General features: G+C 63.6%; 60 protein-coding genes. 20 read left to right on the top strand and 40 right to left on the bottom strand.

Annotation, left to right across the window (positions count from 1 at the left end; genetic code table 11):
- Window positions 1-64 precede the first annotated feature (64 nt).
- The 3 genes from IEV75_RS13410 to IEV75_RS13400 form a co-directional block, all read right to left on the bottom strand.
- On the bottom strand, window positions 65-379 hold the full coding sequence (locus tag IEV75_RS13410) for a hypothetical protein (RefSeq protein ID WP_188453071.1): 315 nt from the start codon (window positions 377-379) through the stop codon (window positions 65-67).
- 146 nt (window positions 380-525) lie between these two features.
- Complete coding sequence (locus tag IEV75_RS13405; RefSeq protein ID WP_188453070.1) at window positions 526-846, bottom strand: hypothetical protein; 321 nt, start codon at window positions 844-846, stop codon at window positions 526-528.
- Between the two features lie 188 nt (window positions 847-1034).
- Window positions 1035-1187: a hypothetical protein gene (locus IEV75_RS13400; RefSeq protein WP_188453069.1), complete on the bottom strand. Its 153-nt coding sequence runs from the start codon at window positions 1185-1187 to the stop codon at window positions 1035-1037.
- Here IEV75_RS13400 and IEV75_RS13395 point away from each other — a divergent pair.
- Window positions 1177-2190 (top strand): calcium/sodium antiporter, encoded by a 1014-nt coding sequence (locus IEV75_RS13395; RefSeq protein ID WP_188453068.1) that lies wholly within the window; start codon window positions 1177-1179, stop codon window positions 2188-2190. The genes IEV75_RS13400 and IEV75_RS13395 overlap by 11 nt on opposite strands.
- 7 nt (window positions 2191-2197) lie before the next feature.
- Here IEV75_RS13395 and IEV75_RS13390 read toward each other — a convergent pair whose 3' ends face one another.
- From IEV75_RS13390 to lgt, 11 genes are all read right to left on the bottom strand, one after another.
- Window positions 2198-2404, bottom strand: a complete 207-nt coding sequence (locus IEV75_RS13390; protein WP_188453067.1) for a hypothetical protein — start codon at window positions 2402-2404, stop codon at window positions 2198-2200.
- A gap of 6 nt (window positions 2405-2410) precedes the next feature.
- Window positions 2411-3283, bottom strand: a complete 873-nt coding sequence (locus IEV75_RS13385) for an enoyl-CoA hydratase-related protein (RefSeq protein WP_188453066.1) — start codon at window positions 3281-3283, stop codon at window positions 2411-2413.
- Window positions 3280-3759: a DUF3224 domain-containing protein gene (locus IEV75_RS13380; protein WP_217979638.1), complete on the bottom strand. Its 480-nt coding sequence runs from the start codon at window positions 3757-3759 to the stop codon at window positions 3280-3282. Before IEV75_RS13380 ends, IEV75_RS13385 begins: the two co-directional genes overlap by 4 nt.
- Before the next feature lie 74 nt (window positions 3760-3833).
- Window positions 3834-4931 (bottom strand): redox-regulated ATPase YchF, encoded by a 1098-nt coding sequence (ychF, locus tag IEV75_RS13375; protein ID WP_188453065.1) that lies wholly within the window; start codon window positions 4929-4931, stop codon window positions 3834-3836.
- 85 nt (window positions 4932-5016) lie between these two features.
- Window positions 5017-5406 carry a type II toxin-antitoxin system VapC family toxin gene (locus tag IEV75_RS13370; RefSeq protein ID WP_188453064.1) on the bottom strand — a complete coding sequence of 130 codons (390 nt, stop codon included), beginning with the start codon at window positions 5404-5406 and terminating at the stop codon, window positions 5017-5019.
- Window positions 5403-5654, bottom strand: a complete 252-nt coding sequence (locus tag IEV75_RS13365) for a type II toxin-antitoxin system VapB family antitoxin (RefSeq protein WP_188453063.1) — start codon at window positions 5652-5654, stop codon at window positions 5403-5405. The genes IEV75_RS13370 and IEV75_RS13365 overlap by 4 nt, the downstream gene beginning before the upstream one ends.
- A gap of 69 nt (window positions 5655-5723) precedes the next feature.
- Window positions 5724-6323 carry an aminoacyl-tRNA hydrolase gene (gene pth / locus IEV75_RS13360; RefSeq protein WP_188453062.1) on the bottom strand — a complete coding sequence of 200 codons (600 nt, stop codon included), beginning with the start codon at window positions 6321-6323 and terminating at the stop codon, window positions 5724-5726.
- Between the two features lie 125 nt (window positions 6324-6448).
- Window positions 6449-7087 (bottom strand): 50S ribosomal protein L25/general stress protein Ctc, encoded by a 639-nt coding sequence (locus IEV75_RS13355; RefSeq protein ID WP_188453061.1) that lies wholly within the window; start codon window positions 7085-7087, stop codon window positions 6449-6451.
- A 154-nt stretch (window positions 7088-7241) separates the two neighbouring features.
- A complete protein-coding gene (locus IEV75_RS13350) occupies window positions 7242-8174 on the bottom strand; it encodes a ribose-phosphate pyrophosphokinase (RefSeq protein ID WP_188453060.1) in 933 nt (310 codons plus the stop codon).
- Window positions 8175-8287: 113 nt separating this feature from the next.
- Entirely contained in the window at window positions 8288-9415 is a 1128-nt protein-coding gene (locus IEV75_RS13345) for a class I SAM-dependent methyltransferase (protein ID WP_233351873.1), read from the bottom strand.
- A gap of 271 nt (window positions 9416-9686) precedes the next feature.
- Window positions 9687-10586 carry a prolipoprotein diacylglyceryl transferase gene (lgt, locus tag IEV75_RS13340; protein WP_188453059.1) on the bottom strand — a complete coding sequence of 300 codons (900 nt, stop codon included), beginning with the start codon at window positions 10584-10586 and terminating at the stop codon, window positions 9687-9689.
- Between lgt and IEV75_RS13335 the strand changes: the two genes are divergently transcribed.
- From IEV75_RS13335 to proC, 3 genes are all read left to right on the top strand, one after another.
- Window positions 10587-11006: an accessory factor UbiK family protein gene (locus IEV75_RS13335; protein WP_217979634.1), complete on the top strand. Its 420-nt coding sequence runs from the start codon at window positions 10587-10589 to the stop codon at window positions 11004-11006.
- 103 nt (window positions 11007-11109) lie between these two features.
- Window positions 11110-11610 (top strand): type III secretion system chaperone family protein, encoded by a 501-nt coding sequence (locus IEV75_RS13330; protein ID WP_233351872.1) that lies wholly within the window; start codon window positions 11110-11112, stop codon window positions 11608-11610.
- 11 nt (window positions 11611-11621) lie between these two features.
- Entirely contained in the window at window positions 11622-12482 is an 861-nt protein-coding gene (gene proC, locus IEV75_RS13325; protein ID WP_188453058.1) for a pyrroline-5-carboxylate reductase, read from the top strand.
- A 10-nt stretch (window positions 12483-12492) separates the two neighbouring features.
- Here the strand turns inward: proC and IEV75_RS13320 are convergent, their stop codons facing one another.
- From IEV75_RS13320 to IEV75_RS13290, 7 genes are all read right to left on the bottom strand, one after another.
- Window positions 12493-13806, bottom strand: a complete 1314-nt coding sequence (locus IEV75_RS13320) for an ATP-binding protein (protein ID WP_188453057.1) — start codon at window positions 13804-13806, stop codon at window positions 12493-12495.
- 10 nt (window positions 13807-13816) lie between these two features.
- Window positions 13817-14533 carry a response regulator gene (locus tag IEV75_RS13315; RefSeq protein WP_188453056.1) on the bottom strand — a complete coding sequence of 239 codons (717 nt, stop codon included), beginning with the start codon at window positions 14531-14533 and terminating at the stop codon, window positions 13817-13819.
- Window positions 14534-14630: 97 nt separating this feature from the next.
- A complete protein-coding gene (locus IEV75_RS13310; protein WP_188453055.1) occupies window positions 14631-15986 on the bottom strand; it encodes a globin-coupled sensor protein in 1356 nt (451 codons plus the stop codon).
- 95 nt (window positions 15987-16081) lie between these two features.
- Entirely contained in the window at window positions 16082-16672 is a 591-nt protein-coding gene (locus IEV75_RS13305; RefSeq protein ID WP_188453054.1) for a CDP-alcohol phosphatidyltransferase family protein, read from the bottom strand.
- Between the two features lie 9 nt (window positions 16673-16681).
- Window positions 16682-18592, bottom strand: coding sequence for an excinuclease ABC subunit UvrC (uvrC, locus tag IEV75_RS13300; protein WP_188453074.1), 1911 nt, complete (start codon window positions 18590-18592; stop codon window positions 16682-16684).
- A gap of 31 nt (window positions 18593-18623) precedes the next feature.
- Window positions 18624-19043, bottom strand: a complete 420-nt coding sequence (gene folB / locus IEV75_RS13295; protein ID WP_188453053.1) for a dihydroneopterin aldolase — start codon at window positions 19041-19043, stop codon at window positions 18624-18626.
- Window positions 19044-19084: 41 nt separating this feature from the next.
- On the bottom strand, window positions 19085-19432 hold the full coding sequence (locus IEV75_RS13290; RefSeq protein ID WP_188453052.1) for a 6-pyruvoyl trahydropterin synthase family protein: 348 nt from the start codon (window positions 19430-19432) through the stop codon (window positions 19085-19087).
- A 110-nt stretch (window positions 19433-19542) separates the two neighbouring features.
- Between IEV75_RS13290 and IEV75_RS13285 the strand changes: the two genes are divergently transcribed.
- From IEV75_RS13285 to IEV75_RS13275, 3 genes are all read left to right on the top strand, one after another.
- The gene (locus IEV75_RS13285; protein WP_217979628.1) at window positions 19543-20307 is read left to right on the top strand and encodes an SDR family oxidoreductase; all 765 of its coding nucleotides are present in this window, start codon (window positions 19543-19545) and stop codon (window positions 20305-20307) included.
- Window positions 20308-20350: 43 nt separating this feature from the next.
- Window positions 20351-21637 carry a multidrug effflux MFS transporter gene (locus IEV75_RS13280; RefSeq protein WP_233351870.1) on the top strand — a complete coding sequence of 429 codons (1287 nt, stop codon included), beginning with the start codon at window positions 20351-20353 and terminating at the stop codon, window positions 21635-21637.
- Window positions 21638-21702: 65 nt separating this feature from the next.
- On the top strand, window positions 21703-23154 hold the full coding sequence (locus tag IEV75_RS13275) for an esterase/lipase family protein (protein WP_188453049.1): 1452 nt from the start codon (window positions 21703-21705) through the stop codon (window positions 23152-23154).
- Here IEV75_RS13275 and IEV75_RS13270 read toward each other — a convergent pair.
- Window positions 23151-24044: a 23S rRNA (adenine(2030)-N(6))-methyltransferase RlmJ gene (locus IEV75_RS13270; protein ID WP_188453048.1), complete on the bottom strand. Its 894-nt coding sequence runs from the start codon at window positions 24042-24044 to the stop codon at window positions 23151-23153. The genes IEV75_RS13275 and IEV75_RS13270 overlap by 4 nt on opposite strands.
- Window positions 24045-24172: 128 nt before the next feature.
- Between IEV75_RS13270 and IEV75_RS13265 the strand changes: the two genes are divergently transcribed.
- Window positions 24173-25672, top strand: a complete 1500-nt coding sequence (locus tag IEV75_RS13265) for a S10 family peptidase (RefSeq protein WP_188453047.1) — start codon at window positions 24173-24175, stop codon at window positions 25670-25672.
- Here IEV75_RS13265 and IEV75_RS13260 read toward each other — a convergent pair.
- From IEV75_RS13260 to IEV75_RS13220, 9 genes are all read right to left on the bottom strand, one after another.
- Complete coding sequence (locus IEV75_RS13260) at window positions 25669-26328, bottom strand: hypothetical protein (RefSeq protein WP_188453046.1); 660 nt, start codon at window positions 26326-26328, stop codon at window positions 25669-25671. The two genes, IEV75_RS13265 and IEV75_RS13260, sit on opposite strands and share 4 nt — an antisense overlap.
- A 43-nt stretch (window positions 26329-26371) precedes the next feature.
- Window positions 26372-26902, bottom strand: coding sequence for an adenine phosphoribosyltransferase (locus IEV75_RS13255; protein ID WP_188453045.1), 531 nt, complete (start codon window positions 26900-26902; stop codon window positions 26372-26374).
- A 73-nt stretch (window positions 26903-26975) separates the two neighbouring features.
- Window positions 26976-27323 (bottom strand): UrcA family protein, encoded by a 348-nt coding sequence (locus IEV75_RS13250; RefSeq protein WP_188453044.1) that lies wholly within the window; start codon window positions 27321-27323, stop codon window positions 26976-26978.
- A gap of 332 nt (window positions 27324-27655) precedes the next feature.
- Window positions 27656-28540, bottom strand: a complete 885-nt coding sequence (locus IEV75_RS13245) for an S-methyl-5'-thioadenosine phosphorylase (RefSeq protein WP_188453043.1) — start codon at window positions 28538-28540, stop codon at window positions 27656-27658.
- A complete protein-coding gene (locus tag IEV75_RS13240) occupies window positions 28540-29148 on the bottom strand; it encodes a GrpB family protein (RefSeq protein ID WP_188453042.1) in 609 nt (202 codons plus the stop codon). Before IEV75_RS13240 ends, IEV75_RS13245 begins: the two co-directional genes overlap by 1 nt.
- A 97-nt stretch (window positions 29149-29245) precedes the next feature.
- Entirely contained in the window at window positions 29246-30049 is an 804-nt protein-coding gene (locus IEV75_RS13235) for a cytochrome c1 (protein ID WP_188453041.1), read from the bottom strand.
- Between the two features lie 14 nt (window positions 30050-30063).
- On the bottom strand, window positions 30064-31350 hold the full coding sequence (locus tag IEV75_RS13230; RefSeq protein ID WP_188453040.1) for a cytochrome b: 1287 nt from the start codon (window positions 31348-31350) through the stop codon (window positions 30064-30066).
- A gap of 14 nt (window positions 31351-31364) precedes the next feature.
- Window positions 31365-31982 (bottom strand): ubiquinol-cytochrome c reductase iron-sulfur subunit, encoded by a 618-nt coding sequence (petA, locus tag IEV75_RS13225; RefSeq protein ID WP_188453039.1) that lies wholly within the window; start codon window positions 31980-31982, stop codon window positions 31365-31367.
- Window positions 31983-32217: 235 nt separating this feature from the next.
- Complete coding sequence (locus IEV75_RS13220; RefSeq protein ID WP_188453038.1) at window positions 32218-32733, bottom strand: PaaI family thioesterase; 516 nt, start codon at window positions 32731-32733, stop codon at window positions 32218-32220.
- Between the two features lie 96 nt (window positions 32734-32829).
- On the opposite strand from IEV75_RS13220, the gene IEV75_RS13215 reads away from it, so the two are divergent.
- Window positions 32830-33408, top strand: a complete 579-nt coding sequence (locus tag IEV75_RS13215) for a TetR/AcrR family transcriptional regulator (protein WP_188453037.1) — start codon at window positions 32830-32832, stop codon at window positions 33406-33408.
- Here IEV75_RS13215 and IEV75_RS13210 read toward each other — a convergent pair.
- Complete coding sequence (locus tag IEV75_RS13210; protein ID WP_188453036.1) at window positions 33395-34843, bottom strand: tetratricopeptide repeat-containing sulfotransferase family protein; 1449 nt, start codon at window positions 34841-34843, stop codon at window positions 33395-33397. The genes IEV75_RS13215 and IEV75_RS13210 overlap by 14 nt on opposite strands.
- Window positions 34844-35023: 180 nt before the next feature.
- On the opposite strand from IEV75_RS13210, the gene hemF reads away from it, so the two are divergent.
- Window positions 35024-35932: an oxygen-dependent coproporphyrinogen oxidase gene (gene hemF / locus IEV75_RS13205; protein ID WP_188453035.1), complete on the top strand. Its 909-nt coding sequence runs from the start codon at window positions 35024-35026 to the stop codon at window positions 35930-35932.
- A gap of 13 nt (window positions 35933-35945) precedes the next feature.
- On the opposite strand, the gene IEV75_RS13200 is transcribed toward hemF, so the two are convergent.
- Genes IEV75_RS13200 through IEV75_RS13180 form a run of 5 tightly spaced genes read right to left on the bottom strand, consistent with a single transcriptional unit; the run spans window position 35946 to window position 40238 of the window.
- Complete coding sequence (locus IEV75_RS13200; RefSeq protein ID WP_188453034.1) at window positions 35946-37448, bottom strand: hypothetical protein; 1503 nt, start codon at window positions 37446-37448, stop codon at window positions 35946-35948.
- Window positions 37448-38692: a CCA tRNA nucleotidyltransferase gene (locus IEV75_RS13195; RefSeq protein ID WP_188453033.1), complete on the bottom strand. Its 1245-nt coding sequence runs from the start codon at window positions 38690-38692 to the stop codon at window positions 37448-37450. The genes IEV75_RS13200 and IEV75_RS13195 overlap by 1 nt, the downstream gene beginning before the upstream one ends.
- A complete protein-coding gene (locus tag IEV75_RS13190) occupies window positions 38676-39044 on the bottom strand; it encodes a hypothetical protein (protein WP_188453032.1) in 369 nt (122 codons plus the stop codon). Before IEV75_RS13190 ends, IEV75_RS13195 begins: the two co-directional genes overlap by 17 nt.
- A gap of 16 nt (window positions 39045-39060) precedes the next feature.
- On the bottom strand, window positions 39061-39696 hold the full coding sequence (locus IEV75_RS13185) for an NUDIX hydrolase (RefSeq protein WP_188453031.1): 636 nt from the start codon (window positions 39694-39696) through the stop codon (window positions 39061-39063).
- Complete coding sequence (locus IEV75_RS13180) at window positions 39693-40238, bottom strand: DUF1285 domain-containing protein (protein WP_188453030.1); 546 nt, start codon at window positions 40236-40238, stop codon at window positions 39693-39695. The genes IEV75_RS13185 and IEV75_RS13180 overlap by 4 nt, the downstream gene beginning before the upstream one ends.
- Window positions 40239-40341: 103 nt before the next feature.
- Here IEV75_RS13180 and IEV75_RS13175 point away from each other — a divergent pair, with 103 nt between their 5' ends.
- The 7 genes from IEV75_RS13175 (at window position 40342) to IEV75_RS13145 (ending at window position 50394) form a co-directional block, all read left to right on the top strand.
- Window positions 40342-41340, top strand: coding sequence for an AAA family ATPase (locus IEV75_RS13175; RefSeq protein ID WP_188453029.1), 999 nt, complete (start codon window positions 40342-40344; stop codon window positions 41338-41340).
- 96 nt (window positions 41341-41436) lie between these two features.
- Window positions 41437-41859 carry an endonuclease domain-containing protein gene (locus IEV75_RS13170; RefSeq protein WP_188453028.1) on the top strand — a complete coding sequence of 141 codons (423 nt, stop codon included), beginning with the start codon at window positions 41437-41439 and terminating at the stop codon, window positions 41857-41859.
- The gene (locus IEV75_RS13165) at window positions 41856-42743 is read left to right on the top strand and encodes a DUF58 domain-containing protein (RefSeq protein ID WP_188453027.1); all 888 of its coding nucleotides are present in this window, start codon (window positions 41856-41858) and stop codon (window positions 42741-42743) included. Before IEV75_RS13170 ends, IEV75_RS13165 begins: the two co-directional genes overlap by 4 nt.
- Complete coding sequence (locus IEV75_RS13160) at window positions 42740-45520, top strand: DUF4159 domain-containing protein (protein ID WP_233351869.1); 2781 nt, start codon at window positions 42740-42742, stop codon at window positions 45518-45520. Before IEV75_RS13165 ends, IEV75_RS13160 begins: the two co-directional genes overlap by 4 nt.
- Complete coding sequence (locus IEV75_RS13155) at window positions 45517-47571, top strand: hypothetical protein (protein ID WP_188453026.1); 2055 nt, start codon at window positions 45517-45519, stop codon at window positions 47569-47571. The genes IEV75_RS13160 and IEV75_RS13155 overlap by 4 nt, the downstream gene beginning before the upstream one ends.
- Window positions 47572-47627: 56 nt before the next feature.
- Entirely contained in the window at window positions 47628-48965 is a 1338-nt protein-coding gene (locus tag IEV75_RS13150) for a mechanosensitive ion channel family protein (RefSeq protein WP_188453025.1), read from the top strand.
- Window positions 48966-49467: 502 nt separating this feature from the next.
- Complete coding sequence (locus IEV75_RS13145) at window positions 49468-50394, top strand: hypothetical protein (RefSeq protein ID WP_188453024.1); 927 nt, start codon at window positions 49468-49470, stop codon at window positions 50392-50394.
- Between the two features lie 21 nt (window positions 50395-50415).
- Here the strand turns inward: IEV75_RS13145 and IEV75_RS13140 are convergent, their stop codons facing one another.
- The gene (locus tag IEV75_RS13140) at window positions 50416-50982 is read right to left on the bottom strand and encodes an HNH endonuclease (RefSeq protein WP_188453072.1); all 567 of its coding nucleotides are present in this window, start codon (window positions 50980-50982) and stop codon (window positions 50416-50418) included.
- Window positions 50983-51255: 273 nt separating this feature from the next.
- A complete protein-coding gene (locus IEV75_RS13135) occupies window positions 51256-51930 on the bottom strand; it encodes an alpha/beta hydrolase (RefSeq protein WP_188453023.1) in 675 nt (224 codons plus the stop codon).
- A gap of 113 nt (window positions 51931-52043) precedes the next feature.
- Here IEV75_RS13135 and gluQRS point away from each other — a divergent pair, with 113 nt between their 5' ends.
- Window positions 52044-52955, top strand: a complete 912-nt coding sequence (gene gluQRS, locus IEV75_RS13130) for a tRNA glutamyl-Q(34) synthetase GluQRS (protein ID WP_188453022.1) — start codon at window positions 52044-52046, stop codon at window positions 52953-52955.
- Window positions 52956-53007: 52 nt separating this feature from the next.
- Window positions 53008-53898: a DMT family transporter gene (locus tag IEV75_RS13125; RefSeq protein ID WP_188453021.1), complete on the top strand. Its 891-nt coding sequence runs from the start codon at window positions 53008-53010 to the stop codon at window positions 53896-53898.
- On the opposite strand, the gene IEV75_RS13120 is transcribed toward IEV75_RS13125, so the two are convergent.
- On the bottom strand, window positions 53873-54499 hold the full coding sequence (locus IEV75_RS13120) for a TetR/AcrR family transcriptional regulator (RefSeq protein ID WP_188453020.1): 627 nt from the start codon (window positions 54497-54499) through the stop codon (window positions 53873-53875). The two genes, IEV75_RS13125 and IEV75_RS13120, sit on opposite strands and share 26 nt — an antisense overlap.
- Before the next feature lie 218 nt (window positions 54500-54717).
- On the opposite strand from IEV75_RS13120, the gene IEV75_RS13115 reads away from it, so the two are divergent.
- Complete coding sequence (locus IEV75_RS13115; RefSeq protein ID WP_188453019.1) at window positions 54718-54924, top strand: twin transmembrane helix small protein; 207 nt, start codon at window positions 54718-54720, stop codon at window positions 54922-54924.
- The last annotated feature ends 59 nt before the right edge of the window (window positions 54925-54983 follow it).

The following is a 54983-nucleotide window of genomic DNA, read 5'->3' as shown; positions in this document are numbered from 1 at the left end:
CTCCCTTCAAGGAGCTTGAATCACGACCCAGCTGATTTGGGAATCCCGTTTATGGGTACAGAACCTAGTCGCGCCGCAGCAGCGGTCTCACCGCTATCGTGAAGGAGGTTGCGAACATGGCGATGATGACGCGGGCAATGATCGTGAAGAACACCAGCGTGAATTGCGGCTCGCTCGTCCACTGGCGCAGCGCAGCGCGATAGGTCGGCGGCAGATCGGTACTGGTGATGAAGCGGTAAACTGCACCCGAAGCGTCCTGCACGACCAGAAGCCAGCCTGGCTGGAACAGCGCGCACATGACCAGAAGAATGGGCGCCAGAATGGCCGAAATAGCCAGCGTCATCGATGCCGAGAACGGGCGTAAAAGCAGGCGGTTCATTTCAATCAACTCCCTCAAGCCATTCCGGCCGGCGGCACTAATCCCCTCATGCCGCTGATCAGCCCCGAGCCATCATCCTAACAAACATGAAAGGGCCCGTCGCCTGTCAAGGCAACGGGCCCTCGAGATTACCGGTGAAAGGCCACCTACTCGATCCGGGTGATGGTGATCTCCACCCCGTCGGCGCGCCATTCATCCGTGGTGACACTTTCGCCGACTTCGGACGGTTCGAACGGATTGCACAGCTCGGTTTCCTGCACGGTTATGCAAAGCACACCGTCTTCATAGGTCCACTGGCCCTCATTACCCATTTCGTTGGTAAAGCGGCCATCGGCATGGAAAGTCGAGGTGTAGGAATAGCCCGACTGCGTTTCCGTGCTTTCATATACGTGCCCGGAGGGGCCGTCGGCCAATGCCGCGCCGGTTATCCCCAAACTGGCGACAAGTCCCGATACGATCAGCTTCATGTGTGTTCTCCCCGACTGGTCTTCATGCATGCAAGCCTGCCTCATGACAGGCCATGGCCTCATGGTTAACAGGCGCGCAGCGGAGTCAACCCAAATCGGAAAAATGCGGTATGGCGTACTGGTATGAGTGTGTAACGCACGCTATAGACACCGACAGCTATCTGTAGGCGTGCCTTCGCGGCCCGCCGTCAAAAAAGAAACGTGGAGCTGACATCATGGCCGCCCTGATCGCCCTTGGCCTTTGCTTTGGCCTTTTCGCGCTTTTCAACCTGATCGAGTTCAAGCGCCTCGACTAGCCCCTGACGGCCAGCAACCGGCACCGGAGCGTCCATGTCCGCCACACTTCTTGATGTCCTGCTGCTGGTCATCGGCATCATCATCATCCTGTTTGGCGGCGATTATCTGGTGCGCGGGGCAACGGCGGTCGCCAAACGCACCGGCGTCCCGTCGCTCCTGATCGGCCTCACGATCGTTGCCTTCGGCACCAGTGCGCCGGAAATGGTGGTCAGCGTGTTTGCCGCAATCGCGGGCTCTCCCGGCCTTGCCGTGGGCAATATCGTCGGCTCGAACATAGCCAACATCCTTCTCGTGCTGGGCTTGCCGGCCCTGATTGCCGCGATGGGCACGACCGCCAAGGGCGTGCGCAGCAACGCCGTGATTGCGCTGGGCGCTGCTTTGCTTTTCATCGCGCTGTGCTGGGACTGGGAGGCCAATGCGCCCGGTGCGCTCAGCCTGCTTGAAGGCGCCATCCTGTCGGCGATGATTATCGCCTACATCGTCTATCTGGGCGTTGTGGCGATGGGTTCGCGCGAGGATCCGCTAGTTGCCGAGCTTGCCAGTGCCGACGCCGTGGAGGGTCTTCCCAAATCGGCGCTCGGGATCGGGTTCAGCCTGGTAGTGGGCCTCATAGCCCTGCCCATCGGGGCGAATCTCATCGTTGAGGGCGGTGCCAGCCTTGCCATAACCTTGGGTGTTTCAGAGGCGGTGGTGGGGCTTACCCTGCTCGCCATCGGCACGTCGCTGCCGGAGCTGGCCACCTCTGTCGTTGCGGCTGTGCGCCGGCAGGCCGACATGGCTATCGGCAATGTTATCGGCTCAAATATCTTCAACATCCTGGCAGTAGGCGGCATTACCGGCCTTGCCGCGGGCGGGTTCTCGGGCGGCGTTGCCATTGATCCGAGCTTTTTCCGCCTGGATTTGTGGGTGTTTCTTGCCAGCGCGATCTTCATCACCCTTGTGGTGTTCTCGCGCAGGCCGATGGGCCGTGTGACCGGCGCGGTCCTGTTACTGGCTTATGGAGCTTACCTCGCCGCCCTGCTCTACCTCACTTTGGGCGCGGCCTGATCTGGGCTCAGCTGTCCGGGCCGATCTTGTAGTGCTGGCCTACCAGCATGAGCGTACCCAGAGCGCCGGCGATGGCCAGACCGATTCCGGTCCACAACTCCCAGCCGATCAGAATGACCAGGAGCAGCCCGGCGAGGCCCAGGCCGAGCGGAATGGCCCAGATGAAGAGCTGGCGCACGCCGATACCCGATGGTGATTTCAGTTCGTCAGACATGACAGGCTAGTACTCCGGCTCTGAGCGGTAAGGCCAGCCCGGCGGCAGATCGGCCGGCATCTGGCCAGGAAAGGCGGGCGCGCGCTTCTCCAGAAAACTCATCACGCCTTCGCGCGCGTCCTCGCTCATGCCCCGGCGCAATATCGCCCGGCTTTCCAGCCGGTGGGCGTCCATGGGGTGGGATGCACCCAGCATCTGCCACGCCAGATAGCGGTTCATGGAGACCGAAACGGGTGCTGCCGTCTCCACGATGAGCCGGGCACGCTCATAGGCGCGCTCCATCACCTTGTCTGCCGGGACCAGCTCGCTCACCAGCCTTTTCTCCAGCGCTTCCTCGCTCAGAAAAGTGCGCCCCGTCAGGCCCCAGTCGAGCGCCGTCTCGATACCCACCACGCGCGGCAGGAACCAGCTGGCGCACCCGTCCCACGCGATCCCGCGCCTGGTGAAGGGATAGGCCATTTTCGCGCCTTGCGCCGCGATGCGAATATCCATGGGCAGGATCATGGTCGCGCCAATGCCGACCGCCGCGCCATTGATGGCGGCAATGACCGGCTTGGCCGAGTTGAAGATGCGCAGGTTGAGAAGACCACCAAAATCACGCCATTTCGGGTCGGCTTCATCCAGCTCGCCGCTGGCGGCAGCCTGCGACACGGCGTTGAACGTTTCCGCGCCGAGCGACAAATCCGCGCCTGCACAGAACGCCTTGCCCGCACCGGTCACGATCACGCAGCGCACATCCGGGTCGGCATCGGCCGCGTCGAAGGCGGCCGCCATCTCCTCGCCCATTTCCCGGGTGAACGCATTCATCGCATCCGGCCTGTTCAGCGTCAGAAGCGCGATGTGGTCCGCAACCGAATAGGTGATGGTCGAATAGCTCATTGTCCCTCCCCGGACGGCAGCGTGTAGGCCAGTGTGTAATTGTGCGCACCGTCGACGATGTCCAGCAGGAACTCGCCCGCAATGCCGGTCAGTTCACCGGCGCCAGAGCCCGGCACGACGGTTATCGAGAGCGATTGCGCGCCCGCATCCATCACACCGCGATGGACCAGCGAGAATGCCCCTTCCCGGGCCTCCAGGCGCCCTTCCAGACGCTCGATGAGCACATAGGCGCCAGACCCTGCCGCAGAGTCGAACACGCCCAGCATCTCGCCTGAGGCCGTTCCCTCAAAATCCCCGCTGAAAGTCTTGGTCACGTTGTAGCGCGTATGCGCGCCGGGCTCAGCCTCGCCTTGCGGAGTCATCTGGACGGTGAAACTGCCCGTAGCGGCATGTGTGGTCATCGCTTCATCCTCCGCCATCGCAGCAGGAAAGAGAAGTGTGAGCGCCGCCATCAGGCCCGTCAGGTACCGGATCATCTCTTCCTCCCGCCTGTTAAAACTGGCGGCAAGGATGGGCGGGGGAGAGGGAGGTGTAAAGCGGCGGAGCCGGTCTAGACGTTGAACTTGAACAGGAGCACGTCGCCGTCCTGAACCACGTATTCCTTGCCTTCCTGGCGCAGCTTGCCCGCTTCCCGCGCACCGGCCTCGCCGTTCAGCGCGACATAATCGTCAAACGCGATGGTTTCGGCGCGGATGAAGCCCTTTTCAAAATCACCATGGATCACACCGGCCGCACGCGGAGCCTTCCAGCCCTTGCGGATGGTCCAGGCACGTGCCTCTTTCGGTCCGGCGGTGAAATAGGTCTGCAGGTCCAGCAGCCGGTAGCCGGCATGGATCAGACGGTTCAGGCCCGGCTCGGCAAGGCCCAGCGATTCCAGATACTCAGCGCGTTCATCCGCGTCCAGAAGCGCAAGCTCGGCCTCGATCTTGGCCGAGATGGTGACGCAGACGGCGCCTTCCTCCGCGGCGCGCTTTTCCACCGCCCGGCTCATCTCATTGCCGGTAGCCGCACTCTCCTCATCGACATTGGCGATGAAGAGGACCGGCTTGGAGGTAAGCAGCTGGAGCATGCGCCATTCGCGGCGCTGGTCTTCGGGCACTTCGGCAAAGCGGGCGGGCTGACCCTCGCGCAGCTTGTCCAGCGCCAGATCAATCAGCGCGACTTGCGCCTTGGCGTCCTTGTCGCCGGATTTCGCCTTCTTCTCGACATTGGCGCGGCGTTTTTCGAGGCTCTCCATGTCGGCGAGCATCAGCTCGGTCTCGACCGTCTCGAAATCCGCCAGCGGATCGACCTTGCCCGCCACGTGGGTCACGTCATCATCGACAAAGCAGCGCAGCACGTAAACGACGGCATCAACCTCGCGGATATTGGCCAGAAATTGATTTCCCAGCCCCTCGCCCTGGCTGGCGCCCTTCACGAGACCGGCAATATCCACAAAGCTCATGCGGGCCGGGATGATATTGGCCGAACCGGCGATTCCGGCGAGCTTTTCAAGGCGCGGCTCGGGCACTGCCACATCGCCCACATTCGGCTCAATCGTGCAGAACGGATAGTTCGCCGCCTGGGCAGCCGCCGTCTGGGTGAGCGCGTTGAAGAGCGTCGATTTGCCCACATTCGGCAGGCCGACAATACCGCATTTGAAGCCCATGGATGGCCCCTGTCAGATGGAAGGTTTCACGAAGCTGGCGTGGGGTTAGACGCGTGAGGGGCAAGCGTCAATGGAGCGGATGATGTCAGGCACGCATCACGTCTGTGTGCGCGAAATCCCCGCCCTTGAACAATAGGGGTTCGCCGGTGCTTGTCGCCAGCGCATAGGCAAAGCAGTCACCCAGATTGAGCTGGGCAGGATGACCTGACCCTTTTCCGTAAAGCCGGTAGGTCCGCCGCGCAATCGCCCCGTGTTCGGCATCAATCGGGATCAGCGCAAGACCCAGCTCCTCCACGAGGCTATCGAACGCCGCCACACTGTCGGGTGCGCCCTGCCGCTCCACGCGGATAGCAAGCTCCATCCAGTTGATAACGGACATTTTTGGACTTGGGTCAGCGATGATCTGGTCGAGAAAGTCGGGCCCCTCGGCCTCGCGCAGGACAATGGCGAGGACGGCAGAGGCGTCCACGATCATTTCGGCAGACCGATCTCGTCATAGTAGAGGTCACCATGATCAGCGGAATGACCACTGCCCTCCATCCCGGCCGCGACACGCTCCACCAACGCCCTGATGCGGTCCTGACGGGCAGTCTCACCCCGTTCGGCGCGGGCGATCTCGACCTCCAGCGCGGCGCGCACGGCATCGGTGATGCTCTGCCCCTTAAGCTCGGCGAGCTTGCGGGCCAGCGCGTCTGTCTTTGGATCCTTGATGCTCAGCGACATCGGGCAACCTATATCGCAAATCAGGTTGCCTGACCAGTCCAGTGCCGCGAAGGCACCGCTATTGAGCGCTTACTCTTCCTGTCCGCCGGGTGCGGGCGCCAGATGGGTGACCCGGGTCTGGAAGGCATCGAACTCCCCACCCGCCAGCAGGGGGAAGCTGCGCGCTATCGCATCGGTCAGAGTTTCGAACCAGACGGCATCGGCCTTGGGGAAATCGGAGAGCACATAGCTGGTGACCATGTTCTTGTCGCCGGGATGACCAATGCCGATGCGCCCACGCCGGAAATCCGGGCCGATATGGGCGGCAATCGAGCGGATGCCATTATTACCGCCATGCCCGCCGCCAGCCTTCAGGCGGAACTTGCCGGGCGCCAGATCCAGCTCGTCATGGAAGACTGTCACGGCCTCCGGGCCGACGCGGTAGAAATCGGCCGCCGCCCGCACGGCAAGGCCGGAATTATTATAATAAGTCAGAGGCTTCATCAGCAGGGCCTTTTTCGGCCCGGAAATGGTCTGGACCAGGCCTTCGCTGATCGCGGACTGGAACTTCTCCCGCCACGGACCAAAGCCGTGCAGGGCGGCGATCACATCGAGCGTCATGAAACCCGCATTATGGCGGTTCTTCAGATATTTGCTTTCGGGATTGCCCAGACCGGCAATGATCAGCATGTCATGCCCCTTGCGAGCCGGCCCGGCCCTGGCCGGTCATGAAAAAGGCGGCTGCAGGTCATCCCGCGCCGCCCTTTTCCGGTTTGGAACGGCCAGCAGCAAAGACTGCCAGCGTAATCAGGCGACTAGTCCTCGTCGCCCTCAGCCTCGTCCTCGTCATCGCGCTCGGCGTCCTCGGTCTCCACCTCATCCTCGATCACAGCGCGCGAGCCCTGCACCGTGGCGATCGTGAAGTCACGATTGGTGATGACCGGCTTCACGCCTTCGGGGAGGGTGACGCTGGAGATGTGGATGGAATCGCCAATGTCATAGCCGGAAAGGTCAACCGTGATCTCGGTCGGGATGTTACCGGCCTTGCAGCGTACTTCGATATCGTGACGCACGATATTGAGAACACCGCCGCGCTTGATGCCCGGAGCCTTCTCGTCATTGATGAAGTGCACCGGCACGTTGAGCGTGATGACGGAGTTTTCTTCCACACGGTAGAAATCGATATGCACCGGCTCGTCCGTGACGGGGTGGAACTGGATGTCGCGCGCGATCACGGGCTGACGCTCGCCCTTGTGTTCGATATCGACCATGTTGGCGATCAGCTTGCCGGTATTGATCGCCTTCACCAGCTCGTTGCGCTTCACGCTGATCGAGACAGCACCACGCGGGCCACCATAAAGAACACCCGGAACCAGACCGGAGCGGCGCGCTTCGCGGGCGCCACCAGTGCCGGTGCGCTCACGCACCTCGACGGAAACAACGATATCACTCATGGGGTCCGGTCCCTGTGGTAAATTCTGGTTTCAAACGCGTTCGCCGCCTGGAAGCGGGCGGCGCTCAAGCGAGCGCGGGCTATTAGCCGGTTTTTTGCACACACGCAACAGGGGGCAGTGAGTCTTGTCGACTCCGCTTCGCCGCGCGCGATCCCTAGTCAAACAGCTTGGAGACGCTTTCCTCGTTGGCGATGCGCCGGATGGCTTCTGCCAGCAGCGGCGCAATGGAGACCGCGCGCAGCTTGGAACAGGCTGCCGCCTTGTCGGTTACGTCGATGGAATCGGTCACCACCAGTTCCTTGAGTACCGAGTCCGTTATCCGGCTGGCTGCCTTTCCCGAGAGCACGCCGTGCGTGATATAGGCCGACACCTCGGCTGCCCCTTCATTCTTCAGAGCTGCCGCCGCGTTGCACAGCGTGCCGCCGCTATCGATGATGTCATCAAAGATGATGCAGCGGCGGCCCGCCACATCGCCAATGATGTTCATCACCTCGCTCTCGCCAGCCTTGGGGCGGCGCTTGTCGACAATGGCGATATCGGCGCCCAGCCTCTGGGCCAGGGCACGCGCGCGCACCACACCCCCCACATCCGGCGAGACGATCATCAGGTCTGATGTGTCATAGTGCTTGCGGATATCCTGTTCGAACACCGGTGTGGTGAACAGATTATCCGTCGGGATATCGAAAAAGCCCTGTATCTGGCCGGCGTGAAGATCGAGGGTCAGCACGCGGTCAGCCCCGGCCTTGGCAATCAGGTTTGCGACCAGCTTGGCGGTGATCGGCGTACGCCCGCCGGTTTTGCGGTCCTGCCTGGCATAGCCGAAATAGGGGATGACGGCGGTGATCCGCCGGGCGCTGGCTCTCGAGAGCGCGTCCATGCAGATCAGCAATTCCATCAGATGGTCATTGGCAGGCTTTGAGGTCGACTGGATGAGGAACACATCCTCGCCGCGCATGTTTTCCTCGATGCGCACGAACAGCTCGCCATCGGCGAAAGTCTCGATCTCGACATTGGACAGCGGCGCATCGAGATAGCTGGCGATGGCTTTGGCCAGAGGCCGGTTGGCGTTGCCGCTCATCAGTTTCATCGAAAGCTTCCCCTCGCGCTGGCCTTGATGGCCGCGCTCATAGCAGACCCCGGGCGGTATCGAAAGCGGATGCCCGCGTGTTTGTACACCGCGCGCCATATCCCGTACACGGATTATCCGGGCAATGGCTCCAGCCCCGGAGGCGCGGGCATGCCGGGCGCACTCAGGGCGATGACCTTGAACAGCGCGCCCATCTCTTCAGGGGCAGTGAGCCGGTGAAGCTGGCGGGCGATCACGCCGCGCTGGTCTGGCCGGGACGCGGCGAGCGCCGCGGCACGCTGCTCCATGCCAAGCCCTTTCAGGAACGTGCCCTGCCCGGCCGGACCGTACACATCCAGCCCGGCGGAACGGGCGCGCCGCGCCAGCGTGCCGAAATCCACCCGTGCGGTGAGGTCCGCCGTTCCGGGCGCATCCAGCGGGTGCACTTTCGTGTGCCCGCGTATCGCCTGCAGCGTGTCGCCGGGCTCGGATGCAGATGGCCCGTAGTCGATAAAGAGGGCATGTCCGGGATAGCTCGAGAAACGCGCCGCCAGCGCGTCAATCACTTGCGCATCGCCGGGCCGCAACTCCACCAGTGTACCGTCAGGGCTGTCCCGCAGGGCATCGGGAAGAAACGGATCATCACCGGCGATCGCCGGCCCGGTCACGAAGGCAAAGCGGCTGTCGTCATCAGGATGCAGTCCCACACAGCGCTCGCGCCATTGGCCGTCCACCCGCACCGCCTGGCGCACGGGCAGGCAATCGAGAAACTCATTGCCAAGAATAATGGCCGGACCAGCCGGAATGGCTTCAAGGCTTCTGGCCCAGCCAACAGGCACACCTGCACGCGCGAGTGTCTGCCCCTGCACCATTTTCAGCGCGGCGCTGGCCTCAACGAGGCTGACCTTGAGGGCACTGGCAAAGCCCGGTACTGCCCGCGCGGCGCGCAGCATATCGGACATCATCGTGCCTTTGCCCGGCCCCAGCTCCGCCACAACAAGGCTCTCAGGCGCGCCCATGTCCTGCCAGCATTGCGCGGTCCACAGGCCCAGAAGCTCGCCGAACATCTGGCTGATCTCGGGAGCGGTAATGAAATCACTGCCCGCACCAATGGGATCACGCGTGGCGTAATACCCGGCCATAGGGTCAAAGAGCGCCTCCATCATAAATACGGAGACCGGCAGCGGGCCTTGCGAGGCAATGCGCGCGCGCAAATTGGCCGCGATCCGTTCAGCCGGGTTGAACTCGTGCGCTTCAGTCACCGTTAGGGCCTGTCCTCATAAAGGTTTCGGGCGTGACGCGTGGCGGATTTGGTTCCTGACAAGGAGAGACGGCCACCGTGGAGAATCCCTCCACAAGGACGGCTCGACGCGGTCAGGGGCGAAATCCGCCGCGCCTCGAAGAGGTATGGCGAAAATCGCCCACTCTTGCGTCGCAGTCCCTCGAAAGGGGAACGCCCTTCCATCGGGCCTGCTCCTGATAGTGAACCATTTTCGCGCATATCACGCTCCAAACCCTTTATGGGGACAGGCCCTAACCCGCTTTGGACCGGGATTTCTTGCGCTCAGGACGCACCTCGCCCGGCACGGAGACAGGTGCTCTCTTGAGCGAACGCCAGATCAGGAAGGCACCGGCGACAATCATCGGCACGCACAAAAGCATGCCCATGGTGACATATCCCTGCAGCGCTTCGGGCATATGCCGGTCGGGCTCGCGGAATAGCTCCACGAACGCGCGGAATACGCCATAGCCCGCCAGGAACACGCCGGTGACAAGGCCGGGCCGGGAGAGCGCCCGGAAGCGCCAGATCAGAAACGCGATGATGGCCAGCAGTACCGCGCCCTCAAGGAAGGCCTCATACAGCTGGCTGGGATGGCGCAGCGCGCACAGCGGATCAGCAGCAAAGCGCATCGCCCAGGGCAGGTCGGGCGCGGGCCGGCCCCACAGCTCACCATTGATGAAATTGGCCAGACGGCCCAGAAGCAGGCCGATGGGTGTGGCGGCCGCGACTGCGTCGGAGACGTTCAGAAGCGGAATTTTCCACGTGCGGGCCGTGATGATCATGGCAAGCATCACGCCGATCAGTCCGCCATGAAAGCTCATCCCCCCTTCGGTGATGCCGGTGATGACCCAAAGGGGCCGCTCCCAGAGCGCGCTTGTCTGATAGAACAGGACATACCCCAGACGTCCGCCGACGATGACGCCGACCATCACCCACAGCATCAGCTCCTCGACATAGGCGCGGTCCATGGGCGCCGCCTTCGGTCCGGGATGTGTTGTCCACAGGTGCGGCCGGGCCACCAGCTTGAGGACGTAGAACAGGCCGAGGAAGAAACCGGCAATATAGGCCAGCGCGTACCAGCGCAGCGCAAACGGGCCGATCTCGAAGATGACGGGATCGATCAGGTCGAAAGTCGCGGGGCACGGGGCCATGTGGCGTATCGTCTCCAGAGCGGCATTAACGGTGAAATCTGCGGGGCGGACATTGCGTTGGACGGGCCGGAAGGCCTATATCCTGACCTCTATACCAGCAAGGACCGTCTTGTCATGCAGACGCGCAACCCCGTTTTCACTGATCTGGCTGACCTGATGACCGATGCCTTCGGCGCGGCACGGGCGGCCGGCGACGAGGCACGCTCGGTTTTCCGGGCCCAGGCCGAACGTGTAGCCGCTGACATGGATCTGGCTTCCGGCGAGGAAGTGCGGGCCTTGCAGGCAATCATCGCCCGGCAGGGTGAGGAAATCGAATCACTCAAAGCCCGTCTGACGGCGCTGGAGGGCAAAAAGCCTGCTCCCTCGCGCGCTGCGGCGGCTTCGAAGCGCAAGCCCGCTTCGAAAAAGGCTTCCAGCTGAACGGCTTAATTTCAAACCCCCTGCACACCGTTGCGCAGTGTCCCCGGAGCGGCTTACCGTCGTTTCACGGGACGAGGCCGGCATGTGCTCTGAGGGAGGCGCAATGATGGATCTGCATACCGAAACCTACATTCAGACAATCGATCCGCTCGAAAGCGTGGAGCAGGCGGTTATCGCCGAGCAATACGCCTATGAGCGCGACGACACAGAGCTTCACATGGCCGTGCCCGGCGAATGGCGCGACCATCAGATATGGTTTGCCTGGCGCCCCGAGCTGGACGCCCTGCACGTGTGTGCGAGCCTTGAGCTGAAAACGCCGCAGGCGCGCTTCCGCGAAGTGTGCGAGCTGGTCACCCGCCTCAATGAACGCCTCTGGCTCGGTCATTTCGATGTCTGGGCAGAAGACGGCTCGGTGGTATTCCGCCATGCGCTGTCGCTGGCAGGCGGCGAAACCGTAAGCCCGGCGCAGGCCGCGGCCCTGATCGTGGCCGCCCGCGAGGCCGGTGAACGCCTCTATCCGGCTTTCCATTACCTGGTCTGGGGCGGCAAGAGCGTGGAGGAGGCCGTCGCCGCCGCCATGTTCGATACGGCCGGGGAGGCCTGAAGAGCTCACTCATGCCAGCGAACAACGAAGCTACAGGCAAGGTCGCGCTTATCGGCGCAGGCCGGATGGGGCTGGCTTTGGCCGCCGGCTGGCTGTGCGCGCGCCGCGGCGGGCTGGATTCCGACACGCTGGTCATTGTCGAGCCCAACCGTTCTGATGAGCTGGCCGAACTTGCCGGCAAGCATGGCATCAAGGTTCTGCCCACGCTGACCAAGAGCGCGGCGGCAGGTCTCGACCGCGTGGTGCTGGCCGTCAAGCCACAGGCCCTGCCGGCGCTGGGCGAAGAGCTCGGCGGCAAGCTGCCGCGCAATGCCCTGATCATATCCATTCTGGCGGGCGCCGGGCTGATCGGGCTCGGGCGCCTGTTCCCTGGCCATCCGATCATCCGCGCCATGCCCAACACACCCGGCTCGATCGGCAAGGGCATCACGGTCGCCATCTCCAATATCGAAGCCGACCCGCCGCATTTCCGGGCCGCCGCCGACGCGCTTCTGAAAGTGCTCGGCAGCGTTGAATGGGTCGAGGACGAACGGATGATGGACGCGGTGACCGCTGTGTCGGGCTCTGGCCCCGCTTATGTATTCCTGATGTGCGAAGCACTCGCCCGGGCGGGGGAAGCCGAGGGGCTTCCTGCTGAACTGGCCGAAAAGCTGGCGGTGGCAACCATTGCCGGTGCCGGTGCGCTGCTGGAAGATGGTCACAAGCGCAAGACGGCGGATGCGGCAGCGCTGCGCCGTGCGGTCACGTCACCGGGCGGCACCACGCAGGCCGCGCTTGACGTGATGATGGCAGGCGGCGGCCTGCCTATGCTGGTGCGTAATGCCGTGGCCGCTGCCGAGCGCCAGTCACGCAAGCTCGGCAGCGCGCTTTAGGACCCTGCCGTTAAGCCGGAATCCAGAGTACGGCCTTCAAGCCGCCAAGATCACTGCGATCCAGAAACACGTCCCCGCCATGGGCCCGCGCCGCATCGCGCGCGATGGCCAGCCCGAGACCGACGCCGGTCGTGTTGCTGTTGCGCGCCGGGTCGAGACGGCTGAAGGGCCGGAAGGCTTCCTCATAGAGCTCAGGGGGTATACCCGGACCGTCGTCCTCGACGCGGAATTCGATCCGCCCGCCTGTATCCACCAGAGACAGGCTGACGCTCTGACCGTGCGAGGCGGCGTTGCTGACGAGGTTGGAGACGGCGCGAGTCAGTGTGCCCGGGCGGACCTCGCGGGTGAGCACTTCCGGTACATCCAGCGATATTTCGCGGCCTGACCGCCCGGCCTTCGCTGCCAGCCCACGGCATAATTCAGCCAGATCGGTATGCGCGCTTTCCTCGCCGCTCTGGCCACGGGCAAAGGCGAGGTATTCATCCAGCGCCATCTCCATCTCGGCAATGTCCTGGATCGCCGCATCGCGCTCCGGTCCGGCCGGCATCAGCGCCAGCTGGAGGCGCAGGCGCGTCAGCGGCGTTCGAAGATCGTGGCTGACGCCCGCCAGCAGGGCGGTGCGTTGTTCCACATAGCGCACCAGCCTTTCACGCATGTCGATAAAGGCGGTTGCGGCCTGGCGCACTTCGCGCGCGCCAGCCGGGCGGAACCCGGCTGTGTCCTGCCCGCGTCCGAAGGCCTCCGCTGCCGCGGCGAGACGCTGGATCGGCTTGGCCTGATTGCGGATGAAGATGATCGACACGGCGCTGAGAAGCGTGGAGGCGCCGACAATCCACAGGATGAAGATATGGCCGGTTGTGGCGAAAGCCCGCTCTCGCGACGCGATGAAGCGCAAGACGCCCGCCTCCGTCTGCACGCGGATATCGACATATTCGGGGTAGCGCGTCGTGTCGAACCAGAATTCGTTGTCGAGCCTGGCTGTGAGCGCTCGCCGCAAGGAGCGGTCCAGCGCGCGGAAAAACGCCGTCCGGCGGCTGGAGGGCAGCACATCGCCTTCCCGCAGATCAACCGAGAGGCCCACCGTCTCGAAGGCCAGATTGGCAATCGGATCCACCGATTCCGGCCCTGACCGCTCCACAAGGGCCGTCACCATCGCCACATCACCGGCAACGCTTTCAGACAGGCGCGCCGTCACAGTCTGCCAGTGCTCCTCAAAGAAGGACCAGGTTACCGCGACCTGCATGATCGCCACGGGAAGGACGATGATGAGCAGGGAGCGGCCGAACAGGCTCGTCGGCAAATAGCGTTTGAAAGCCAACCTCATGGACGCGCGCTCACTTTCCCGCCGGTGCCTCGAAGACCGGCTCGGCTACCAGCTTATAGCCTTCGCCACGCACCGTCTGGAGGAAAACCGGGTTCTTGGGATCGTCCTCGATCTTGCGGCGCAGGCGCGTCATCTGCACGTCGATGGCCCGCTCGCCCGCACCACCGGCAGCGCGCTCGGAGAGGAGGTAGCGGTCAACCGCCTCGCCCGGTGACTGGGCAAGGGCGGTGAGCAGGGCCGCCTCGCCGCCGGTCAGGCGCACGCGCGCGTCGCCCTGCAAGAGCTGGCCGGTCTCCAGCTCGAATATCCAGCTGCCGAAACGCACGCGCTTTGCCCCCAGCTTCTTGGGGATCATCCGGCGCAATATGGCCTGCACCCGCAAGATCAGCTCTTCCGGTTCGAAGGGCTTGGCCAGATAGTCATCAGCGCCGAGCGACAGCCCCTTGATCCGGTCTTCAGGCTCGCCGCGTGCGGTGAGAAGCAGGATCGGACAGTCATGCGCCTGCCGCACGGCACGCGTTAGCTCAAACCCGTCCATGCCCGGCATCATCACGTCGAGAATGAGCAGGTCAAAGGCAAGCGAGCGCAGCATGGACAGCGCCTTGTCGGCATTGGGCGCAGACGACACGCGAAAGCCCCGCTCACGCAGGAAGCGGCTCAAGAGCGTCCGGATACGGTCATCATCATCGACGACGAGAATATGGGTTTCAGGTGGCAGGCCGGTCATCCTTGCTCCGCTATGCCAGCAAAGTCAGGAGCAAGGATGGACCGGTTTGGCCACGCCACAAAGTGGCAGGATGTTACGCAGCATTTCAGCCGAAACTTTACGCTGCGCGGATACGCTCCAGGAAGCGCGCGACATCGCCACGCAGCTGTTCTGCCTGACGGCCCAGCTCGCCCGCTGCGCCCACCACGGCGCTGGCCGAGTTGCTGGTCTCCTGTGCACCGGAGAGCACCTCGGTGATGGTCTGCGAGACCATGCCGGAGCTTTCCGCCGACTGGCTGGTATTGCGCTCGATTTCGGCAGTGGCCGCACTCTGTTCTTCCACCGCTGCCGAGATGGAGGCTGACACGCCCGTCACCTGCTCAATGGAGCCGGAAACCGCCTCGATGGCCTTCACCGCCGCGTTGACCACGTCCTGCACATTGGTGATCTGGCCGGATATCTCCTCAGTGGCCTTGGCGGTCTGCGCGGCCAACGACTTGACCTCGCTAGCCACCACGGCAAATCCCTTGCCGGCCTCGCCGGCGCGGGCTGCCTCGATCGTGGCGTTCAGCGCCAGAAGATTGGTCTGCTCGGCCACGGTCTCTATCAGGCTGACAATCGTGCCGATGCGTTCAGCAGCGGCAGAGAGCTCGGCCATGGTCTCGGCGGTGCGGCGGGCTTCATCTCTGGCCTGAGACGACGCGCTCGCCGCCTCGCCCGCCCGCTCGGAAATCTCGCCAATGGCGCGGGTCAACTCGCCGGCAGCCTGGGCCACGGTGCGCGCTGCGGTGCTCGCCTGCTCGGATGCCGCAGCCACGCTGGAGGATCGCTCGGTCGTGCCTTCTGCCGTCTGGGCCATGGCTCTGGCGGTGGTCGACAACTCCTCGGAGGCGGCCGCCACCGAAGACACAATCGCCGAAACCGTTTTTTCGAACTCGCTGGCCAGCGCATTGCGCTCCTCGGCCTTGGCACGTGCGGCACACGCCTCGATGGTGGACATGCAAAGATCCATGTCCAGCATGGCGGCCTTGACCAGCGTATCGAGGGCCACAGCCAGCTCTTCATCATTGCCAAAACGCTGCAGAAAATTCCGGCTTGCGTTGGCCTTGTGGACGATCGCCTTGACCATCCCGCCAACAATCTTGGCATAACCGCCAAAATACCAGGCCGGCTTCAGGCCGAGCCGGGCGTGGGTCTCGCCGATGCGCTGGACCGACTGCAGATAATCGGCGCCGTATTGCGCATCACAAATCCGCAGCCAGTGTTCCAGCTGTTTCTGGCGGGCATGGGCGCGCATCTCCGCGCTCTTGAACATCACATCGACTTCCGGATGTTTCGAGATGTCGAGATAGAACTGGTCGAGAATGGCCGGCAGCTCAGCGGCAACAAGCGGCCTCAGGCTGCGCAGACGGGCCCGGTCACTGTCATTGAAAGCCAGAAAATCAAAACGCTCGGAAAGGTGTGAAACGGTCATGATGGCGGCTCCTCGTCCGCAAGCATAAAGTTATGCCTATAACCGTTCTCATGGTGCGGTTAATGAAAGGTTTCAGATGTGTTCTGGCTATTATGCTACTTCTGATTGCCTATCTGAAACGCCTTCCGGATGTAGGGTATCGCACTCCACACCGTCAGTGCCGCGCATAGCCACACCCCGCCAACCCAGATGTAGAACCAGTCCCGCACCTCGGTAAATCCGGCCGCGACGAGCACAAAGGGTATGGCCGCGACAATCATGGTCAGGGCTGTCTTGGCCTTGGCATCGTTCGTCACCGCATAGGCTTCGGCGGCCCGTGGCGGGCCCGACAGCCGCAAACCCGTAATGAGGATATCGCGCACCAGGATTACGCCGACCGGAACAGCCAATGCCGGATTGCCGCCGGCAATCACAGTGTAGGCGACCAGATAGGCGCCGGTCAGCACCTTGTCAGCAATCGGGTCGAGCAGTTCGCCAAGGGCGCTTTGTGCGTCGAGCCGCCGTGCCAACCATCCGTCGAGCCAGTCGGTGAGGGCGGCAGAGAGGAAAATGAGGCCGGAGAGGATGGCGTAGAATTGCGCCGTCTCTTCGAGTGCAGCACCGGCGCTTTGCAGTAACAGCCACGCACCGGCAACACCGCCAAGAGCCCGCAGTACCGTCAGGAGATTGGGGATATGGCGCAGCAACTACCTCTCCTAACCCTCGTGGAAATGGTCGTAGATCTTGCGGGCGAGCGCCTTTGAAACGCCTTCGACCGCCTCAAGATCCGCAAGGTTTGCCCGTGACACAGCCCGCGCCGAGCCGAAATGCCTCAGAAGCGCGGCACGGCGCGAGGCCCCGATACCGGCGATATCATTGAGCGGATTATCCTTGATCGCCCGGCTGCGCGCGGCGCGGTGGCCGGTAATGGCAAAGCGGTGCGCCTCGTCGCGCAGGCGCTGAAGATAGTAGAGCACAGGATCATTGGCCGGCAGGCGGAATGGCGCCTTGCCCTCCATATAGAAGTCCTCCCGGCCCGCATTCCTGTCCGGCCCCTTGGCAATAGCGGCCAGCGGGATATCGCTCATGCCGAGCTCTTCCATGACTGCCATCGCCGCTGACAGCTGGCCTTTGCCGCCATCAATGAGCACCAGGTCCGGCACCGGCGCTCCCTCCCCACGCTCTTTCGCCAGCCGCGCAAAGCGGCGGCGCAGCATGGCGGCCATCATGGCAAAATCATCGTTGGTGGCAGCATCACCGCCCTTCATGTTGAAGCGCCGGTACTGGTTTTTTTCAAACCCTTCCGGGCCAGCGACGATCATCGCGCCGAGCGCGTTCGAGCCTTGTATGTGGGAATTGTCATAGACCTCTATACGGTCCGGGCGGGCGTCCAGTGCGAACACTCGCGCCACGCCGTCAAGAAGCTGGGCCTGGCTTTTCGACTCGGCGAGCGTCCGGCCCAGCGCCTCGCGCGCATTCGTCATCGCCTGATCGACAAGCTGGGTCTTGGTGCCGCGCCGGGGCTTCCTGATTTCCACGCCATGTCCGGCCCTCAAGGACAACGCCTCAGCCAGCAGCTCGCCCTGATCGGGTTCATGTGAGACCAGCAGCAAGGACGGTGCAGGCTTGTCCTCGTAGAACTGCGCGATGAAGGCGCCCAGCACATCCTCTGGCCCGGCATCGGCCTCATGGCGCGGATAGAAGGCACGATTGCCCCAGTTCTGGCCCGCCCGAAAGAAGAAGACCTGAACGCAGCTCTTGCCGCCTTCCTGATGGACGGCGATGACATCGGCCTCCTCGATGCCTTCAGGATTGATCCCCTGGCTGGTGGTGACGGCGGCTATCGCCCGCAGCCGGTCACGCAGGCGCGCGGCGCGTTCGAAGTCCAGCGCCTGCGATGCCTCCTCCATCTCGCCCTGCAAGCGTTCGCGCAAGGCACCCGAACGCCCGCGCAGGAACTCGCGCGCCTCGCCCACCAGCGCGTCATAGCGCTCCTGCGTGATCAGATCGACGCACGGGCCCGCACAGCGCTTGATCTGGTAGAGCATGCAGGGGCGGGTGCGCGCCTCGAACACGCTGTCCGTGCATGTGCGCAACAGGAAGGCTTTCTGCAGCGTGTTAAGAGTGTGATTGACGGCTCCGGCCGAGGCAAAGGGGCCGAAATAGTCACCCTTCATCTTGCGTGCGCCGCGGTGCTTGGTCAGCTGCGCAGATGCATGGCCGGTGCGGATGAGGATGTAGGGGAAGGACTTGTCGTCACGCAATATGATGTTGAAGCGGGGTTTCAGCCGCTTGATCAGGTTGGCTTCCAGCAGCAGGGCCTCGGTCTCGGTCGCGGTGACGACAAATTCCATGCTAGCCGTCAGCGCGATCATCAGCGCGATGCGGTTATTGTGCCCGCCGGACTTGGCGTAGTTCGACACGCGCGATTTCAGCTGGCGGGCCTTGCCCACATACAGTACCTCGCCATCCGCCCCGTACATGCGGTAGACGCCGGGCTTCATCGGCAGGCGCTTGACGTAGTCGGCGATCACGTCCGGCCCGGAGCGCGCAGACGCCTCGCTGGCGCGGCCGGGCGCGTCAGGCGTGTCTGCAGGCGGTGTCTGGGGCTTCTGTGCGCGGGCCATGAGGGAAAGATAGGCCGTCTTGCGCGTGGCGTCAGCGCCAGCGCTCATAGCTGACGCCAACGGACGCAGCATCGTCCAGCGCGGTCAGCTTGTCGATTGTCAGGGCAATGCGCACGATGCGCGGATCGGCGAACATCGTGTCGGCGAGCGCCTGCGCCAGATCTTCGAGCAATTCGTGATGCTGGCGGCCCACCACCTGGCGCACGGTTTCTGCCAGCGCGGCATAATTCACCGCGTGCCCCAGATCCGCGCCGGGATGCGCAGCCTCGCTGGCCACTTCGGCCTCAAGGCTGACGGTAATCGGCTGCTTGCGGCCATGCTCGCTGGCATAGACGCCCACTTCCGCATCCAGACGCAGGCCTTCCACCCGCACGCTCAGACGCTCCCCGCTCGCGGCAGGTTCTGCGCGTGCAGCAAGGGCTGCATCAGCGTTGGCAGGCGTCAGTTTCATGCCGGAAATCCTGTTTGGCGGCGGAATGCGAGGCTTGAAGCTCAGGCGAGTTCTCGTATCACTTCATAGCCGAGAGTGGGCCGGGCCACCGAGACTTTTCTCAGTCCGGGCCATAGCGGGGCCAGGCGCTGGGCCACAAAATCCGCAACCGCTTCCATGGACGGGCCCGAGAGCCCCTCCACCTCGTTGAGAAGCGCATGGTCGAGCGGCAGCGACGCCGCGGTGAGATCTTCGCGCAGCCGGTCAAGGTCTTCCACGCCCGGCTCGGCCTCTACCCAGGCGCGCACCAGATAGGAATGACCGTGAATCTGGCGGCGCGCATCATCCTCACCCCCGAACGGGGTGAAGTGCGCGGCTTCGATATTCACCTGGGCAGAAATCAGCATCATGGCGCGCGCTCTATACTGCGAAGGGCGGTGCAAGGTAAGCCCTGCACGCAGGTCGGGGCTTTCAACCGGACCCGCAAGGTATAGTTTCCCGCCAGATGCAGGAGCAGGGCATGGCACAGAGCAAAGGGACGGCACTGGTAACTGGCGGGGCCAAGCGTATCGGACGCGCATTCTGTGAGGCACTGGCGAACGATGGCTATGCAATCGCCATCCATTGCAACCGCTCACGCGAGACGGCCGAAGAGCTGGCAGACGAGCTCCGCTCCAGAGGCGCTAAAGCCGGCGTGTTCACCGCCGACTTCTCCGATGGCGCCAATGCCGAAGTGCTGATGAATGACGCCGCCAGCGCCATGGGGCCTGTCAGCCTGCTGGTGAATTCTGCTTCGATCTTTGAGGATGACAGCGTGGAGAGCGTCAGCGCGCAGAGCTTCCGGGCGCATATGGAGGCCAACACGCTCGCGCCTGTACTCCTGTCAAAGGCCTTCGCTGCGCAGGCCCCGGACGGCTCGATGATCTTCAACCTGCTGGACTACAAGCTATTCAACATCAACGCGGATTTCTACTCCTACACCATCTCCAAGGCGGCTCTGAAGGCGGTGACGGAGATGCTCGCGCGCGCGCTCGCTCCGCGCATCCGTGTCAATGCGGTGGCGCCCGGCCTGACCTTGCCCAGCCCCTATCATGACGAGGCCACATTCGAGCGCCTGCACAATGACAACCCGCTCCGCTGCGGGCCGACACCGGATGATCTGGTGCGCACGCTGCGCTGGTTCCTCGCCACACCTTCAGTGTCGGGGCAGATCGTGTGCGTCGATGGCGGACAGCATTTCGATCCGCGCCTGACGCGCGACGTGTTCGGCGCGCTTGGCAGCTAGCGCCTCGACGCAGGCTTGCGCACTGCCTAACTAGGGGATGGGCGTGGCTGGTTTTGCGTCCCTTATCTCGTGGACGAATGCCGTGGCCCTCTCCTCCCCCGATCCGAAGCGCCCGACGCTCGGCATGGCCGAGCTGATCGCGATGACGAGCGCGCTGATGGCGTTAAACGCGCTGTCGATAGACATCATGCTGCCCGCCCTGCCCGATATAGGCCGGGCCTTCGACGCCCTGGGCAATGAGCGCCAGCTGGTCATCACCTCCTATGTGCTGGGTTTTGGCATCGCGCAGATATTCTACGGGCCGCTGGCCGATGCGCTGGGACGGCGCACCGTGCTGCTGGTCTCGCTGGGGGCATACTCACTCGCAACGCTGCTGTGCCTCGCCGCGCCGGATTTCGGCTGGATGCTGGCAGCCCGCGCGCTTCAGGGCGCGGCAGCGGCCGGTACGCGCGTCATCGCCACGGCTGTGGTGCGCGACCTCGTCTCGGGGCGCAAGATGGCGCAGATCATCTCCATCGCCATGACCTTCTTCATGGCCGCGCCCATTCTGGCGCCCGGCCTTGGACAGGCCATCCTGCTTGTCGCGAGCTGGGAGTGGATCTTTGGTGCCTTGCTGGCTGGCGGCGGATTGTTGTGGGGCTGGATGCTGGTGCGCCTGCCCGAAACGCTCAGCGTTGAAAACCGCATTCCGATACGCATCCGATCAGCCCTGAAGAATTACTGGCTGGCCGCCAGCAACCGCATCACGCTTGGCTATATGATGGCGGCGGCCTTCATCTTCGGGGGACTTTTCGCCTTCATCGCCACGGCAGAGCAGATAATGGCCGAGCTGTACGGGCTGGACGTGTGGTTCGCGCTGGCCTTTGCCGGGATCGCGGCAGGGCTGGCGGTATCCAACATCATCAATGCGCGTATCGTCCAGCGTTTCGGCATGCGCAAGATATCCCATACCGCCATTATCGGCTTTACCCTGATCAATGGCGGACACGCGTTCTATGCGCTGATGGCCGACCCGCCCTTCTGGCTGTTCTACCCGCTACTGACGCTGGGCATGATGCTGTTCGGGATGATGGGGGCCAATTTCTCGGCGCTCGTCATGGAGCCTGCCGGTAAGCGCGCAGGCACAACGTCTGCGCTTTACGGGTCGGTGACAGCGATTGGCGGGGCCATTCTCGGCTCGCTGATCGGCCAGTCCTTCGATGGCTCGGTCTTTCCCCTGCTGGCGGGCATGGCGGGGCTGGGTCTTGCCGCCCTGGTGATCGTCGCGATCACCGAGCGGGGGCAGATGTTCAGCGCAGGCGAAGCCGAAGCGGACGCGCCTTCGCCTTAGGCAATCTGTCCGCAGGGCGTGTTTTCAGGCATAATATGGGCGGGTTCACCTGATGGAGACCCGCCATGCCGACCCGTCACGTTCTGACCGTTCACGGCTGGAGCGCCCGCGACACCTCGATGCGAAAGCTCGCCACATTCCTCGGCGGACAAGGCTTTGCCGTGGAACATGTCTGGCTGGGCGGTTACCCCTCCATGGCCGACGAGGTGCATCTGGCCGACAGCGCACGGCGGCTGGGCGAGCTCATCAGGGAGATGCAGGCTGACGGGCGGCTGGGACCGCGCTTCCACGTCATCACCCATTCCACGGGCGCGCTGGTGGTGCGCCAATGGCTCGCCTTCGAACATGCGCACGGCGGTGCGCCGGCCGATAATCTCGTAATGCTGGCGCCTGCCAATTTCGGCTCGCCGCTGGCGGTGATGGGCCGTTCGGCGCTGGGACGGCTGATCAAGGGCTGGAAGAACAGCTTCCAGACCGGCACAGAATTCCTGCACGCGCTGGAGCATGGCTCGGAGCTGCAGGAGCGCCTGGCTCTCTCTGACCGGCTCTCGCGCGACGGGACACGCACAAGCGTGTTCAGCGAGGCGGGCACGCGGCCCTATGTCCTCACCGGGCTGGATGTTTTCCGGCCCATGGGCATTCTGGGTGAGAGCGCGTGGGACGGGACCGTGCGTGCCGCCAGCGCCCATATCGACCCGCAGGGCGTGACCGTTGATTTCAGCCAGCGTGGTGACGACGGCCTGCCGTCGCGGCGCTTATGGACACGGCGCGGGCCGGAAAGCACACCCTTTGCCGTCCTGCCGGACCGGCATCATCTGAACATCACCGAACCCTCAGAGCGCGGCGATACCGGCGCAGGACGCCTCGGACGGATGATCCTGCAGGCTTTGCGCATCGACGATGCGGCCGGTTACCGGCAGGTCCGCGAGGACTGGAAAGCGCTCAATGCCGCGACCCGCACCCTGGTCCAGCCCGACGCTGAAACCCGCCGCGCCAGCCTTGATTCAGAGGAGGAGCTGGGGCCCGACGCCTTCAATGAGCACTATCAGATCGTGTTCTCGGTGCGCGATGATACCGGCCTGCCGGTCAATGACTATTTCGTCTGGCTGACTACCCCTACCGAAAATGAGCTTAGCTCGGGCCTTGGCGCATCGGTCTCACGGCCCGAGGAATACGCGCTGCGCCATGTGCTGAAAAAAGTGCATGTGAACCGGCGCGATCCGTCGCGGCGTGTATTCCATATCGACCGGCGCGAGCTGATGAAGCAGGGCGGGCTGAAATCGGCAATGACTCCTGCGCGCCTGCCCCTGCTGGCTGCAGGCCTCACGGCGCCCGCGCCCGGCAAGCTGATCAGCTATTTCGAACGCGGCGATGCCATGGGATCAGGCCTCATCCCGCTGCGCAGCCTGACCGGTGACGGGGAACAATTCCTGAAACGCTATGCCACGCATTTCATTGAAGTGATCGTGCCCAGACAGCCCGATGAGAGCGTGTTTACGGTGCGCGCAAGCGGCTAGCCCGCCCAGCCCGCCGCCATTTCTTCGGTGACGATGCCATCGAGGCGCCAGCCTGCGCCCTCGCCCTGTTTGAGCACGTCGCACAGCCAGGGCATGAGGACCAGAAGATCAGCCTCCAGCGTATGGGGCGGGTTTATGATGACGAGGCCCGCACCGGCGAGCTTGCCCTCGCTTTCCAGATCACGCACCCACATGTCTGCACGCAATATGGCAGCAGGCTCCACATCGCGCTCGGTGACCAGCCACTCGGCCAGCCCCTCGTCAAACCGGTCGAGCGACCACAGATCCTTCATCGGCCGCCAGAAAATGAAGGTCCCTGTGGGCCAGCGCTCCAGCCCTTTCATCGCGGCTTCGGCGAGGCGCACAAATTCATCACGGCTTTCAAAGGGCGGATCGATCAGGACCAGCCCGCGCTTCTCGCGCGGCGGCAGCATGGCTTTTAGTGCCCTGTAGCCGTCGCGCTGCTCCACCTTCACCCGCGCATTGAGCGCATAGCGCTTGTCGAGCGTCTTTGAGTCCGCCTCGTGCAACTCACATAGATGAATACGGTCCTGCGGCCGGATTAGCCGCGCCGACACTTCTGGCGAGCCGGGATAGGCGTTGAGGTCCTTGCCTGCATTCATCGCACAGATGACCCGCAGCAAGGGCGCCAGCACGCGCTCCACATCGGCAGGGCGATCCTTCGCCATCACCCGGCCAATGCCAGCCTGCCATTCCGGGCTGCGCCGGGCGGCATCGCTGGTCAGGTCATACGCGCCGATACCGGCATGGGTGTCGATGACGGCGAACGGTTTGTCCTTGCGCTTGAAATGCTCAAGGCACAGGGCCAGCACGGCGTGCTTGAGCACATCGGCAAAGTTTCCGGCATGAAAGGCGTGGCGGTAATTCATGCATGCGCTTCTAGGCGGACGCGCTGGGGCACGCAATTGTGAACGCGCATCCGCATTGACGCTTCTGGCATCGCGGCTAGCCTTGAAGCCAGATAACAGCGGCGGAACAGCCGTACCGGGGAGGCATCATGATCAGATCCATCGCAGCGGGGCTTGCAGCCCTTGTCCTTGGCGTTTCGGGCGCAGCCGCACAGGCACCGGACACCGAAAACGATCCGCGCGAGCCGCGCGTGTTTGAAAGCCGGGGCGAGGTAACCGCCAATGGCCAGCGCGTGCGCTACCGCGCCATTGCAGGCGAGACCTTCCTGCGTGACGAGAACGGACAGGCCACCGCCGCCATCTTCTCCACCAGCTATATACGCGAAGGGGTTTCGGACCCGCGCACGCGGCCCGTCGCGTTCATCTTCAATGGCGGACCCGGCTCAGCGTCCCTCTGGCTGCATATGGGCGTGTTCGGCCCGGTGCATCTCGTCCTGCCATCGGAGGCAGAGGATGATGGCGCGGCGCCCTATGATATCCGCTCCAACCCGCACACCCTGCTGGACCAGGCCGACCTCGTCTTTATCGATCCGGTCGGCACCGGCTATAGCCGCGCGCTGGGCGAGGCTGACCCGGCCCAGTTCTGGGGCGTCAATGAGGATGCCCGCTCCATCGGGCAGTTCATCCGCATCTGGCTGACCGAGAACCGGCGCTGGAACTCGCCCAAATACCTGATGGGCGAGAGCTATGGCACGACGCGCATCGGCGCGCTGATGAACGAGATGGAGCTCGGCTGGAACAATGTCGCCTTCAACGGCGTGGTGCTGATCTCGGTCGTCATGGAGATGGCCAATGCGCGGCCCGACAATCCGCTGGGCCTGACCGGACTGCTGCCGGGCTATGCTGCCACCGCCTGGTATCACAACAGGGTGGACCGGGCCGAATGGAGCAATGACTTCAATGCCTTCCTGCGCGATGCGCGCGACTTTGCCACCGACGAGTTTCTACCCGTCCTCTTGCGCGGTCATGATGTGGACGAGGCGCGCTTCAACGCGGCGGCCGTGCGGATGGCCGAACTGACGGGCCTGTCGGAGAGCTATTTGCGCTCATCAAATCTACGAGTGCCGCTGAGCCGGTTCCGCACCGAGATCTTGCGCGAACAGGGCCTTAGCGTCGGCCGGTTTGATTCCCGCTTTGCCGGACAGGAACCGGATTCGTTGCGCGAGAACCCGGAAGGTGATCCTTCGGGCTACGGCATCTCGGCGGGCTACACGGCCGCCATGCGCGAGCACTATACCCGCAATCTCGGCGTCGATATCGCCGACACCTATGTGACGCTTGGCGGGGTACGCAACTGGAACTGGAATGCCGGCGAGGCGGGCGGAAACAATTCGTACCTGAACACCTCGGTCTGGCTGGAACGCGCCATGCGCCAGAATTCAGACCTGCGCGTGCTGGCGACGAACGGCATTTACGACCTCGCCACACCCTTCTTCGGGACCGAAATGACATTCAACCAGCGCGGCTATGATCCATCACGTGTGACGCTGACCTATTACGAGGCCGGGCACATGATGTATCTGCACCACCCGTCCATCGAGCAGCTGGCGCGCGATGTACGCGAATTCGTGGCAGCGGGTAACCGCTAGGGTCTGGGCTGGCGGGTAAGGTCCGCGACGGCGGCAAGTCCGGTGAGGATCACGAACACGGCCATGCTGGTCATGGCAAGCTCTTGCGCACTGGCTGGCGGTTCACCCATCAGGTGGACCGCCTCCAGCGCGAGGAGTACGGCGACCAGCACGAACGGCCATATACGCCCGATCAGGCCTTTGGCCTGCGTCACCCGCAGATAGAAGAACAATCCTGCCAGAACCAGCGCCACTTCCAGCCCGAGCGCCAGCGGCAGATTGTTCCAGAGGCCGAAGCCCGCAACTGGCCCGCCCGGCCAGAGTGCAAGGTCCGGTGCGTGGACGACCAGGTCACCAAGCCAGTGCGAGAAGGACGCTGCGGCCACCAGCAGGCCGCCGGCAAACCGCTGCTGGCGGGCAATCAGCCCATAGACTGCGCCCAACAGAACCGACAGCGCGAGCGCGCCGGGCAGTGAATGCGTATAGGGCATGTGATGAAGGTCGAGCGGACTCATGGCGGTAAAGCCCGGCACGATGCGCACCTGCTCGATGCCGGCCAGTATCAACGGCCCCCATACGATATCGAGAAACTGAACCGCGAAGAACAACACCCAGAGCGGCACGGTCTTCACCAGCGCAGGCGCCGCCAGCGCCGGTCCGTAATGTCCGATGAACATGGATAAGCCCTCCCCTGATGCCGATTGCGGGAGAGCTTAGGGTCTAATGCCCCTCGAACGCCACCAGCGTCGCAACCGGCACGTCCATGGCGCGGATGCGGCCGGCCCCGCCAAGATCGGGCAGATCGATGATGAAGGAGGCGCCCTCGACCTGTGCTTTCGCCCGGCGCAGCAGCTTTACTGCCGCCTCTGCCGTGCCGCCCGTGGCAATGAGATCATCAACCAGCAGGACACGCTCACGGGGCTTTATAGCGTCGGTATGCATCTCCACCTCGTCCGTGCCGTATTCCAGCTCGTAAGACTGGCCGATCGTGTCAAACGGCAGCTTGCCCTTCTTGCGGATGGGCACAAAGCCGATGGAGAGCTGGTGGGCTATGGCACCGCCAAGGATGAAGCCGCGCGCCTCGATACCGGCAACCTTGTCGATCTTGGCTCCGGCATGAGGCGCTATCATCGCGTCAATCGCGGCCCGGAACGCGCGCGCATCACCCAGAAGCGTGGTGACATCGCGGAACAGGATACCCGGCTTGGGGTAATCGGGGATCGTGCGGATCGCCGCCTTGATGTCATTCATGGATTTCCCCTGCGCTGAACGGAGGGCTGACCATCCTGTCCAGCGCGGGAGACGTCAAGCTGCGGGCGTGAAGTTAGCCTGCGTTGTACGCAACAGCCTGCTGATACGGCCGGCGCGGCCCCATTGCCGACTCATGAAAGCGATCGAGCGGCGCATGGGCGAGTTCCTCAACGACATGCGTCACCATGGCCTGGACACAGACCGGATACTCCACCGATTCCGGCGCGACGATGCCGGCGCAATAATCACCGGCCTCGCTGACGAGCCGGAAATAGATGCTGGCCGTATTGCTTTCGTCCTGAAGCGCAACCCGCTCCACATCGAACTCGAAGACCGGCACGTTATGCGCCTGCTGCGCGGATGCCACGGCTCCCATGGCAAGCGTCGCGGCGGCGGCGAGGGCAAATTGTTCAAGTTTCATTCTTTCCTCCCGGGAGGCTTGGCCGGGCGCTGTGCCATAAGGGCCGGAGCGCGCCTGGCGACGGACGGGAACTGCCGTCCACATGCGGTCCGTGACATATAAGTGTCTCGGATCAGTCATAATACTGTAATACATCCGGATGCGGATGAAAAGAGGGCGCACGATCTCTGCCGAACAACCTTTAACTTATTGTTTTTATTAATTATCTTGACGCGCCGCCGGTCTTGCGCGCCTGGCACAAGGTAAAAATTCTCAAATTTTTTGTGCAGTTTTTGGCCTGACTGGACACAAGCCTGTGGATAACTGTCCCGGCTGGGGCCGGTATAGTCCGGTCAGCCGCGCGACAATACCCGGCCTGCAATCGTGGACAGACGGGCAACGAGGTCCGGGTCACGGTGCTCGGGCGCGGTAATGATGGCATGGTCGAGGACGCTACCTATGCCGGCCGGATCCGGTGTCCGCTCTTGCGCGCCCATGGTCTGTGTCAGGGCCGAAATGAGCGCATGGGCACGGCCGCTATTCTCGCCCATTACCTTGAGGATGTCGTTGATATCCACATCGGAATCGGCCTCACGCCAGCAATCGTAATCGGTGACCATGCATACGCTGGCATAGGGAAGCTCGGCTTCCCGCGCGAGCTTGGCTTCGGGCATGTTTGTCATGCCGATCACGTCCATGCCCCAGCTGCGGTAGAGAAGACTCTCGGCGCGGGTGGAGAATTGCGGGCCCTCCATCGCGAGATAGGTGCCCCCCTCAACCACGTTTTCAACGCCGGCGGCACGCGCGGCCTGTGCAGCCATCGCAGACAGGCGTTTGCAGACCGGATCGGCCATCGGCACGTGCGCCACACAGCCCGGCCCGAAGAAGCTTTTCTCGCGGGCATACGTGCGGTCCACATACTGATCCACGACCACAAAACTGCCCGGGTGCAGCTCTTCTTTCATCGAACCGCAGGCCGATAGTGACAGGATATCGGTAACGCCGGCCCGTTTGAGGGCGTGAATATTGGCGCGGTAATTGATCGCGCTTGGCGAGAGGTGATGGCCCTTGCCATGCCGGGTGAGAAACACGAGCTCTATGCCGTTGAGCTGTCCACGCACCAGCGCGCCTGATGGCGAGCCCCAAGGCGTTTCCACCGTCTGGTGGCGCACATTCTCAAGGCCGGACAGCTGATACAGGCCCGACCCGCCGATAATCCCCAATACCCAGCCCGTCATTACTCCGCACTCCTCCAATAGGCATCCGGCGCACCCGGCACCCAGCGGCTCAGTTCGGCCCAGCTTTCCGCACTGCGCAAGGCAATGGATATGAACGGGCGCTTGATCGCCTGATAGGCATCACGATCCTTGCGGGTCTTCGCCGCAAGCGCGGTCTTGAATTCACTGTAATCACGCCGCGAGGGCGCGTCATCGCGCAGGAAATCGCGCAGGAGCAGCGCATTGCGCGCCGCGGCCGCGCCGTTGCGCCGGATATGGACATGCACGCGGCGCCCACCCTTCGGCTCGCGGAAATAGAGCTTGCGCCAGTCATCCTCGCCCAGTGCGGGCGGGCTTTCCGGATGAGGCGGGTCGTAGGTATTGGCGTCGCGAAACCGGTAACCGGCGGCGGTCATGGCCGGGACAATGCCGTCATCCTCCAGGCGCAGGACAAGCGCCTGAATGTCTATGACATCCTTGGCGGCCAGTCCCGGCACGGCCGTCGATCCGACATGATCGACCCGCAGGGCAAGCGGGCCCAGCGCGCCGGCGACGGTTTCGGCGTGGCCCAGCCCTTCTTCCACCCAGCGTGACTGGTAGGCAACGACATCGATCGGATCTTTCTTCATGCCCGTCCTGATAATGTCTTAAGCAGAAAAACAAAACGGGCCGCCCCAGACAGGAGCGGCCCGTTTCAGCAAGGTATCGGCATTACTGCGCGGTGGCCTAGTGAGCCACTTTCGACCAGACCTGCCGATAAGTGAAGAACAGCAGGCCGCACAGGATGACCAGATAGGCCATTACCATCAGGCCCAGGCGTTTGCGCTGCTCCATATGCGGATCAGACGCCCACGCAAGGAACTCGGTCACATCGGTTGCCATCTGCTCGACGGTGGCCTCGGTGCCGTCATTATAGGTCAGCAGACCGTCCTGGAATTGCGGCGGCATGGCAATCAGCCCGCCCGGGAAGTACGGGTTGTAGTAAAGGCCCGCGCCCACGGTGAGGCCTTCCGGCGGCTCCTCGCCATACCCCATCATCAGCGAGCGGACATAGGGCGCGCCGTAATGGCGGGCACGCGTGATGATGGACAGGTCCGGCGGATAGGCACCGTTATTGGCCGCACGGCCCTGCGCCTCGTTGGCATAGGGTGCCGGGAAACGGTCAGCCGGCCGGCCGGGGCGCTCGAACATGTCACCGAACTCGTCCGGCCCATCCTCGACAATGTATTCCGCCGCAATGGCCCGCACGACGGGGTTGTCATTCGGGTTGGGATAGTCGGGGTCGTAGAACGGACCGCCGGGCTGTCCCAGATGGCGGATCGCCAGATGGTCAAGGCTGTGGCAGGCCGCACAGACCTGATTGAACACGTAGAAGCCACGCTGCACCGCGCCCCGGTCGAAGGAGCTGAAAGGGCCTTCGAACGAGAAGCGGTAGTCTTCCGGCGTGCGGTACTCGCCTGCGGCTGAGGCCAGGCCGACGGCGGCCAGAGTGCCGGTAGCGGCAACGAAAAGGGTGCGGATCAGACGCATTGTTCCATTCACTCCTATTCAGCCGGAACCGCGGCGGGCGCGGATTTCGACGAGCTGCCCAGAACCGATTCCTCGATGGAGGCAGGCCGCTCGGACGGTTTTTCCACGAAACCCAGTATGGGCAGGATCACGAGGAAGTAGGCGAAGTAATAAACGGTGAGGACACGGCCCATCAGCAGGAAGTCCACACCGATCGCGCCCAGTCCGGGCACCGGCGTATCGGGCAGTTCCGCACCGGCCCAGCCAAGCCCCAGACAGGCCAGCACAAAGAAGCCGAAGAACCAGCGGGCGAGCGGGCGGTAGCGCATGGAGCGCACCTTGGAGGTGTCGAGCCAGGGCAGCACAAACAGGATGCCGATGGCGCCGAACATCAGCAGCACGCCGCCGAGCTTGTCCGGCACAGCCCGCAGGATGGCGTAGAAGGGCAGGAGATACCATTCCGGCACGATCAGGGCGGGCGTTACCAGCGGGTCAGCCGGGATGAAGTTGTCGGAGTGACCCAGCGCGTCCGGCCAGTAGAAGACAAAGAACGCAAAGATCACCATGAACAGCACAATCGCGAAGCCGTCCTTCGAGGTATAGTAGGGATGGAAGGGCAGCGTGTCCCGATTGGACTTCACCTCGATGCCGGTCGGATTGTTGTTACCCGGAACGTGCAGCGCCCACACATGCAGGCCAACCACGCCCGCGATCAGGAACGGGATGAGATAGTGCAGCGAGAAGAAGCGGTTCAGCGTGGCATTGCCCACCGAGAACCCGCCCCACAGCCATTCGGTGATGGGGCCGCCGACGATCGGGAAGGCGCCCAGAAGGTTGGTGATCACCATGGCACCCCAGTAGGACATCTGGCCCCAGGGCAGCACGTAGCCGAGGAAGGCAGCCGCCATCATCAGCAGGTAGATGACTACGCCGAGGATCCACAATAGCTCGCGCGGAGCCTTGTAGGAGCCGTAATACAGCCCCCGGAAAATGTGCATGTAGACGGCAAGGAAGAACATCGACGCGCCGACGGCGTGGATGGAACGGACCAGCCAGCCATAGTTCACGTCGCGGTCAATGCGCTGCACGCTGGCAAAGGCATGATCGATATGCGGCACGTAGTGCATGGCGAGCACGATGCCGGTGATGATCTGGATCATCAGGCAGACGGTGAGAATGCCGCCGAACGTGTACCAGTAATTGAGGTTGCGGGGTGTGGGGAAGTCCACAAAGGAATCCCAGCCCAGACGCACAACCGGCAGGCGCGCATCCAGCCATTTGGTAAAGCCGGTTTTCGGTTCGTAGGTCGAAGGTCCGCTCATTGTTTTGCTTTCCCCTAGCCGAGACGCAGCACTGAGGCTGAGGTGAAGGTCATCACGGGCACGGAGAGATTCTCCGGCGCCGGTCCGCGGCGGATACGCCCCGAAGTGTCGTAGTGAGAGCCATGGCACGGGCAGAACCACGCACCGTAATCGCCTGCGCCCTCGGTCGGCACGCAGCCCAGATGGGTGCAGTTGGCGCTGGTGACCAGCAGGGACGCGCGCAGCGCATCCTCGATCTCGACACCTTCGGCCACTGCCGCCGTCATCGCGGAACGGTTCTCGTCGGTCGCCGGCGCGCCATCGCCCAGGTTGAAGTTACGCGCGTCGCGGTCAGGCAGGCTGGCGATGTTGACGCCACGGGCCGCTTCCACTTCCGCAGCGGTGCGGCGGCGCACGAAATGCGGGCGCTCGCGATAGATCACCGTGATTTCCTGGCCCTCTTCCAGCTCGGCGATATTCACCTCGGTGGAGGCAAGCGCCAGCGTATCGGCCGCCGGGTTCATCTGGTCGATGAACGGCCAGATGGTAAACGCACCACCCACGGCAAGGGCGCCGCCGGTGGCAATGTAGATGAAATCGCGGCGGCTTGGCTCCTGGCCGTCGGCGCCGGTGTGTTCAACAGCTTCTGTCACGCGCAGACCTCTCTCACGGCGGCTGGCAACGCTCGCCTACGCCCCCTGTATGGCGTAAGTCTGCACGCAGCCGCAAGGCCCGCGCAGACACGTCGTTACCTCTGATCTAGCGTGACAGGCCGGGTCCGCCCTTGCGTCCCAACGCCGCAGCGTCCGCCCCGTCAACGCTCACTGGTGCGGCGGGATTAGAATGAGAGCCGCATTTTTTCAACCAGATTATCTGCGTGAAAGCGTCTCAGGCTGCCGAAGGCGCCGGCCCCCTTGCCAGCGAAGCCGCTCCGGCAGGCAGAATAACTGCGCTGGCAATGGCGACGAGCTTTTCCTCCCCGGCGCTGACCGCAAAGATGTCGGCGCGGGTCACCACCTGGCGCTTGCCCGCCTTTACCACATACCCGCGCGCCACGAACGCCTCACCAATGCCGGGAGACAAATAGTTCACGGAGAACTGGGCGGTGAGCACATCGCCAATCGCCGTTGCGGCCGCATAGGCGCTCACATTGTCCGCGAGAAAGGCGACAAGGCCTCCGTGCAGAAAGCCATGATGCTGGACCATATCCTCGGGGCGCAAGGTCATGCGGGTCTCCACATAACCATGGTCCACACGCACCACCTCCAGCCCGGTCCAGCGGGTAAAGGGCTGGATAGCGACGATTTCCCTCAGCGTTGCCGCGTCAACCAGAGGCATCGGGGGCTCACCTGACGCAGCCCTGCCCGGCCTGCGCACGTCCATCGGTTCCTGACCGTCTTGCATCACACCCTCCACATAGACCGACCGGTCTATATATTGACGTGACGTCAACGCGTGTAAAGAGTGCGGGTGTCTTGCAGCACGAATCAGGGAGGGAACATGGCGAGCGAAACGCATTCCACCCGGGAGCGGCTGATTGGCGCGGCTGCACGCCTGTTTCAGGAGCGCGGCTATGCCTCCACAGGTCTGAACGATGTGCTGGCTGCCGCGCGGGCGCCGAAAGGCTCGCTCTACCACCACTTCCCCGACGGGAAGGAGGGCCTGGCGGTAGCCGCCGCGGCGCTCGCCAGCGAACGGTTTCTGGCCACCATCTGCAAGGATGCGTCCGACAGCGGCGACGCCACGCAGATGATTGCACGGTTTGCCAGCCGGCTGGCCGGGTGGTTGGAGCAGTCAGGTTTCAAGCTCGGCTGTCCGGTGGCAACGCTGACACTGGAACAGGCAGCCGTTTCGGACCGGCTTGCAAGCACGCTGTCCGCCGCTTTCTCCAGCTGGCAGGACGCATTGGCAGCAAGGTTGAAGGCGGACGGGATCAGCGAGCACCGCAGCGGGGAATTGGCACTGCTTGCGCTTTGCGCCATCGAGGGAGCCCTTGTCCTCGCCCGCGCAAAGCGCAGCGCAGCGCCGGTGATGGAGGTCGCCGGAACGCTGGGTGCCTTGTTTGCTAGGGAAGCGTGAACCCGGCCCGCACAAGCGCCTCGCGTACCGGCTCTATGCGTGCGCCCGCCCGCTGATGAATGCCTGCAGGGTCCGTTTCAAGGGCCGGCTTTTGCCGTGCGGCGGCCTCGGCAGCGCTGTCGGCATCGACACCGGTAAAGAACGCGATACGGCGGACCTCGTTCTCCGTGTCTTCGGCGAGGTCCTCGTAACGCACGGTGAGGAAACGGCCCGGGAACAGGGTTTCCCAGTGCTCCACCAGCCGGTTGTGAGCCGCCAGCGCGCGGGCAATGTCGTCAGCGTGATAAGTCCAGTGGCGCGCGCGCTGGTAACGGGTTTTCAGGATTGACCAGGCCTGGTCGAGCGGGTCCCGCCGGATGCGCACAAAGCGTGCGGCAGGCAGACACAGCCCGATAGCGCCTGCAGCAAGTTCGCCTAGCGATGTCGGATCAATCCAGCGGCGCACATCGCCGAGAATTTCGTGGGCATACTCCAGATAGGCCTTGCCCACCCCCGTCAGCGCATTGCCCTCGCCCGGAGCGGAGAGGGCTGCACGGATGTGCTCACGCGTCTGATCGCCCAGAGGCGCCGCGCTCATCCAGAAGAGCGAGTTGCTACGCGGCAAGGCAGCTACGCCTGCCGGCGCTGAGAGCACCGATGCCAGCCAGCTCGCGCCGCACGATGGCGGCGCAATGATGAAGACCGGACGGCTGTCGATCAGCCCCGCCTCCTCGTTCGCGCCGGTGAAGCTGGAATCGTAGACGTCGAGTATGCGCCTTACGCCTTCCTCGTGCTGGTCCATGTCAAAAGGTGCCGATGCACGGTAGAAGGCGGCTGCCTCGGCGACCCGGCGAGAGGCAATATCGTATTCGCCAATGTCCTCGTAGGCTTTGGCCAGCGCGTAGGACAATATCCCCCTGTCCCGCGGGCTCATCTCCTCGCCTGCAGAAATGCGGGCCTGCTCAAGCTGCGCCAGATCGTCCTCACCGGCCGTGAAGGTCTTGGCTTTCGAAAGCCCTTCCCAGGCAAGCGCGTCGAGCCCGTTCGAGGCCAGGGCCGAGCGGAAGAGGACCTGCGCCTCGCTTGTCAGGCCGAGATCAAGCAGTATGCGTCCGACACGCCGGTTCAGCGCCGCATCACGCGGATTGGCTGCCAGAAGAGGCTGAAGCGTCTGCAGGGCCGAGCGATGATCGCCGCCAGCTGTGTATGCGCTCGCCAGCCAGATATGGGACTGGGGGTCATCGGGCACCTGTTCGATCAGCTTGTGGCAAGCACCCAGCAGGCAGGCGATATCGCCCGCCTCGTTCATGATGCCGGCCACTTCGCTCCATCGCGAACCCAGCTCGGGACCGGAATTGACGAGCGCACGCGCCTCTACAGACATCGCCAGCAAGTCTTCACGCGATGCGGCGTTGTACAGGCCCGCAAGCGGATCATCCTGTCGCGGCTGAAGCATGTCAGCTCCGTTGGGCTGGTGCCGTGCTGGCAATGAAACACCGCAAACCCCCTGCTGCGGCTGCGCAAACCTAGCCAAGCTTGACGGGCAAGGCCAGCCTGCGGCACTGCGTCACTTGCGCTTGTGGCGTTAAGTGTCTTTTGTGCCGGCTGAAAAGCCACGACCGGAAAAGGGTTATTCATGTCCAGCCAACCTGCTGCCTCTCCGATTGCCGCCGCCACGCTGGAGACCCGCCGCGAAGAGGCCCGCATCTGGTTTGAGGGCTTGCGTGACCGGATTTGCGCCGCATTCGAGGCACTGGAAGAGGAGGCACCGGCCGACCTGTATCCGGGCGAGCCGGGCCGGTTCGAGCTGACGCCCTGGAAGAGGGGTGAAGGATCGGAGGATCTCGGCGGCGGCGTCATGGGCATGATGCATGGCCGCCTGTTCGAGAAAGTCGGCGTGCACTGTTCCACGGTTTATGGCCGCTTTTCGCCGCAGTTTGCCAGGCATGTGCGCGGCGCGGCGGAAGATCCGCGCTTCTTTGCCACCGGCATCTCGCTGATTGCCCATATGCGCAACCCGCATGTGCCAGCGGTCCACATGAATACGCGTTTCATCACCACAACGGTGAGCTGGTTCGGCGGCGGCATGGACCTCAACCCCACGCAGGATTACCAGCGCAGCGAGACGTTTGAGGATGCGAAGGACTTCCACGCAGCGGCGAAAGAGGCCTGTGATGCCCACGATCCCGGCTATTTCACGAAATTCAAGGCCTGGTGCGACGAGTATTTCTGGCTGAAACACCGCAATGAACCGCGCGGCGTGGGCGGCATTTTCTACGACCATCTCGACAGCGGCGATCATGACGCGGATTTTGCGTTTACCCGCGATGTCGGCGAGGCGTTCCTCGAGATTTACCCCGAGATCGTCGCCCGGCGGATGGGCACAGCCTGGAGTGCAGCCGACCGCGAGGAACAGCTGGTCCGGCGCGGCCGCTATGCCGAGTTCAACCTGCTCTATGACCGGGGCACGAAATTCGGGCTGGAGACAGGCGGCAATGTGACCTCGATCCTGTCATCCATGCCGCCGGAGGCCAAATGGCCGTAGCGGCTTGCCGGCACTAGATTAGCCCCATGCGCGCGGCCAGTACGCCGATCGCGAAGCCGATACCGAGCAATACCCCGGCTTTCAGCACCATCCACCCTACCGCAAGCGAATTGACGAGCCAGTCAGGCATATCCGCCGCGTCAGGCAGCAGGCCGGGGCTTTCCTTCACCTCCATGGTGTCGGCGCGCGCGGCATAAATGCCCAGATGCGCCATCATATCTATGACCAGACGGGCCAGCACCCCGTCATCCACCTTGATCTCAAGCTTGGAGCCGGACGGCATGCGCACGACGCGGGCATATTCCTCCGCTTCATTCTCTGACGGGCTCATCACCACCAGACGCACCAGAAATTCGGCGAACGGCATACGCTTGAGGATGGTTTCGCGCGTGGCCGCGCTGGCCCCGCCCGGCCGCACAAGACTGTCACCGGCAGCATATTCGGCAAGGCGCATCAGCCGGTGGGCCGCCCGCGCACCTTCACTAGGCGAAATGAATTGCTGGGGCGCACGCCGCGTGCCCGGACCGCCCTGCGCATCCATGCGCGAGCGCGCTGTACGCGGCGGCGCAGCAAAGCGTGAACGGCGGCCGGGCGGCGGCTTGTAGCGCATGAAAGGCCGGCCAACCGAACCGGGATAGCTGGTGGCGCACTGGTCGAACGCGCTGCGGGCAGCGGCAATCGCCTTGGTATGCCCCTCATGTTCGAGTTTGGGGTCCGTCAGCAGCAGGCGCTCGGCATGTGCCAGATCCCCGGCCGCCTGCTTCAGGACCGGCTTGATATCGCGGTTGGAGGCCTCCACACGCGCCAGCTCGCCATCCGGTCCGTGGCTCTGCCCGGGCTGGTAGTCCGGTCCCAGCACCTCGTTGACGCGCCGGGCGAGCGCGGTATCGCTCTCCGACCAGAGCGCATGAACGATCCGGTCGAAGCCGGTGTCACGTTCGCGCGGCCAGCCCGGCCGCATCCAGCGTCCAAGATCAAACGACCAGGGCGAGCCGCCATTGGACAGGCGCGTGTTGAGATCACGCGAAAAATCGGTTTTCGCGCTTGCCGACAGGGTCTGGTAGTGAACCTCGACATAGTCCATCAGCACGACGCAGGCCCACATCGCCAGCCGGGATACGTTGGGTTCGTCCTGGCGTATGCCCGCCGCCAGCGGTTCGGGTACGACGATCGACTGTCCCGCCAGCGGCATGACAGGCATCAGCCAGTTGAGCGTCTCCTGCCGGACGAGTGGTGCCAGCGGGTTGCGCACCTGGGCATAGAGGTCTGCCAACTCGGCGCGCGGGCCTTCGGGCAAGGTGCCGGCGCCCCGACCGCCCACTGACTGGGTAATGGCCACGCGCACCTGATGGCGCAGCGACAATTCCTGGCTGGCGTGCTCGCGCTCCCGGTCGGCATCAGGATCACGTCTGTGCTGGGCGTCCTCTGCGACCTGGTCGTAATCATGCAGGTAGAGCTGCCGGTCATAGAGGCCGGAGCCGATACGATACTGGAAGCGCCGGGAGAACACGTCCATCAGGACTCTCCCCCGTTGGCGGCGATAGCCAGAAGGTCGGCCCGGCCGAGAATGAAATCACTCTCCACCCAGCGCGCCTCAAGAGCTTTCATCGTGCGGCCGAGCGAAGGGCCGCGCTGATACCCTGCAGCCAGAAGATCTGCTGCCTTCAACGGAAATGCCGGACGCTGCCAGCGGCTGACGGCATCGAGATCACGCGACAGCACATCGCGCCGGCCCTCGCCGCGCGCCGCGGCCAGCAATAGCTGATCCTCCACAGCCTGGCGTCCCTGTTCGTAGAGGGCCGCACGCAGCGCCACGCGGTCCATGCCGGGGTGAACGCCCACGCGCCGGACGGCGGCATGAAGCCGCGTCCGTTCAGCGTTTGACACCTTCATGGTGTCGCAGAGCGCGTCTACCCTCATAGCGTCTCCCCCCGCCAGGAGTGCCGCCACCCTTATCAGCGGATCGGCTGGCCGGGATTCCTGCGTTGGCAGAGAGTGTAAGCTTAAGAAAAGCTTTAAGTCGATACTCCACGGTAACACTTCGTTAAGAACGTTGCCTTCCTGCATCGCCTCCAGCACCGGGCCGGGATCCGGCGCCGCGAGCAGTTTTTTCAGCTCCAGCCAGACACGCTCCGCCGAGAGCTGGCCAAGACCTGCCTTGGAAGCGATACACGCCGCGTGGCCCTCCGGGTCGAGGGGGGTGCGTCCATACCAGGCTTGGAAACGGTAAAAGCGCAGGATACGCAGATAATCCTCCGCGATGCGCTCGGCCGGCTTGCCTATGAAGCGGATACGCCCTGCCAGCGCGTCTTCAACCCCGCCAACAGGATCGAAAAGCTCTCCGCTGGGATCAGCGTAGATCGCGTTAAGCCTGAAATCGCGCCGCCTGGCATCATCTTCCCAGTCCGTCGAGAAGGCTACGACCGCCCGGCGTCCGTCCGTGGCCACGTCCTTGCGCAAGGTGGTGACTTCAAAGCCCCGCTTGCCGGAAACCGCTGTGATCGTGCCGTGCTCGAAGCCTGTCGGCACAGCGCGGATACCGGCCGCCTCAAGGGCGGCCATTGTCTGGGGCGGGGTCAGCACCGTCGCGATATCGGTGTCGCTCACAGGCGCTGAAAGCAAGGCATTGCGGACGCAGCCACCGACATAGCGCGCGCCATCGGCCGCTGCGGCCAGCAGCGCGTCCATGACGGCCACCCCGGCCGGATCGTTCAGCCAGGCATGATCTTCCGGCCTTAGCCGGTCAGCCACGCGCCCCATCCCCGGCTGGCTCCTGTCCCTCCTCCGGCGGCGCTTCGCGGCGCTGCTCTACCGGATCGATACGGCCAGGCACGACGCGCCCGCCTTCCAGCGTAGGCGGATGAAACTGGCCAGTCTGGCCAGACCCGCCGAACACACCGCCCAGTGCCAGCGCGAGAATTCCGGTGATGGCAAGCCCCGCGCCTACGAGGGCGAGCACCTGAAGCGGCGGCGGCGGAAGCCCGTCGGACGGGCTTCCAGCTTCCTCGTCCGCTGAACGGCGCACCGTCATCGCAGCCTTGATGCCGCGCCAGGTGTAATAACCCGCGAAGGGCAAAAGGAAGAGAACAGCAATCGTCAGAAGGAAGCGCATGACTGATGACAATCCCCTAGCGGAAGGCGTTGAACCGGTCGGCCAGTGCCTTGAGCAGCCCGGCCGTAGCCCCCCAGATATAGCGCCCTTCATGGGGCATCGCGTAATAGCGGCGCAGCTGTCCGCCAAACATCCGCTCTTCGAGCACATGGTTGGCGGGATTCATCAGAAAGTCGAACGGCGTTTCAAAGATTTCTGCAACCTCACCCGGATCTGCCCGCAACTCGGCCGCAGAATCCACCAGTCCCACAAAGGGCGTGATCTGGAAACCGGTCACCGTTTCGTAGGGATCAAACCGGCCGATCAGCCTGACCCGGCTGCGCGGCAGACCGATCTCCTCCTCGCTTTCGCGCAAGGCTGCCTCTGCAGGATCTTCACCTGCGTTGAGGCGCCCGCCCGGAAAACTGATCTGCCCGGCATGCGCCGAGAGGTGGTCTGCCCGGCGCGTGAACACCACGCTAAGACCGGTCTCGCGTACGACAAGCGGCGCCAGCACAGCCGCGGGACGCAAAACGCGCCCGGTCGGCGAGGGCGCCCCGTTCAGGTCCCCGTCGCCGCGCACCGGAGCGGGTGGCGGCCCCTCAACCGGGTCAAGCGCGCGGCCGAGACGCTCGACAAGGCTGTTCACCGCAAATGGATCGTCCAGCATCATCCCTGATCCAGCGGCACGAACACACCGTCGCTCCACACGCCAAGCGCCTTGCGGCCATTGGCGTCAGTGCCCTCCACAGCCAGATTGGCAAGTTCATAATAGACCGGGCGCGTCAGCAGGGCTTCCAGACGTCCGCGCACGTGGACATAAGGCTCTGGCTCGCCGTCAGCGCCGAACTCCACCCGCAAGGGGTGCTCCCGCCCGGCAAGCACGCGCTCGTCATGATCGGTCGTGAAGACAAGCTTCTGTTCCCTCCCCTCACCCAGCGCATCAACGCGCACGGCCAGAAAGTGCCCAGCCTCCACCTTGATACGGATTTTCTCCGCCGGCGTGACCAGATAGGTCTCGCCATCCTCATCCTTGCGCAGGATGCGGGCAAACAGGCGCACCAGCGCCTCCCGGCCTATGCGCGTGCCCTCATGCCACCAGCTGCCATCGCGGCGGATCACCATGTCCATCTCGCCGCAATATTCAGGATGCCACCGATCAACCGGAGGCAAGCCCTTGCCGGCCTCGCGCGCCGCCTTGAGCAGGGACTGCATTCCATCCATCTCTGTGCGCTGTGAACCCATGGACACCTCAAGCTTCAACGGGGCATGCTGCATATCTGGGGGCAACAGCAATGCGAACCAAGGACATAGGCTCATGACCGCGCCGAAGGAAGATGTCACCCAGCTGGCCGCCAGCGCCGATGCCGCTACAGCGCGCCTGGCGGAGGTCCGCGCCTCGATAGCCCGCTCCATCTTCGGCCTTGAGGAGGTGGTGGAGCAAGCCTTGTGCGTTTTGCTGTCCGGCGGTCACGGGCTGCTGGTCGGCGCGCCGGGCCTTGCCAAGACGCGGCTGGTGCACACGCTGGCGGTCGTCACCGGGCTTGATGACAAGCGCGTCCAATTCACGCCCGACCTGATGCCGGCTGACATTCTCGGGTCAGAGGTTCTGGATGAGGATGCCAGCGGCAAGCGCTCCTTCCGCTTCATTCCGGGGCCCGTCTTCACCCGGCTCCTGATGGCTGACGAGATCAACCGGGCGAGCCCGCGCACGCAGGCCGCGCTATTGCAGGCCATGCAGGAAGGCTTCGTGACCGTCGCTGGCGTGCGTCACGACCTGCCCAGGCCTTTCCACGTACTGGCGACACAAAACCCGATTGAACAGGAAGGCACCTACCCTCTGCCCGAAGCCCAGCTTGACCGCTTCACCATGCAGATCGACGTGCCCTACCCCTCCCGTGAAGCCGAACGGGCCATCCTGATCGCCACTACGGGATCGGCAGAAGACAGCGCCGTGCCAGTTCTTGATGCACAGGAACTGACCAGCCTGCAGACGCTCGTGCGCGCTATGCCCGTTGGCGAACAGACCCTCAGCGCCATTCTGGACCTGCTGGCGCGCGCGCGGCCTGACGGGTCTGCAGACGCCGAGGTTGCCGAGGCCGTCGCATGGGGGCCAGGGCCGCGTGCCGGACAGGCGCTGATGCTGGCAGTACGTGCCAGAGCCCTTCTGCAGGGGCGTCTTGCCCCGTCCACAGAGGATGTGGCCGCGCTAGCCGGGCCCGTGCTGAAGCACCGCATGGCATTAACCTTTGCGGCGCGTGCAGACGGCCTGAATGTTGACCGGCTGATCGCGCGCCTTGCCGCCGAGGCGGCCTGATAGTTGGGCACGATGTTGCAGGGCGCAGCTTCACGAATTCTCTTTCCTCCCCCGTTCATGGGGGAGGTGTCAGCGCAGCTGACGGAGGGGGGATGAATGCGTGAAAACGAAACCCGTTCACGTCCCCTGGCTCGGGTTCTTTGCAGAAAGCTGACGAATGCTGAGACCATTCTCTGGTCCAGACTGCGGGGACGCCACCTCAATGGATGGTTGTTTCGCAGACAGCACCCGATTGGTCCCTATGTGGCCGATTTTGCGTGTGTGAAGGCAAAGCTGATCGTCGAAGTGGATGGTGCCACGCACTCCCGTCTCCGAGAGCAAGCCCATGATCTGGAGAGGACCACTTACCTTGAAAACCAGGGCTGGCAAGTCCTGCGCTTCTGGAACCCGGACATTTACGACAATCTGCATGGTGTCATGGACGCGGTTCTCGCAGCTCTCCGCCCCTCGGCCCTGAAGGGCCACTCCCCCCGTGAACGGGGGGAGAAAGAAGCCTGCGCTGCAAAGAGCCAGCCATGACTGCACGACACACCAAGACCCTGCGCAGTGCTGCCGAACAGGCCGCAGCGCCGTTTCCGGCACTCCTCGCCGAGGCTGAGCGGATTGCGGCCAGTGTGGCGCTCGGCACGCACGGGCGCCGCCGTCCGGGTCATGGCGAGACGTTCTGGGAATATCGCCGGCACCGGACGGAAGACGGCGCGCAGGCGGTTGACTGGCGGCGTTCGGCACGCGGCCAGCACCTGTTTGTCCGGGAAACAGAATGGGAAGCCGCCAATGCGGTCTATCTCTGGCGCGACGGATCGGCGGGAATGGAAGTGGCATCGCGTGGCCACCCCCTCAAGAAAGATCGCGCCGCTGTCTGCCTGATGGCGCTCGCCTCGCTTCTGGTTCGCGGCGGGGAGCGTATTGCGGCATTGGGCGAAACCGGGCGTGCGCGTGCCGGGCGGAGCGGGCTGGATATCGCAGCGCGCGCGCTGGCCGAGGGACCGGGCGCAGCCAAATCAGTGGAGCAGGCCGATATTGTGCGTCACGCGCGCATTGTGCTGGCCAGTGATTTCCTCGACCCGCCCGAGACCTGGGGTTCGCGCCTTGCCCGGCTCAATGCCAGCGGCGCGAGCGGCGTGCTGCTGCGCATCATCGACCCGGCGGAGGAGGATTTCCCCTTTGCCGGGCGCACACGCTTTGCCGAGCCGTCAGGGCGTGGAACACCGCTCGTGCTGGGGCGCGCCGAAGATGCGCGGGACAATTACCGGCGCATCTGGAGCGAGCATGGAGAGGGGCTCGCAGCGATTGCCCGCAAGGCGGGCTGGCCGCTTCTCACCCACCGCACGGACAGGCCCGCTGGTACAGCTGTTCTGGCGCTCCATCAGGCGCTCGCGCCCAGTGCCATGGAGCGGGGATGATGTTCAGCCTTGGCCCGATAGGCTTTGCTGCACCCTGGGCGCTGGCAGCCCTGGTGGCCCTGCCCTTGCTGTGGCTGCTTCTGCGCGCCACACCGCCTGCACCGCGGCACGTCGTGTTTGCGCCGCTACGCCTGTTGCAGCGCCTTGCCCAGACACCGCAGACACCCCGGAGCGCGCCCTGGTGGCTCATTCTTTTCCGCCTGCTCGCCGCCGCCATCATTGTGCTGGCGCTGGCGCAACCGGTATGGCGGCCTGCCGATACGCGGGCTGGCGGCGGCCCCCTGCTTCTGGTCATCGATAATGGCTGGCAGAGCGCCGCGTCCTGGCCGCGCACGCTGGCCCAGGCACGCGCCTATGCCGAAGGCGCAGCGGCTGACGGGCGGCAGGCCGCGCTGCTTCTGACTGCCGATGCACAAGTTTCCGGGTTTACCGATGCCAGCCAGATGCTGTCCCGGCTGGAGGCGGCCCGTCCGCAAGCCTGGGCGCCGGACCGGACTACAGCACGGGCCGCGCTCGAGGCTTCGCTGGAGAGCGGTGGCGGGCCGGCACGCTTCGAGACGCGCTGGCTGAGTGATGGCATTGCCGGCAATGATGATGCCGCCTTCGCCCGCAGCCTCTCGGAGCGCGGGCGGCTGACCGTCAGCCTGCCCGGCGCACAGGACGAGGTGGTGGCGCTGATCGCGGTCAACGCCGCAGCCGACGGGTTCGAGGCACGCCTCCTCCGGTCTGGCGGCGGCGCAGCCCGCGAGATTGATGTCACGGCCATCGGACAGGACGGGCAGGTGATTGCCCGTACCAGCGCCCGCTTCGAATCCGGTGCCAGCGATGCGGCCGCCTCGGCGCGCCTTCCGCTCGACCTGCGCAACCGCGTGCGATCGGTCAGGCTGGACGGCGTCAACTCGGCTGGCGCTGTCCATCTGCTCGATGATAGCTGGCAGCGCCCGCGCATAGCGCTGATTGAGCCCGAAGGCGGTGACAACCGCCAGCCCTTATTGTCCGACCTGCACTATGCCAGCCAGGCGCTGGCCTCCCACGCGGAGCTGGTGCGCGGGCCGCTGGAGCAGGTCCTGGCGGACGAGCCATCGGGCATTGTCATGGTGGATGCAGCACGCAGCGAAGATCCGGCGGTGGCGGAGTTTGTCGAAGCGGGCGGCGTACTGATCCGCTTTGCCGGCCCGCGTCTGGCCGCACGAAGCGACGACCTCCTGCCCGTGCAGTTGCGCGCCGGAGGGCGCCTTCTGGGCGGGGCGCTGAACTGGGAAGAGCCCCAGCGCATCGCTCCGTTCGCCGATGACAGCCCGTTCGCGGGCCTCTCCGTCAGTGAGGATGCCAGCATACGCAGCCAGGTTCTGGCCCAGCCCGAAGCCGATCTCGACCGCCGTGTCTGGGCACGGCTCGAGGACGGTACACCGCTTGTCACGGCAGACCGTCGGGGCGAGGGGTGGGTAATCCTGTTTCATGTGACAGCAGGGCCCGACTGGTCCGACCTGCCTCTGACCGGCACCTTCCCGGCCATGTTGCGGCGGGTTATCGCCCTGGCCGAAGGCGCCGGAGCAGGCGGTGCCGGCAGTGAGGGCAACTGGCAGATCGACCGGGCGCTGGACGGGTTCGGCCGGCTTGGCGCACCTGCCGGCCAGCCGCAGGCCATTCCCGCCAGCGAATTCGGATCGGCCCGGCCGTCACCGGATACGCCGCCGGGCATCTGGCAGCTGGGCGCCGCCAGTGCGGCGCTGAATGCCACAGGGCCAGACACGCGCCTTGATCCGGTTGCCCGCAACCTGCCCGGCGCCCTCTACGAGTTCCGCGACGGGCTGCGTGAACAACGTCTGGCCGGGCCATTGCTGGCGCTCGGCCTTGTCATGCTCATCGCCGACATCATCATCGCGCTTGCCTTTGCCGGGCGCCTGCCTGCCCTGCGCGCGCCGCAGGCGGCGGCCGGGCTGAGTGCCTTGATGGCGCTAATGCTTGCTGCACAGCCGCAGGCGGAAGCATGGCAGCAATCGGCACAGGGCGGGCAGGCGTCAGCGGCCGATACCGCGGAGGCGCTGGACCGGGCCCTGGTAGTGCGGTTCGGCTATGTCCGCACCGGCAATCCCGAAATTGACCGGATCAGCGAGGCGGGTCTGGCTTCACTGTCGTCAGAGGTGACCCGGCGCAGCTCTATCGAGCCTGAAGCCCCGCGCGGCATAGACCCGGACGAGGACGAGCTTATCTTCTTCCCGCTAATCTACTGGCCCGTCAGCGCCGACGCCAGGCCGGTCTCGGATGCAGCGGCCGCCAATATCAACACCTATCTGCGCTCGGGCGGGATGATCATTTTCGATACGCGCGATGGCGGAGCGGGAACACGCGGCGGCGCCCATCCTGGCCTTGAGCAGGTCATGCAAGGGCTGGAAATCCCGCCCCTCGCCCGTGTGGATTCCGAACATGTTCTGGGCCGCACCTTCTATCTGCTGCGCGAACTGCCCGGGCGGCTCGGTGGCGGCGATGTCTGGGTTGAATCGAACCCTGACGGAACGGCACGCGATGGAGTGTCGGGTGTCATTATCGGATCAGCGGACTGGGCAGGCGCCTGGGCGCGCGGCGATAATGGTGTGCCGCTACTGCCGGTCGAGGGCGGTGAGCGCCAGCGCGAAATGGCCTACAGGGTAGGCGTCAACCTCGCCATGTATGCCCTGACCGGCAATTACAAGACAGACCAGGTGCATGTGCCTGCCATACTTGAACGGCTTGGCCAGGGAGGGCAGCGCGGCGCACCGCAGCCTCTGGAACCATGAGCGCATCCAGTCTCGTTCTCGCTCCACTGGTATCCCAGTGGGTTCTCGCCGCCTTGTTCATTTTGCTGGCGCTGGCGGCCGGACTTGCTGCGTGGCGCGGCCTTAAAGGCTGGATCTGGCGCACGCTTGCGGGGCTGGCCGTTCTGGCCGCACTTGCGAACCCGGCACTGATAAGCGAAGTCCGCGATCCCTTGAGCGATATCGTGCTGGTGGTGCGCGATAACTCATCCTCTATGGATATCGGCAATCGAAGCCCCAATGCCGCCAGCGCCAGCGAGGCCCTGCGTGCCTTCGCCGACGCCGATGACGGGCTGGAGGTCGTTGAGGTGGAAGGCGGCGCCACGCCGGACGGAACAAGGCTGATTGAAAGCCTGCGCAGCGGACTGGGCGATATTCCCAGGAACCGGCTGGCCGGCATCATCATGCTGACTGACGGCCAGGTGCATGATGTGCCGTCCGATCCGGCCGCTCTCGGGCTTGATGCGCCCCTGCATCATTTTGCGGTCGGTGACCCCCGCGCAACAGACCGCCGCCTGATCGTGGAGGAGGCCCCGCGCTTTGGCATTGTCGGCGAGCCGGTGCGCTTCCGTCTGCGCGTCGAAGATGAAGGCGCGCCTGCAGGCACCGCCATGCTGACCTTGCGCCTGGATGGCGGGGATCCGATCCGCGCGCGCGCGACAATAGGCGAGACGGTCACGGTCGAGGCGCTGGTCCAGAACCGGGGCGCCAACGTCATCGAGATCGAGGTCGAGCCCGGCGCAAGCGAGCTCTCGCTCATCAATAACCGGGCAGCGGTCAGCGTGACGGGTGTGCGCGACCGGCTGCGCGTGCTGCTGGTCACGGGCGAGCCGCATAATGGCGCACGGGCCTGGCGTAACCTTTTGAAATCCGATCCGTCCGTGGACCTTGTGCACTTCACCATCCTGCGTCCTCTGGACCGGGGCGATGGCGCCCTGCCCGAAGAGCTGGCCCTGATCGCCTTTCCCGTATTCGAGCTGTTCGAGCTGCGCCTGCACGAGTTCGACCTGATCATTTTCGACCGTTACCGGCGTCGCGGCATCCTGCCGGCCAATTATTTCCAGAATATCGCGCGCTATGTGGATCAGGGTGGCGCTCTCCTGATCACCGCCGGGCCGGACTATGCCGGAGAGGACTCCATTGCCCGTTCCCTGCTGGCGAGTGTTCTGCCTGCCCGCCCGACCGGGGCGGTGCGCGAAGGCGCCTTCCGCCCGCGCATATCCATGGCGGGCGAACGCCATCCTGTCACCGCGCCAATGGCCGGACAGGAAGAAGGCTGGGGCAGCTGGTACCGCTATGTGGGCGGGCAGGCGCTGGCCGGTGAGACCTTGCTCGACACGCCGTCGGGCGAGCCGCTTCTCGTACTTTCCCGTCAGGGTGAAGGCCGTGCGGCAATCCTGCTGTCGGACCAGTCCTGGCTGTGGGCGCGCGGCCATGATGGCGGCGGGCCGCATGACGAGCTGTTCCGGCGCGTCGCGCACTGGCTGATGAACGAGCCGGAGCTGGACGAGGAGCGCCTCACGGCGACTCTCTCAGATGGCCTGCTGACAGCGACGCGCACGACGCTGGAGGACACAGCAGGCGATCTGGAGATCACATGGCCATCCGGCCGTGAGGACACCGCGCCGATGCGCGAAGACGGGCCGGGGCGGTTTACCGCCAGCGCCGCGACCGGCAATGAGGCGGGCCTCATTCGCCTGCGTTCGGGCGATGCAACAACGGTCATCTCTGCCGGTCCCCTCAACCCGCGCGAATATCTCGACTTGCGGGTCACCCGGGAGGCGCTGAACCCGCTCGTGCGCGCCACCAGCGGCGGCAGCTTCATGCTGGGCGGAACTGAAACCGCGCAAATGCCTGGCCTGCGCCGCACGCGGCCGGACGGGCTTCAGGCGGGACCGGGCTGGGCCGGGCTTCAGCGCAATGGCGCCTACACGGTTGCCGAATCGCGCCGCACCCCGCTGGCGCCGGGCCTGCTGCTTGCAGCTCTCATTCTGGCGCTGCTCGGCGCGGGCTGGTGGCGCGAGGGGAAGTAGCACCGTAGGCTCCGATCCCGCTTGCCCCCGTCCGAACCCGCGCCTAACCTCCTGATATGGCTGCAAACGAACCGGCTCCCTTCTCCACCGAATGGACATCTGCCCTGATAGAGCACGCGCAAGGCGTGCTGATCGAGGCGCGCAATGCCTTCATCACACCGGAGATCGGCCTTCAGGCCGTGGTGATCGCGCTGGCCTTCGGCGCAAGCTGGCTGCTGCGTGCGCCCGTGCGCACGGCATTTGAACGCGCATTCGGCTGGCAGTTCATGTCGAGGGTCAATTCCACGGCACGTGACCTTGTATTGTCGCTGATACTACCGGTCATCGCCTTCCTTGTCCTTACCCTGACCCGTATCGGATTTGATCAGGCCGGTCTTGGCAGCTTCGCGATAAACCTGGCGGCGAGCCTGACCGGCGCCTGGGTGCTGATCCGCATCCTCACGGCCTTTATCGCCGAACCGTTCTGGTCGCGCACCGCGGCAACGCTGATCTGGTTCGTGGCGGCGTTGAACATTGTCGGCCTGCTGGGGCCGCTGACGGGCCTTCTGGCATCGGTGGGCTTCGATGTAGGCGAGAGCCGCATCTCGCTGCTGACCGTGGTGCGCGCGGCGATACTGCTCGCCGTGCTCTACTGGGTCGCCAGCCGCATCTCCAAACTTCTCGCCGCGCGCGTGGAGCAGGTGCCAACGCTTACCCCGTCCGCGCGCCTGCTCATCACCAAGAGCGTGCAGATATCGCTGCTCGTCGTTGTGGTAGCGGCCGCGCTCTCAATCGCTGGCGTAGATCTGTCGGCACTGGCGATCTTCTCGGGGGCAGTCGGCCTTGGTATCGGGTTCGGCCTTCAGAAGATATTCTCCAACCTGATTTCCGGCCTGATCCTGCTGATGGACCGTTCGGTGAAGCCCGGTGATGTGATCACACTGGAGGAAACCTACGGACGGGTGAATGCGCTTGGGATGCGCTTTGCCAGCGTCGTCACCCGTGACGGGCTGGAACATCTCATCCCGAATGAGGAATTCATCACCACCAAGGTGATCAACTGGTCATTCTCCGACGAGGCGGTACGTATCAAGAAGCCTGTAGGCGTTGCCTATGGCACGGACGTGCCCCACGCCATGAAGGTGATCGTCGATGCTGCCAATTCGGTGGAGCGGGTACTGGAGAAGCCCGAGACACGCTGCCTCCTGCGCGGGTTTGGGGACAATTCCATTGATCTGGAGGTGCGCTTCTGGATCGCGGACCCGCAGCAGGGCGTGAACAATGTCTCGTCTGATGTGCTGCTGGCCATCTGGAAGGCGTTCGAGGCCGAAGGTATCCAGTTCCCCTTCCCGCAGCGCGATGTGCATATCGATATGCGCGAAGCCTTGCGGGTGCGGGTGGAGAACCCAGACTAGTATCAGGCTAGGCCGTCCTCGCTCTCCGGCGCTGCGAGCCGGAAAACGTGCAGTTAGCTCATTGGCGTTTCCACCGGGGTCCCGGCCCCCGAGCCGGGATCCATGACAGCGGTCGATGGCTGTCGGCTTGGATCCCGGGTCAAGCCCGGGAACCCGGCTCTAGCGGCTTGAAGCCAGCGCGGCCTGTCCTCCGCTATTGGGTGCCTGTTCCGCCGCATCTGGCGCAGGTTCTCCCATCAATGCGCCCTTTACCACTACAGTGCCTACACCGGGGCTTGCTTTGCGGACCTTCCGGTCGGCCCCTAGGTCCTTCAATTCCCATTTTACTCTCCCTGAAATTCCGACCTGTGCGCACTCGCTCAAGAGTAGTGCACAGGTCGGAAAGAGGTTTCATCTATTTGTAGTGCTTTTTCCAAGCTCTCTCATATGCTTCCCGGTACTTCTCCGGTGGATTATAAACCGACCCGAAGATCCCGCCTTCACCTTGCTTGGCGCGAAGGGCATGATCCATACCCGCCGCATACGCGTCTTCTGGAGATTCTGGGTACCAACTCATGATAATCCTCCAACATCAGAGCTATCCTCAGCCCGCACGTCGGTTCTACCACAACCCTTCGGGGTTGATGTCGAACTCAGCCCCATGGATTTTCGACAAATGACATATAAAATTAAATTAGATAAAAACATAATATTAGAAGCTATAGATAGAAAGTATGGTGGAAGCATACCGAATTTGCTTTCCCAATGGGAAATTTCTAACAAATCAATAGGGTTGAATACGCAACCGGACCGCTCAACGATTTACCATTGGATAAACGGTAACATACCCAGGACCACAGAAAGATTTCTGAAATTTTGTGGTGTATTAGATATTGATCCATTCGCGCTAATTTTGAACAATGAAGATGACATTGAAAAAATACATGCCACCATATTAAAATCTTTTTGGTCCGACTACTGGACCCAACCAGCTCTGTCATTCGTTAAAGATTTTATAGGCCAAAAAACTATATGGCCCCCAAGTTTTCTGGCAGAGAAATATTATCAACGGTCGTGGTTTGAATTAAATTTTCGCCATGATTACTTCAATAAATCCAATCATTATATTAGCATATGCATAGATCCAAATAATTTATTTATAGAAAATCACCCACAAGTTTTCCACATCGCTTACCAGAATTCCGGAGGTAGCAAACTAGGCCCTTGGATACAATATGGGTTGTTCATAAGGTTTGGAAGAAAAACTAAGCTTTGGAGTATTTCCGGTCAATTTGAAAGTCATGCTCACATCAATAAGGAAGAAATTATATGTATTGGCACATGGATCGGACAGGGCAACGCAAATTTTAAAGTTACTTCTCTTCATCCGTTTACAGGACAAATTAGAGATTCTACCCATAAAGTTCCGGATATAAAATTCTCCGCCTGATACATATAATTCCTTTTCCCACTAAGGCTCCAGCTCCACGTCCCAGTAGAGATAATCCAGCCAGCTTTCATGCAGGTATTTGGGCGGAAAGCGCCGCCCCTGCCCTTGCAGCTGGTGGACGCTGGGCCGCATGGCGGGACGCCGCACGGGCATGCGGGCCTGTTCCGGCGTGCGCCCGCCCTTTTTCAGGTTGCACGGAGCGCAGGCCGCCACGATGTTTTCCCAGGTGGTACGGCCGCCACGCGAACGCGGCACGACATGATCGAAGGTAAGCATGTCGAGCTGCTTCGATCCGCAATACTGGCACTGGAAGCCGTCACGCAGGAAGACGTTGAACCGGGTAAAGGCCGGCGGGCGGTCCTGGCTGATGAAATCGCGCAAGGCCACAACCGATGGCGCGCGCATGGCAAAGGAGGGCGAGCGGATGGCCGTCTCGTATTCGGAGACCACGTCCACACGCTCCAGGAAGACCGCCTTGATGGCTTCCTGCCACGGCCAGGTCGACAGCGGATAATAGGAGAGCGGCTGGTAATCGGCGTTGAGGACGAGGCAGCGCAGGTCTTCCGGCGCCGTTCTGGATACGCGCATCATGTCCGCACCTCTCGTCGAGAGGGCAAAAGCAGGCTGGAAGAGAGGTGCGGGCCAGCGTGGCTGCCGGTCCGGTATCTCTGGCCGCCAGGCCTATGGCTCGGATCCGTCCTGAAGACGCACCTCCCTCGCTCAATTCCTGATTCATCAAACGAATCAGCAAATCAGGCACGCTCAGGGGGACTTTACTCCAACTCTTGCAACAGGCCTATGACAGCAGAGCCACAGCTTTGTTGCGTGCGCGTGCCACAGCCATACATGGCGCGGACGCGCTCAGGCGGCAAGCGTGGAGCGGTATCTGCCCGCCAGCGCAGCCTTGAGGAAACGGGCGCCGAGCTCCAGCCCGTCCGGCCCGATGGAGTGCGGCAGGCCCTGGCTGATATGAAACTCCGCGCCATGCCCGGCTGCAGCCAGCTGCTGGGCTGCCAGCAGTGTGAAACCCACCGGCAGCACGTCGTCACGATCGCCGTGGATGAGCATGACAGGCGGTTTCGAGACCATTTCGTCTTTCAGCTTCTCGCCACCCGCCAGCGCACCGGAATAGCCAAGTATCCCGCCAATGGCCGAGGGCTGGCGCAATCCCAGATGCAGGGCGAGCATCGTGCCCTGGCTGAAGCCGACCAGCGCGAGATCGGCATGGGTCAGATTATGGCGGCGTAGCTCCGAGGCGATGAACTGGTCAGCAACCGGGCCGGCCATGCGCACGCCGGACTCCATCGCTGCCGGATCCAGCCGCGAGATCGGGAACCATTGGTACCCGCCCGGCGCACCCGGCACTGGCTCGGGCGCGTCCGGCGCCACCCAGGCCGTATCGGGAAAATCGGCTGCCCAGTGCTGGGCAAGGCCAGCCAGATCAGCCCCGTTGGAGCCATAGCCGTGAAACAGGATGACAAGCTTTTTCGCCTGTCCTGAACGCGCCGGGATGCGCGGACCATCAAGCAGGATCATCGGGGGCCGGTCTCCAGATGCAGGGTAGCGGAAAGGCTGGCGATCATGCGCAGCCAGCCATCGCTGACAACCCCCTCTTCGAATTTGCGCACACTATCCTAGAGTGCGCCGCGATGACTGGCTTTATCACCCGCTTTGCCCCTTCACCGACCGGCCGCCTGCATCTGGGCCACGCCTATGCGGCGCTGTGCGCATTCGAGGCGGCAAGGGCGGCAGGCGGGCGCTTTTTGTTGCGCATCGAGGATATCGACACCACGCGCTGCAAACCCGAATACGAAACCGCCATATACGACGACCTGGAATGGCTGGGCCTGGAATGGGAGCAGCCGGTCCGGCGGCAGAGCGAGCATCTGGACGATTACCACCGCGCACTGGAAAGGCTTCAGGACGGCGGGCTGGTCTATCGCTGCTTCAAGACCCGCAAGGAAGTCATGGCCGAGATCGCCAGCGCCCCGCACCTCGCTCCGCACGGGCCTGAAGGCCCGGCCTTTACAGGCACACCGTTGCCGGTTTCACGCGAGAGACGGCTTGTGGATGAGGGACGCCCCTATGCCTGGCGCCTTTCCATGGCGGCCTGCCGGGAACGGCTTGGCGCGGCGTTTGATGCCCTGAGCTGGCGGGAGGAAAGCCTCCAGCCGCCGCACACACAACACCGTCATCGGGCGAGGCCGGACCTGTTTGGCGATGTTGTGGTCGCCCGCAAGGATGCCGGCACGAGCTACCACCTCGCCGCCGTGCATGATGATGCCCTGCAAGGCATTACCCATGTGATTCGCGGAGCCGATCTGCGCCCGGCAGCGGGTCTGCACCGGCTGTTACAGGCACTTCTGGGGTATCGGGAACCGGTCTACCGCCATCACGGCCTGCTGACTGGCGCCGATGGCAGGCGATATGCCAAGCGCGACCAGTCGGTGACGCTGGGCCATCTGCGCGGAGCCGGCCATCAGGCAGGCGATATCGGCGCCCTTATTCAGGCCCATGCCGAACGCGGCGATCTTGTTGAAGGGCATTATTCCAATGACTGAACCGGCAACAGGGTCTTCAGGTGGAACACCGCCCGGCATCCCAGGAACCAGCATGCTGGCCGGTGTGGCCGCCGTTCTGGCAGGAGCCTGCATCATCGGATTTTCTGCCATTCTGGTGAAGGCATCCGATCTTGGGCCGCAGGCCACGGCGTTCTGGCGCCTGACGCTTGCCCTGCCTGCACTGGCGCTATGGCTGGCTCTCCACCGGCACGGCAAGGATACGCCGCCCGGCCGGCCCGACATGCGGCTCATGGTGCTGGCGGGCGTGTTCTTCGCCATGGACCTGGCATTCTGGCATGTCGGCATCAAGATCACGACCGCCGCCAACGCGACCCTGCTTGCCAATCTGACACCGATACTGGTGGCGCTGTTTTCATGGCTGCTATTTCGCGAGACCGTCACCCGCGGCTTCATACTGGTGTGCGCGATCACCGTGAGCGGTGCCGCGCTGCTGGCGGGAGGAAACCTGACGATCGACCCTGACCGGCTGACCGGGGACGTATTCAGTATACTGACCGCATTCTGGTACGCTGCCTTCATCCTCACCGTACGCAAGGCACGCGATGGCGCGAGCACACCGCGCGTCATCTTCCTGGCCACGCTGATCGCGGCGCCGATATCGCTGGCAATCGCCATAGCCTTTGCCGAGCCGCTGTTTCCTGAAAACTGGCAGGGCTGGATACCGCTGATCCTGCTGGGCGTGGTCGTTCATGCCGGCGGGCAGGGAGCGATCATCTTCGGGCTGGGGCGCGTACCGGCACCACTGGCGGCGCTCATATTGCTGGTCCAGCCGATCGTCGCCGCAGCCGCGGGCTGGCTGCTGTTCGATGAAGCACTGAGCGCAATTCAGCTTCTGGGCGCCGCCATCATCCTGGCCGGGCTTTATCTGGCGCAACGCACCGCGCCCAGGCCAGCGGCTAGTGTGCCGCCAGCCCCTGAATGACCAGTTCCAGACGGCTGCGCATCAGGGCAGACGCCGACGAGCGGTCCATCTCCTCCCCCCGCGCGCGCCGGACAACGCCTGTATAGCAGTCCTCGATCAGGCGCGCGGCCTCGACAGGGACAAGGTCACGGCGCAGATCGCCTTTTTCGACACCCTTGGCCAGCAGCCGCTCCACCGCGCCCCAGGCCTGCGACATCTGCCCGGCCGCTTCGGTGTAGCTGTCGCCGGTCCACAGCCAGGTGTGCGCGATGGCAGCGGCAAACAATTCCTCATGCCGCAGCTGGGCTTCCATAATGACCTGTACCAGCGCGCTCAGCCGGTCCATGAGGTTGCCGGACAAGGCGGCCTCCAGCCGGTCGACCGAATCACGGATCGATTCATATTCCTCGCCGAGGATGACGATGAGCAGCGCACTCTTCGTCGGCGCCACGTTCAGTACGGTACCTGCAGAGACGCCCGCAGCGTCGGCGATCGTCTTGATCGTGGCGCGCTCATACCCGTCATCAAGAAAGACCCGGCGGGCCGCCTCGATCACCTGCTTGTGTGTTTCCTGCTTACGGGCATCGCGGCGGGTGAGCCGCCGTCGGGAATCGTCACGCATCGCGCCAGCCTGAAACTGCCTGTTACAAATAGACAAAAGACGCCAGTTCACCGGGCCGGTTCACTGAGCGCATGGTAAGTTTCTTTAAATGAGCAGCTTTATGCTGCGACTGCAAGCAATTCGCACGCGGGCCGTGCAAAAGGGGCGTGCGCAATTGCCTCACTGGCCGTTTGCAGTGCGAGATTGAGCGGTGCTGCCTTCCGCTCTATCTGTGAAGCATGAGCGGATTTCTCGATATACTTCTTTACATCCTGATGGGCGTTGTTTTCCTCATCCTGTGCGCGGGCATCTACTCGCTGGTGCGCGGCGGGGATTTCGGACGATCCTGGTCAAACCGCCTGATGCGCGCACGGGTGCTGTTCCAGTTTCTGGCCGTGCTGGTCATCGTCGCGGGTTTCTGGGCCAAGGGGGCGTTCGGCGGCTAGGTTCTGTACCCATAAACGGGATTCCCAAATCAGCTGGGTCGTGATTCAAGCTCCTTGAA

The sequence above is a fragment of the Glycocaulis albus genome, assembly GCF_014639075.1.
Lineage (GTDB): Bacteria > Pseudomonadota > Alphaproteobacteria > Caulobacterales > Maricaulaceae > Glycocaulis > Glycocaulis albus.
Note: the sequence above shows the minus strand (reverse complement) of the source record. Positions and strands in the feature narration are given on the sequence as shown.

Excerpts from the sequence above, each read along its gene's own strand:
- IEV75_RS13315 (WP_188453056.1), bottom strand. The coding sequence starts at position 14,533 with ATGACCGGCCTGCCACCTGAAACCCATATTCTCGTCGTCGATGATGAT.
- IEV75_RS13125 (WP_188453021.1), top strand. The coding sequence starts at position 53,008 with ATGCTGGCCGGTGTGGCCGCCGTTCTGGCAGGAGCCTGCATCATCGGA.
- lgt (WP_188453059.1), bottom strand. The coding sequence starts at position 10,586 with ATGGCCCCGTGCCCCGCGACTTTCGACCTGATCGATCCCGTCATCTTC.
- IEV75_RS13285 (WP_217979628.1), top strand. The coding sequence starts at position 19,543 with ATGGCACAGAGCAAAGGGACGGCACTGGTAACTGGCGGGGCCAAGCGT.
- IEV75_RS13235 (WP_188453041.1), bottom strand. The coding sequence starts at position 30,049 with ATGCGTCTGATCCGCACCCTTTTCGTTGCCGCTACCGGCACTCTGGCC.
- proC (WP_188453058.1), top strand. The coding sequence starts at position 11,622 with ATGCCAGCGAACAACGAAGCTACAGGCAAGGTCGCGCTTATCGGCGCA.
- IEV75_RS13320 (WP_188453057.1), bottom strand. The coding sequence starts at position 13,806 with ATGAGGTTGGCTTTCAAACGCTATTTGCCGACGAGCCTGTTCGGCCGC.
- hemF (WP_188453035.1), top strand. The coding sequence starts at position 35,024 with ATGTCCAGCCAACCTGCTGCCTCTCCGATTGCCGCCGCCACGCTGGAG.
- IEV75_RS13210 (WP_188453036.1), bottom strand. The coding sequence starts at position 34,843 with ATGCTTCAGCCGCGACAGGATGATCCGCTTGCGGGCCTGTACAACGCC.
- IEV75_RS13355 (WP_188453061.1), bottom strand. The coding sequence starts at position 7,087 with ATGAGTGATATCGTTGTTTCCGTCGAGGTGCGTGAGCGCACCGGCACT.
- IEV75_RS13195 (WP_188453033.1), bottom strand. The coding sequence starts at position 38,692 with ATGGGGCGCGTGGCTGACCGGCTAAGGCCGGAAGATCATGCCTGGCTG.
- IEV75_RS13275 (WP_188453049.1), top strand. The coding sequence starts at position 21,703 with ATGCCGACCCGTCACGTTCTGACCGTTCACGGCTGGAGCGCCCGCGAC.
- IEV75_RS13260 (WP_188453046.1), bottom strand. The coding sequence starts at position 26,328 with ATGTTCATCGGACATTACGGACCGGCGCTGGCGGCGCCTGCGCTGGTG.
- IEV75_RS13160 (WP_233351869.1), top strand. The coding sequence starts at position 42,740 with ATGATGTTCAGCCTTGGCCCGATAGGCTTTGCTGCACCCTGGGCGCTG.
- IEV75_RS13255 (WP_188453045.1), bottom strand. The coding sequence starts at position 26,902 with ATGAATGACATCAAGGCGGCGATCCGCACGATCCCCGATTACCCCAAG.
- IEV75_RS13140 (WP_188453072.1), bottom strand. The coding sequence starts at position 50,982 with ATGCGCGTATCCAGAACGGCGCCGGAAGACCTGCGCTGCCTCGTCCTC.
- IEV75_RS13230 (WP_188453040.1), bottom strand. The coding sequence starts at position 31,350 with ATGAGCGGACCTTCGACCTACGAACCGAAAACCGGCTTTACCAAATGG.
- IEV75_RS13220 (WP_188453038.1), bottom strand. The coding sequence starts at position 32,733 with ATGCAAGACGGTCAGGAACCGATGGACGTGCGCAGGCCGGGCAGGGCT.
- IEV75_RS13370 (WP_188453064.1), bottom strand. The coding sequence starts at position 5,406 with ATGATCGTGGACGCCTCTGCCGTCCTCGCCATTGTCCTGCGCGAGGCC.
- IEV75_RS13330 (WP_233351872.1), top strand. The coding sequence starts at position 11,110 with ATGATGGATCTGCATACCGAAACCTACATTCAGACAATCGATCCGCTC.
- IEV75_RS13245 (WP_188453043.1), bottom strand. The coding sequence starts at position 28,540 with ATGACGGGCTGGGTATTGGGGATTATCGGCGGGTCGGGCCTGTATCAG.
- IEV75_RS13365 (WP_188453063.1), bottom strand. The coding sequence starts at position 5,654 with ATGTCGCTGAGCATCAAGGATCCAAAGACAGACGCGCTGGCCCGCAAG.
- IEV75_RS13385 (WP_188453066.1), bottom strand. The coding sequence starts at position 3,283 with ATGAGCTATTCGACCATCACCTATTCGGTTGCGGACCACATCGCGCTT.
- IEV75_RS13180 (WP_188453030.1), bottom strand. The coding sequence starts at position 40,238 with ATGCAGTCCCTGCTCAAGGCGGCGCGCGAGGCCGGCAAGGGCTTGCCT.
- IEV75_RS13120 (WP_188453020.1), bottom strand. The coding sequence starts at position 54,499 with ATGCGTGACGATTCCCGACGGCGGCTCACCCGCCGCGATGCCCGTAAG.
- IEV75_RS13215 (WP_188453037.1), top strand. The coding sequence starts at position 32,830 with ATGGCGAGCGAAACGCATTCCACCCGGGAGCGGCTGATTGGCGCGGCT.
- IEV75_RS13265 (WP_188453047.1), top strand. The coding sequence starts at position 24,173 with ATGATCAGATCCATCGCAGCGGGGCTTGCAGCCCTTGTCCTTGGCGTT.
- IEV75_RS13155 (WP_188453026.1), top strand. The coding sequence starts at position 45,517 with ATGAGCGCATCCAGTCTCGTTCTCGCTCCACTGGTATCCCAGTGGGTT.
- IEV75_RS13145 (WP_188453024.1), top strand. The coding sequence starts at position 49,468 with ATGATCCATACCCGCCGCATACGCGTCTTCTGGAGATTCTGGGTACCA.
- IEV75_RS13115 (WP_188453019.1), top strand. The coding sequence starts at position 54,718 with ATGAGCGGATTTCTCGATATACTTCTTTACATCCTGATGGGCGTTGTT.
- IEV75_RS13200 (WP_188453034.1), bottom strand. The coding sequence starts at position 37,448 with ATGGACGTGTTCTCCCGGCGCTTCCAGTATCGTATCGGCTCCGGCCTC.
- IEV75_RS13165 (WP_188453027.1), top strand. The coding sequence starts at position 41,856 with ATGACTGCACGACACACCAAGACCCTGCGCAGTGCTGCCGAACAGGCC.
- gluQRS (WP_188453022.1), top strand. The coding sequence starts at position 52,044 with ATGACTGGCTTTATCACCCGCTTTGCCCCTTCACCGACCGGCCGCCTG.
- uvrC (WP_188453074.1), bottom strand. The coding sequence starts at position 18,592 with ATGGCCCGCGCACAGAAGCCCCAGACACCGCCTGCAGACACGCCTGAC.
- IEV75_RS13175 (WP_188453029.1), top strand. The coding sequence starts at position 40,342 with ATGACCGCGCCGAAGGAAGATGTCACCCAGCTGGCCGCCAGCGCCGAT.
- IEV75_RS13270 (WP_188453048.1), bottom strand. The coding sequence starts at position 24,044 with ATGAATTACCGCCACGCCTTTCATGCCGGAAACTTTGCCGATGTGCTC.
- IEV75_RS13390 (WP_188453067.1), bottom strand. The coding sequence starts at position 2,404 with ATGTCTGACGAACTGAAATCACCATCGGGTATCGGCGTGCGCCAGCTC.
- IEV75_RS13310 (WP_188453055.1), bottom strand. The coding sequence starts at position 15,986 with ATGACCGTTTCACACCTTTCCGAGCGTTTTGATTTTCTGGCTTTCAAT.
- IEV75_RS13250 (WP_188453044.1), bottom strand. The coding sequence starts at position 27,323 with ATGAAACTTGAACAATTTGCCCTCGCCGCCGCCGCGACGCTTGCCATG.
- folB (WP_188453053.1), bottom strand. The coding sequence starts at position 19,043 with ATGAAACTGACGCCTGCCAACGCTGATGCAGCCCTTGCTGCACGCGCA.
- IEV75_RS13380 (WP_217979638.1), bottom strand. The coding sequence starts at position 3,759 with ATGATCCGGTACCTGACGGGCCTGATGGCGGCGCTCACACTTCTCTTT.
- pth (WP_188453062.1), bottom strand. The coding sequence starts at position 6,323 with ATGCTGATCATTGCCGGTCTGGGCAATCCCGAAAGCAAATATCTGAAG.
- IEV75_RS13405 (WP_188453070.1), bottom strand. The coding sequence starts at position 846 with ATGAAGCTGATCGTATCGGGACTTGTCGCCAGTTTGGGGATAACCGGC.
- ychF (WP_188453065.1), bottom strand. The coding sequence starts at position 4,931 with ATGGGCTTCAAATGCGGTATTGTCGGCCTGCCGAATGTGGGCAAATCG.
- IEV75_RS13240 (WP_188453042.1), bottom strand. The coding sequence starts at position 29,148 with ATGAAGAAAGATCCGATCGATGTCGTTGCCTACCAGTCACGCTGGGTG.
- IEV75_RS13350 (WP_188453060.1), bottom strand. The coding sequence starts at position 8,174 with ATGAAACTGATGAGCGGCAACGCCAACCGGCCTCTGGCCAAAGCCATC.
- IEV75_RS13395 (WP_188453068.1), top strand. The coding sequence starts at position 1,177 with ATGTCCGCCACACTTCTTGATGTCCTGCTGCTGGTCATCGGCATCATC.
- IEV75_RS13135 (WP_188453023.1), bottom strand. The coding sequence starts at position 51,930 with ATGATCCTGCTTGATGGTCCGCGCATCCCGGCGCGTTCAGGACAGGCG.
- IEV75_RS13190 (WP_188453032.1), bottom strand. The coding sequence starts at position 39,044 with ATGCGCTTCCTTCTGACGATTGCTGTTCTCTTCCTTTTGCCCTTCGCG.
- IEV75_RS13170 (WP_188453028.1), top strand. The coding sequence starts at position 41,437 with ATGCGTGAAAACGAAACCCGTTCACGTCCCCTGGCTCGGGTTCTTTGC.
- IEV75_RS13150 (WP_188453025.1), top strand. The coding sequence starts at position 47,628 with ATGGCTGCAAACGAACCGGCTCCCTTCTCCACCGAATGGACATCTGCC.
- IEV75_RS13185 (WP_188453031.1), bottom strand. The coding sequence starts at position 39,696 with ATGATGCTGGACGATCCATTTGCGGTGAACAGCCTTGTCGAGCGTCTC.
- IEV75_RS13290 (WP_188453052.1), bottom strand. The coding sequence starts at position 19,432 with ATGATGCTGATTTCTGCCCAGGTGAATATCGAAGCCGCGCACTTCACC.
- IEV75_RS13410 (WP_188453071.1), bottom strand. The coding sequence starts at position 379 with ATGAACCGCCTGCTTTTACGCCCGTTCTCGGCATCGATGACGCTGGCT.